The sequence below is a fragment of the Nocardia sp. IFM 10818 genome (genome assembly GCF_054655275.1).
Genome location: NZ_BAAHJH010000001.1, coordinates 5,442,870 through 5,499,749 on the forward strand (window position 1 = coordinate 5,442,870; position 56,880 = coordinate 5,499,749).

Consider the following 56,880-nt stretch of genomic DNA (forward strand, 5'->3'; position numbering starts at 1 on the left):
TGAAGTACTTGGCGATGATCCAGAAGCCGCCGTCGTTGACGTGGCTGAGGATGATCGAGCCGGCGGCGATGGCCATGGCGATGAGCGCGATGGCCATCTGCGAGTAGCCCTGATCCACGACCAGCGGGGCCACGATGCCGCCGGTGGTGACAATGGCGACCGTCGCCGAACCCTGCGCGATGCGCAGGCCGCAGCTGATCAGGTAGGCGAGCACGATGACCGGAAGCCCGGCGGCGGACATGGTGTCGGCCAGCGCGGTGCCGATTCCGGTGGCGGCGATGACCTTTCCGAAGAACGCGCCCGCGCCGACCACCAGTAGCAGCATGCCCACCGGGCGCAGCGATTCGGCGGTCAGGGCGCTCAATTCCTGCACGGTGGAACCGCGCCGGAGGCCGAGCACGTAGAAGGCGATGAGCACCGCGATGAGCAGTGCCACGGCGGGCGTGCCCAGGAAGGTGAGTACCTGCAAGGTCTTCGAGCCGTCGTCGAGCAGTTGGCTGCCGAAGGTCGCGCCCAGGATGAGCACCAGCGGGATGGCGATGATGCCGCCGATCAGGCCCACCGACGGGGCGCGCTTGTCGAGCACCGTCGCCGCGGCCGCGCCCGGACCGTCCCCGGGCTTCACGACCGTGCCGCCGGAGCCATTGGCCGTCTCGGACTTCACCAGGAACTCCGCGGGCACCTCCACGTTCACCCGCTTGCCGATCCAGCTGCCCCACACGATGCCCGCCGCGACGAATCCCGGTAGGCCGCAGACGAATCCCATGAGTATCAGCCAGCCCAGGCTGACGCCGAGCAGGCCGCCCAGCGCGACCGGACCCGGATGCGGCGGCAGGAAGGCGTGCGTCATGGACAGGCCCGCGAGCATCGGCATGGCGTACAGCACCAGCGAGCGCCCGCCGCGCTTGGCGGCCACGTAGATCAGCGGCGCCAGCACGAAGATGCCGATGTCGAAGAAGACCGGGATGCCGAAGATGAGCCCGAGCAGGCCCATGGCAATGGGAGCGCCCTTGTCCCCGAAGAGTTTCAGCAGCCGCTCGGTGAGCACGTCCGCGCCGCCGGAGCGCTCCAGGATGGCGCCGAGCACCGTGCCGAGGCCGATGATGACGGCGATGTGGCCGAGGATGCCGCCGAATCCGGTCTCCAGCAAGGATTCCCCGGCCTTCAAGGGAGTGCCGACGATCTTCGCCACCGGCAGCCCGGCCGCCAGGGCCAGGCCCAGGCCGGTGAGCAGCAGGGCGATGAACGGTTCCAGCTTGAACCGGATGATCGTCACGAGCAGGACGGCGATGGCCAGCCCGCACAGCACCAGCAGACCCGGCGTGGTGGTGCGCAGCCAATCGACTGTGTCGCCCATGGGGTACCTCAATTCATGGATCGAACGAACGATGCCGCGCGAGCGGCGATCTCGGGCCACCGGCCCGCGGCGACGTCGGCGGGAGCGACGACGTCGGTCCCGGCGGTGACGGCGATCGCGCCGTGCGCCAGGAAGTCGGCGGCGTTACCGGCATTGACCCCGCCGGAGGGGATGAGCTCCGCCTGCGGGAACGGACCGTGCAGGTCCTTCAGATACCCGGGCCCGAGCGCCTTCGCGGGGAAGATCTTCACCGCCGCCGCACCCAGATCCAGGGCCCGCATCACCTCGGTCGGTGTGAAAGCGCCCATGACGACCGGAATTCCGCGCTTCGCGGCGACCTCGGCGACGGTCTCCCGAATACCGGGGGTGACCAGGAAGCGTGCGCCGCTGTCGATGGCGGCGGCCGCCTGCTCGCCATCGAGCACGGTGCCCGCACCGACCACGGCGGTGTTCGCGCCGGCGGCCTTGCGAAGGCAATCGAGCACACCGGAAGTGGTGAAAGTCAGTTCCAGAGCCCGGATTCCGGATCCCGCGAGCGCCTCCGCGAGGGCCACCGGGTCGGGAATCTCGGGCGCACGCACCACGGTCAGCACGCGATCGGCGCGGATAACCTCCATGGCCTCGGTCATCAAAGTTCCCTCCACATAGTCGTCATCCCGCCCGCGCCTTCCGCCATCGCGGCGCACCCGCCGCCATCCGGCGTGGCTTCCGCCATCGCGGCGCACCTCCGGCCGTCCCAGCGCGCCCTCCGCCGCCCCAGCGCCTCTTCCACCATCCGGCTGACTTCCGCCATCCGGCGCGCCCGCCGCCATCCGGCCTGACTTCCGCCGTCCTGGCGCGTTCTTCCGTCATCCCGATGAGCTCTGTCCGTCATCCCGGCGTACTTGTGGCCTGCCTCGTCGTGTGGATTCCGGCCAAGAACACGCCGGAATGACGGAGGGCGGCCGGTATCGGCCGCGGCGGCGGTCACCGGGTTTCCTTGCGGGCAGGGTCCATGCGCAGGGCGCGGCCCGCGCGGGCGCCGGTCGCTTTGCCGTCTTCGAGCGCGAATTCGCCGTTCACCAGGACGTGGCGGATGCCCTGCGCCTGCTGTTTCGGGTTCTCGAATGTGGCGGTGTCGGTGATGGTTCGGGGATCGAAGGCCACCAGGTCGGCGGCGTACCCGGGTTTGACGAGGCCGCGGTCACGCAGTCGCAGGCGTTGGGCCGGGCGGCCGGTGAAATGGTTGACGCAGTCCTCGAGGTCGAGCAGGCCGAGTTCGCGCACGTAGTGGCCGAGGTAGCGCGGGAAGGTGCCCCAGGCGCGCGGGTGCGGGCGGTCGCCGACGAGGAGGGCGTCGCTGCCGCCCATGTGGCGGGAGTGCCGCATGATGGCGCGCACGTTCTCCTCGTGGCCGACGTGTTGAAGGATGGTGGTGGCCAGCTGGTCTCGGGTGAGCAGGTCGAAGAAGACCTCGACCGGCGGCATGTCCCGATCGGCGGCGATCTCGGCGACGGTGCGGCCGACGTATTCGTCGAGCGCGGTATTGCCGACACCGCTGATCTGGATGGTCGCCCAGTCGACGGTGACGCCGTGGCAGCCGTCGGAGCCGTGCAGGTTCACATCCAGGGCGATGCGGATGCGCGTGGATTCGTCGGCGATGCGCGCCAGCGCGGCATCCGGGCCGCCGGACATGGCCCAGCTGGGCAGCAGGGCCGACAGGGTGGTCGAGCCCGGCAGGTAGGGGTAGGTGTCGAGGGTGACATCGTGCCCGTCGGCGAGGGCGGCGTCGATCATGGCGAGGAATTCCGGTGCGCGGCCCCGATTCTCGCCGAAGTTCAGGGTGGCGTGGGTGAGGTGCAAAGCGCAGCCGGTGGTGCGGGCCAAGTCGATCATTTCCGCGTAGGCGTTCAGCGCGCCCGCGCCGTAGGAGCGGGTGTGCGGAGCGTAGTAGCCCCCGGCGGCGGCGACCACCTCGCACAGGGCGGTGAGTTCGGCGGTGTCCGCGTACATTCCGGGCGTGTAGGTGAGCCCGCTGGACATGCCGACCGCGCCCTCGGCGAGGCTGTCGGCCAGCAGTTCCCGCATGCGCCGGATCTCTTCCGGTGTGGCGGGGCGCTTTTCGGCCCCCACCACCATCAGCCGCAAGGTGCCCTGGGGGACGAGGTAGGCGGCATTGGGCGTGATGCCCTGGTCGAGGCGGTCCAGATATTCGGCGACGGTGCGCCAGGAGAAGTCGAAATCGGCGGGATTGCCGTTCCACCCGGCGATCTGGCGGCGCAGCACGGCCAGTGCCGCATCGTCGATGGGCGCGTAGGACAGCCCGTCCTGGCCGATCACCTCCGTGGTGATGCCCTGGCTGAGCTTCGGGAAATGCGCGGGCTCGGTGAGCAGGTGCAGGTCGGAATGGGCGTGCATATCGATGAATCCGGGCGCGAGCACCAGATCCTCGCCGCCGTCCACAATGCGGTCCGCGCCGGTGATCGCACCCGGCCCGGCGATCTCGGCGATCCGGCCGCGATCGACGACCACATCACCGCGATAGCGCGGCGCACCGGTGCCGTCGATGATGTCGATATTGCGGAAGAGCAAGTCGGCCACTGTATTACCGCCGATCAGAAGAAGGTGTGCACGAGATCGACCACCCGCGGCCGCGCGGCCCCGGCATCGTCGATCACCGGGATGAGTCGCCACTTGTCGAAGGCGGTGCAGGGATGGGAGAGCCCGAGCCGCACGACGCCGCCCACCGGCAGGTCCTGTGCGTCACCGCCCGGCAGCCGCAGGAAGGTGTGCTGGTCATTGAGCGCCGACACCGTCGCCTCCGGATTCAGCTTGGCCGCAGCCGGTCCCGCGATGAGCTGCGGCACGGGCAGGCCCTCGTCGAAGGGCAGATCGCGCTTGCCCGCATCGAGCAGGGCGAGTTCCGCCTCGGGGCGGGAGACCACGCGCGCCCAGCCGTGCATGGCCGAGCGCAGCGGCCGGTCGGCGCGACCCGCGGCCAGCGGGGAGATGCCGGAGTAGAAGCCGTCGTCGTGGATCAGGTACGCGCCCGACCGCAGCACGACGGTGGTCGGAACACCCTGCGCGCCTTCCTCGTCCGCGAGCCCGGCGAGATGCTCCACCACCAGGTCCGGGTAGGCGCTGCCGCCCGCGGTGATCACGGCCGGCCTCTCATACCAGCCCGCCGTGACGATCGCGCGATGCAGCAGCGCCACCTCGTCGAGGTACCGCCGCACGGCCGCGACCCCTTCCGGGCTGCGATCATGGGCGAGGGCGCCCTCGTATCCGCCCACCCCGGCCAGGATCAGCCGCGGCGAGCGGTGCACCGCCTCGGCCACCTCGCGCGCCGCCTCCAGGCCGCGCGCGCCGGTACGCCCGTGCGGCCCACCCAGTTCCACGATCACCGACAGCCGCACGCCCGCGGGCGCAGCGGCCAGATGCCGTTCCATCTCGCGCACCGAGTCGACGCCGTCGACCCAGCTGAACAGCTCGAACTCCGGATCGCGCGCCGATTCGGCGGCGGCCCAGCGCAATCCGACCGGATCCAGCAACGCATTGGCGAGCATGACGCGGGCCACCCCGAACGAGCGCGCCACCTGCACCTGCCAGCCGGTGGCGAGGGTGATCCCCCACGAGCCGGCCGTCAGCTGTTCGGCCCACAGCTGCGGCGCCATGGTGGTCTTCCCGTGCGGGGCCAGCCGCACCCCGGCGGCCGCCGCCCAGTCCGCCATGACGGCGAGATTCGAGTCCATGGCGGCGCGGTCCAGGGTCAGCAGCGGCGTCTCGAGCTCGTCGAGCAGCGGTGCGGCGGCGAGGTATTCGCGCACGGTCCGGCCCCATGCCGTCGGCGGCAGCGATTTGTGCTCCGGTCCCAGCGTCCGTTCGTGCAGCGCTGCGATGACGGCATTGTCGATGGCCACGGCACTTCCTTCCTCAGGTCCAAGTGTCATATCAACTGTGCATTGCATATTCTGCAACGCTTGTTGCACATCGTGTTTGTGGTGGTTATTCTGCATGCGACGACCGATAGCCGCAAGCACTCGAAGGAGATTGGTGTGACCCGAGCGACGCCGGCCCGCCCCCGAGCGGTCACCGTCGGCGAAGGACTCGCCGTCCTGATCGCCCGGCCCGGACCGCTCGAGGATTCGCCGGCCTTCGACCGGAGCGCGGGCGGGGCCGAGGCGAATGTGGCCGCCGTGCTCGCCCAGCTCGGGATCGAGACGGCCTGGATGTCCCGCGTCGGCGCGGATGGCTTCGGCCGCTTTCTGACTCGTCACCTGGGCGAACGCGGTGTGGACACCACCGCGGTCACCGTCGATCCGGCGCGGCCCACGGCGGTGTACGTCAAGGAGCGCGGCAGCGGGTCCGGGCGCGACGGCGATCTGCCCGCCGGATCCAGCCGAATGCTCTATTACCGCACCGGCTCGGCCGCCAGCGCCCTGTCCCCCGCCGATCTCACCGCGGCGTCCACCCTCCTCGACGGCTGCGATCTCATCCATTGCACCGGCATCACCACGGCCTTGTCGCCCTCGGCGACGGAGCTGACCGAAGCGCTCACCACGCTGCCACGCCACGGCCGCCTGATCAGCTACGACCTCAATTACCGCCCGGCCCTGTGGGCCCAGCGCACCGGCGATCCCGCCGAGATCCTCGCCCGGCACCTGAACGGGTGCGATGTGGTGTTCCTCGGCGCCGACGAGGCCGAAACCGTCTTCGGCACCGGCGATCCCGGCGAGCTGCGCGCCCTGTTCCCGCACCCGCACCACCTCGTGGTCAAGAACGACAAGCATTCGGTCACCGGATTCGCCGGCGCCGCACATCTGGAAGTGCCCGCCCTGCGCCTGGATGTCACCGAGCGCATCGGCGCGGGCGACGCCTTCGCGGGCGGCTATCTGGCCGCCCTGCTGCACGGCCGCCCGCACGAGGAACTGCTGCGCTTGGGCCACCTGTGCGCCGCGGCCGCCCTCACCGGCGCCGGGGATTTCGCCGAGCTGCCGGCGCTGCCCGTGCTGGAATCCCTCGCCGCCCGCTCGGATTGGGCCGAGTTGCGCTACGACCCGGCCGAGCTCGTACCGGAGAATGTGGCGTCGTGAGTCAAAGCCTGCATCGCGCCCTGACCATCCTCGCCGAGCTCGGCGAGGACTCGAAGACCTTGGACCAGTTGGCGACCCGGCTGGGCGTGCACAAGTCCACGGTGCTTCGGCTGCTGCAGACCATGGAGGGCGAACGGTTCGTCACCCATGACGCCGAACACCGCTACCGGCTCGGGTCCCGGCTGTTCGAGCTGGCCAACCGGTCCCTGGAGGGCCGCGATGTGCGCACCGCGGCGCGGCCGCACCTGACCGCGCTCAATGCCGAGACCGGGCAGACCATTCACCTGGCCACCTACGAATCCGGCGAGGCCATCTACATCGACAAGCTCGACGCCACCCAGAGCGTGCGCATGTACTCCCGCATCGGCCGGCCCGCACCGCTGCACTGCACGGCGGTCGGCAAGGTGCTGGTCTCCGCTCAGCCGCGCGGGCTCTGGCGCGAGATCGCCGAGGGCCTCGAGTACCGCCCGTTCACCGAGCGCACCATCCGCACCCCCGAGCAGTATCTGGCGGAGCTGGAACTCGTTGCCTCCCAAGGGTTCGCCGAGGATCACGAGGAGCACGAGAGCTTCGTCAACTGTGTGGCCGTCCCCATCCGCAATGGCACCGGCGCGGTCGTGGCCGCGCTGTCGATGTCGGTGCCGGACATGCTGCTCGATCACGACCAGGTGCTCGGACTGCTGCCGCGAGTGCGTGCGGCCGCCGACGCCGTTTCCACCGAGCTCGGCTGGAGTCCGGGCATCGACCACTGAAAGGTATGCACATGAGTGAGAAGATCGCCGTCCGAACCGATCTCGCGCCCGCACCCGCCCACACCTTCTCCCAGGGCGTGCGCAAGGGACCGTTCGTCCAGGTCTCCGGACAGGGCCCGGTCGACCCGGTCACCAACGAGTACCTGCACCCGGGTGATGTTGCCGCGCAGACCATCCGGACGCTCGAGAACGTCAAAGCCATCGTGGAGGCCAGCGGCGCCGGCTTCGACGATGTGGTGATGCTGCGCGTATACCTCACCAAGCGGGAGGATTTCGCCATCATGAACGAGGCCTACGGCAAGTTCGTCACCGAGCACACCACCGGCGGCGTGCTGCCCAGCCGCACCACGGTCTTCACCGGCCTGCCGCGCGAGGAGATGCTGGTCGAGATCGACGGCATCGCCATCGTCGAAGGCTGAGCCAGCGCAGGAGACCGATCCTCAGTCGACCATCCGGACCATCGTCCACATCCACCACGGCCGCCGTGGCACTTCGCAGCGCAGCAGTTGCACATGCCAATCCGTCCACTCCCCGGTCTCCGGCGACCGGACCACGATCGGGCGCCGCTCGATCTCGGAGGGCGGAATGTCGGCCGCCCACATCCGTTCCCACTCCGGCGCCCGTTCGAGCTGACGAGTGAGTTCGGCAATGCGTTCGGGCGGCATCATTCCCGGCGCCAGGTGGCGGAAGGCGTGCACCATCATGTGGGCGATGGTCTCCCAATTGCCGATCACCTCGCGGGCCCGCGGATCCAGCAGCGTCCACACGAGGACATTGACGCCGGCGTCCAGGCCCGGGAAAGCCCGGCGGTAGGGCTCGTTGGCGGCGACGCAGTCCAGCGCGGGCATGGTCTGATAGCACGCCGGGTACGGAATGCTGTCGAGGAAATCGAGTTCCGCCGCATCCGGGCCGTAACCGTCGGGGACGATCGCGGTCAGCTCCGGCTGCAGCAGGTAGGCGGCGTGCTCACGGACTTGCACCGGCACATCCAAGGCGTCGAACAGCGCACCGAGCGCGGTGGCGGTCGGGGGCCGGGTGCCCTGTTCGAGCTTCTGGATCAGCGCCTCCGAGACCCCGGCCCGCCGGGCCAGTTCGGCGCGGGTCAGCCCCGCGTGCTCGCGACGTTCCCGCAGATAGCCCGCGATTGCCGAATGTGCGTCGGCCACCTGCAGATACCTCCCGACCGAATGTGCTGTGTGCGCATCAAAACCTACCGTTTGGTCTTGAGAGGGTGTGCAGCAGTATCCCGACCGCAATGCCAAATCCGGCGACTGGGACAAATTGGGACAGGACCTCGCCTTGACGACAGGCCCGCTCACTCGGGATGCTCTCTGAGTCGCTCGAAGCCGAGCGGCTCAGACAGGTGCCAGCGGAGGGGACGGCACGTACGCCGGCCGGCTCGCTGTTCACGGAATCGCTGCGCGGTACGTGCCGCGTGGGGCATCCAGATCGGCGGGCCGGTCGCCGCGACCGGCCCGCCGTACGGTCTTCAGGACTCGTCCTGCCAGACGGCGAGCTCACCACCCGGCATGGAGGCGATCATGCTGCGCGGGCCGGAGAAGGTCCAGGCCTCGTAGTAGCGGTCCGGATCCACGATCAGATGCGCGCCGGAGTCGAGGGCGATGCGCAGGCCGCCCTGCTCGTTGATGCTGGCGGACTCGATCAGGCCGTCCAGGGCGCCGACCAGGTTGTCATGGGTTCGGGTGGGATCGCCGACCACGTGATGGACCGAGCCGCCCGGGGTTTCGATGGTCAGTTCACTACCGACGTGCAGTTCGTACACACCGATCCCGATGGCGAGCAGGGGTTCGGTGGACAGCACGCACAGTCGCTCTCCGGCAATCGGCAGTTTCATGATCGTTCCTCCGTTGCGGTTCGTCTGATTCCACTGTGCCCGAAATGCCAATCGGCCCGTTTCCGCAACTGCGGAGACGGGCCGATAGTGTGTGGTAGATCGCGTTTTCAGCGATTCATGCGGAGATCAGTTACCGCCCAGCACCGCCAGCACGGGCTCGGAGAGGAAGAACGGCTCCAGCCGCTCGCGAACCAACTTGGCCAGCACGCCGTTCCGCTTGGCGGCCTCCACCACGGCCGGGCCGTAGCGCAGGATCTCGGCGGCGACGGTCTCATTGGACAGGCCCAGCTCCGGCAGCATGGCCGCCAGGGTGTGGTCGCCGTACTTCTCGAAGAAGACCTCCACGCCCTGATCCACCAGGACGCCGAAGTACTCCTTCTCACGGGTGGTCAGCGCGATGCGGTAGATGATCAGCGCCAGATCCTGGAGATCCTGCTGAGACAGGTACTCCCGCAGTCCGCTCACCGGTTCGCCGGCGTGCAGATCCCAGAACTCCATGGCGGCGTCGTGCACGGGGGCGTCGCGCAGCATCTCGCGGATGGCGTTATTGGTGCGCTTGAGCGCGAATTGCGCGCCCTTCCCGGCCATTTCGCCCAGGAAAGTGCCGTCGCCGGCGGCCTTCTCGGCGGCCTTGCGGGCCTGCTTGGCCGCGGAGGTGCCGAAGGAGACCAGCGAGCCCACGCCCGGGATCTTGCCCGCGAGCTGACGGTTGGACTCCATGAAGTCGTCGATCAGCTTGTCCACGAACTTGGAGGCGACGGTGGCGATGAGCGGGCTCTCGGTGAGCCGCTCCAGAATCCGCTCCTGCGCCTGGTGCATGCCGAAGATCTTCTCCAGCAGCTGCTCCACCGGCTCGCGGTCGACCACGTCGCCGAGGGTGTAGTCGTTATTGGCGGCGATATCGTCGTAGAGCGAATTCGCCAGCGTGCCGACCATTTCGCCGAGGACCGGGCTGCCGCCGATCAGCTCGACCACGGTGGCCACGGTCTGCTTGGCCTGGTCGATCTCCACCACGTCGCGGAAGATGATGGTGTCGGCCACGCCGATCACCGCGTCCACGTCCCGGGCGATCACTTCGGCGAACCGGTCGCCGGTCACCTCGGCGACAATGTAGTCGACTTGCAGATCCAGCAGCCGTTCGGCGATCTCACGCGGCTTGGCGTCGGTCATAGGTTCCACCCTCGGTGTCGAGCGGACCACCCGGAAATCACTCGTTATCGTTGCCGTGCACCGATTTTCGAATCTTCTCCAGGCGCTCCCGCGCGGCTTTCTCCCGCGCGTCCCACTGTTCCTCGACGCTACGACCCACTGGTGTCTGCCGATCGAGTTCGCCCATCCCCCTGGCGGTGCCGTAGCGCTGCTCGACCTTATCGCGAACTGACTCGAAAGTAGGGACACCGGATTCCGAATACCCGCCCATCTCCCCGGTCACCGGAATACCCGCCGGAGGTACCACTGTCCCGGACACTGCCGGACCACCTCCCACCTGCCCGAACACACCGGGCGTATCCGATACCGGATGGGCCGCCGTCAGCTGCGTGTCAGGAGTCACATCGATGGCTTGCGGTGCATGACCCACCGTGGCGGCCACCGACGCCGCCACCGCGTGCAATGCGGCCAGCCCGGCCCGCCCATCGGTCGCCTGCTCCACCACCGCCGCGAGCTCAGCATCGGGCAACTGAGCCAACAGCACCGCGAGTTCCTTGTTGGCATCACTCATAACGCCCAGGCTACGCAGCCCCGCCACCTCCGGGCCGAGCATCGGCCGTGCGGTCACGCGGAATCGCGGGAGAGCGTGCGCGTCACCCACGCGGCGAGCGTCCCCGGCCATTCCGGGATCGCCACCAGATTGTCGTGCGCGGCCCCGGGGTAGATGACCAGCTCCTTGGGCTCGGGCGCCGCTTCGAACAATGCCCGGCCCATACTCACCGGCAACAACTCGTCGGCATCGCCGTGCATGATCAGCACCGGGCACCGCAGCCGCCGGATCCGCTGCAGGCTCGGATAGGCATTGGGCACGAACACCTTGGGCAGGAACGGGTACACCGCCTTGGCCGCATTCCGCAGCCCCGTGAACGTGGACATCAATACCAGCGCCGCGGGCGGATACGCATCCGCCAACTCCAGCAGCACGCCCCCGCCCAGCGACTTCCCCAGATACACAACCCGATCCGGATCCACTCCCCGCTGCTTCAGCAGTGCCGCACGCGCCGCCCGCGCATCCAGATAGGTCCCGCGCTCGCTCGGCTTCCCGCTACTGCGCCCGAACCCCCGGTAATCGAAGGTCAGCACATCGAATCCGGCCGCCGCCAGCAAGGCCAGCACCGGCGACCGATCCCCGATGTTCCCCCCGTTCCCGTGCGCGTACAGCACATGCGCCACCGGCTCCCCCACCGCCCGCACGAACCACGCATTGACGGTCTCCCCGTCACTGGTCCGCAACCAGAGGTCCTCGTACGCCACCCCGAACTGCTCCGGGGTGGCGACGATCCGCCGCTCCGGAAAATAGGTCAGCGCATTGAGGACAGCGGTAGCCGGATGCTGCATACCGGTATTCCTACCCCACCGGCCGCCCGCGACACCGCAGGGCAGACCGAATGGTGTAGAACCGATGGATGCCGGAGCCCAGCCGATACCCTCGAATCGTGGTCGTCATGGGCGTCTCCGGCTCCGGGAAATCCACCGTCGCCCGACTGCTGGCCGCCGAAACCGGCTGGGACCTCCTCGAAGGCGACGATCTGCACCCACCCGCGAACATCGCGAAAATGGCCGCCGGCCAACCCCTCACCGACGCGGACCGCCGCCCCTGGCTGGACGCCATCGTCCAATGGATGACCGCACAAGCCGGCGCCGGCCGGTCGGGCGTCGTCACCTGTTCGGCCCTGAAACGCTCCTACCGCGACCTCTTCCGCCACGCCCTGGCCGAATCCCCCGGCGCCCGTCCGACTTTCGTGCACCTCACCGGCACTCGTGCAGAACTCCTCCGCCGAATGGCCACCCGCCCCGGCCATTTCATGCCCGCCACCCTCCTCGACTCCCAGCTCGCCACCCTCGAGGACCCCGCGGGCGAACCCGGCGTCATCACGCTCGCAATCGATTCCACGCCGGCAGAGCTGGCGGCGGCGGCCCTGGCCGAGATCCGATCCGGCGACTGACCCTGCGAAGCGAGGGCTCCCGATCCACAGGGATCGGGAGCCCTCGCTTCCGTCGGGGTGACGTGATCAGCTGCGCAGTACCGCGCCGACGGCCGAGGCCGCCGCGGCGACGGCGGCGTCCCGCGCCGCGCTGGCCTCGTCCTCGGTGAGAGTGCGGTCGGGGGCGCGGAAGCGCAGGGCGTAGGTGAGAGACTTGCGACCCTCACCGGCCTGGGCGCCTTCGTAGACGTCGAAGAGGGAGATGTCTTCGAGCAGGTCGCCCGCGCCGGTGCGGAGGGCGGCCTCGACCGATGCGGCCGGGGTGGACTTCTCGACGCTGACCGACACGTCCTGGAGGACCGCCGGGAAGGCGGAAACCACGGGGGCGGGGCGGTTTTCGCGGATCGGGAGAGCGTCCAGATCGATCTCCACGGCGCAGGTGCGCGGGGGCAGGCTCGAGCGTTCGAGGACCGCCGGGTGCAGTTCGCCGGCGTGGCCGACGACCTTGCCGTCCACCACGAGTTCGGCGCAGCGGCCCGGGTGCCAGGGGAGGTGGGCCGCCGAGCGGCGCTCGATGACCACGCCGGCGGCATCGGCCACGGCGTCGACGAGGGCGAAGGCGTCGCTCGCCTCGACGGCGCGGCCCGGGCCCCAGGGCCCGCGGGGCTCACGCTTGCCGGTGAGCACCGCGCCCACCCGGACCGGCTGCTCGGGCAGCGAGCGGAGCAGGACGTCGATCTCGTCCGCGGTGGGGCGGCGGTCGACCGGGAGGGCGTCGACGGGAGCGGTCTGCGGGGTGGGCAGGGTGACCTGGCCGATGCCGTAGAGGGCGAGGTCGCGCTGGCCGCGGGAGATATTGCGGGCGGCGATCTCCAGCAGGCCGGGGAGCAGGGTGGAGGAGAGGTCCGGGCGCTCCGCGTCGAGCGGGTTCAGCACCTTCAACGTCTTGCGGCGCGGGTCGTCGGCGTCCAGGCCCCAGGTGTCGAAGACGGTGGCGGACATGAAGACCGGGGCCGGGACCTCCACACAGCCCTCGAAGGCGAGGGCCTTGCTCACCGCGCGGCGGCGGCGCTGTTCGGCGGTGAGGCCGCGGCCCGCCGGAGCGGTGGGAATGACCGACGGGATCTTGTCCAGGCCCTCCAGGCGCAGCACCTCCTCGACCAGGTCGGCGGGCTGGGTGAGGTCGGGGCGCCAGGTCGGCGGGGTGACGACCAGTTGACCGTGGCCGGATTCGCTGACGCCGACCTCGACGGTGCAGCCGACCTGCTGCAGGCGGCGGGTGGAGGTGCCCGGGGCGTAGTGCACGCCGGCGGTGCGATCGGCCAGGTCGATGTCCATGCTGATGGGCGCGGCGGCCGGGACCGGGACGCGCACGTCGGTGAGCACGGATTCCACGGTGCCGCCGGCGATTTCGACCAGCAGGGTGGCGGCGCGATCCAGCGCGGCCACATTCACCTCGGGATCGACGATGCGCTCGAAGCGGCGGCTGGCCTCCGAGGAGAGCTTGTGCCGGCGCACGGTGCGGGCGATGGCGACCGGGTTCCAGGTGGCGGCTTCCAGGAGGATGTCGGTGGAGTCCGCGCCGACCTCGGTGCTCGCGCCGCCCATGGTGCCGGCCAGGGAGATGACGCCGGAATCATCGGCGATCACCACGTCCTCGGCGTCCAGGGTGCGCTCGACATCATCGAGGGTGCGCAGGGTTTCGCCCTTGTTGGCGCGGCGCACGATGAGGGTGCCGTTGACCTTCGCGGTGTCGAAGGCGTGCAGCGGCTGGCCGAGTTCGAGCATGACGTAGTTGGTGACGTCGACGGCCGGGGAGATCGGGCGCACGCCCGACAGCATCAGGCGGCGCTGCAACCACCACGGGCTGACGGCCTTGGGATCGATGCCGGTCACGCGGCGCACCGCGAAACGCGTGCACAGCGACTCCGGTTCGATCTTGACCTGCCAGGCCTCGGCCTCCGCGCCGGGCAGCAGGCGCACGGCCGGATCCTGGTACTCCAGGTCGAAGCCGCAGGCGAGCTCGCGGGCCAGGCCGCGCGCGGAGAAGGCGTAACCGCGGTCGGGGGTGATGGCCAGCTCGATGACGGTGTCGTCCATGCCGAGCACCTCGTTGGCGTCCGCGCCCGGCTCGGCGGTCCCGGGCTCGAGCACCAGGATGCCATTGTGATCCTTGCCGATGCCGAGTTCGGCGACCGAGCAGATCATGCCATTGCTGGTGTGCCCGTAGGTCTTCCGCGAGGAGATCTTGAAACCGCCCGGCAGCTCGCCGCCCGGGAGCACCACGACCACCAGATCGCCGACGGCGAAGTTCCGTGCGCCGCAGACGATCTCCTGCAGCTCCGGCTTGCCGATATCCACCTTGCAGAAGCGGATGGGCTTCTTGAACTCGGTCAGCTCGGTGATCTCGGCGACCCGCCCGACCACGAGCGGATGCTCGATATCACCGGTGATCGGCCGGATCGGATCGACCTCTTCGACCTCCAGACCGACCCGGACGAAGCCCGCATCGAGTTCTTCCGCCGACACCGCCCAGCCGGGGGTGGTGCGCTGCAGGATTTCCGTCAGCCAGGACTGCGCTACTCGCACTTGACGTTTCGCTTCCTCGTATCGAAGGGGTCGGGATCAGGACTGGATGCCGAACGGCAGCGTGAAGCGCACATCGCCCTCGACGATGTCGCGCATATCGGACAGGCCGTTGCGGAACTGCAGGGTCCGCTCCAGACCCATGCCGAATGCGAAACCGCTGTACACCTCGGGATCGATCCCGCTGGCGATGAGCACCTTCGGGTTGACCATGCCGCAGCCGCCCCACTCGACCCAGCCCGGTCCGCCCTTCTTGTCCTCGAACCACACGTCCACCTCGGCGGACGGCTCGGTGAAGGGGAAGAACGAGGGCCGCATGCGCGTGGTGGTGTTCGGGCCGAACAGCGCCCGCGCGAAGGCGTCCAGGGTGCCCTTGAGGTGAGCCATGGTCAGGCCCTTGTCGATGGCCAGGCCCTCGACCTGCGAGAACACCGGGGTGTGCGTGGCGTCGAGCTCGTCGGTGCGGAAGGTTCGCCCCGGGCACACCACATAGATCGGCAGCTCCCGCGACAGCATGGACCGCACCTGCACCGGCGAGGTGTGCGTACGCAGCACCTGCCGCGAACCCTCGGGCGCGATGTGGAAGGTGTCCTGCATGGTGCGCGCCGGATGATCGGGCAGGAAGTTCAGCGCGTCGAAGTTGAAGTGCTCGGTCTCGACCTCGGGACCCTCGGCGACCTCCCAGCCCATGGCCACGAAGACGTCGGCGACCCGCTCGGACAACACGGCGATCGGGTGCCGGGCGCCCTCGGCGCGGCGGCCCGCGGGCAACGTCACATCGATGGTCTCGGCCACCAGCACCGCCGCGTCGCGCTCGGTGAGCAGTTCCGCCTGCCGGGTCTCGTACGCCTTCGACACCCGCCCGCGCGCCACGTTCACGCGCTTGCCGGCCTCGGCCTTCTCCTCCTTGGGCAGCGAGCCCAGCGAGCGCTGCGCGAGGGAGATGGGCGACTTGCCGCCCATGTATTCGGTCTTCGCGGCCGCGAGCTCATCCAGGGTCGCGGCCGAGGCGAACGCCTTCTCGGCGGCTTCCGCGGCGGCGGCGAGGGATTCCTCGGTCAAAGCCGCAGTCTGCTCGGCACGGTCGATATCGTCGGCCACGATGCTGGTCTCTCCCCTGGCTGGTAAAGGTCGGGCGATTGCCATCCCATTCTTGCTGGTCGAATCGTAGTCCTTGTAATCAGCCCGCTTCACTCGGATTTCCGCAGGCAGCGCGCACCCCGCTCGGCGTGGCGCGCGCCGCCGCGCCGAATCACGCTCGGGCGTACCGCTCCCGGAAGACGTTCCGGTCCAGGCTCCGGCGGCCCGGGTGAATCCGCTGTTCAGCGGGGTGACCGACGGACATGAGCAGGGCGATGGCCAGATCGGGCCGGTCCTCGATGCCGATGACCTTCTTGACCTTCTCCTCGTCCCAGCCGTTCATGGGCGAGGTGGCCAGTCCCCGTTCGGTGGCGGCGAGCATCACATAGGCGGCGGCGATCATGGCGTCCTTCACCGCGTACTCACGCAGCAGCCCGCGCTCGGCCAGTCCCTGCTGGAATTCGGTGGCGGCGGCCGAGAAGAAGGAGACGAACTCCTCGCTCCATGCCCCGGCCCGGTGCGCGCGCTCGTAGACGTCGGCCCGATCCTCTTGCCACGCTTGGCTTTCGGCGACGAAGACCAGCATGACCGGGGCCTCCTGCGGTTGCGGCTGCCCGCCGGTGGCCCAGGCCAGCCCTTCCCGCACCGCCGGGTCGGTGACCACGACGATCGAGCGGTCCTGCAGGTTCCAGCTCGACGGCGCTTCCATGGCGAGTTCCATCAGGGCGTCGATATCGGCGGCCGCGACCGGATCGGGCCGGTAGTGCCGGACGGTGCGGCGGGTGCGGATGGCATCGGCGACGGACCGCGAGGCGTTCATGACGTTGTTCATGAAACTCACTATTGGAGAGTGGCGAACTTCTGGGAAGAAGGCACTAAAAAGTGCGTTACTCTCTCCCTGTGCAGACCATTGTGGAATCGTCGGGCCTTCCCGCCGACTGCTACTCCCCCAAATGCCCCACCCGCCAGATCCTCGACCACATCGCCGGCAAGTGGACGGTCCTGGTGATCGACGCCCTCATGCACGAGGGCACCATGCGCTACACCGATCTGTCCCGGCGCATCGGCGGCGTCTCCCAGAAGATGCTCACGCAGACCCTGCGCAGCCTCGAATACGACGGGTTCCTTACTCGCACAGTGCATCCCACCATTCCCCCGCGCGTGGAGTACGACCTCACCGACCTCGGCCGCAGCCTCGCCGAACCCATTACGGCCCTGCGCCGGTGGACCGAGGCGCACATCAACGAGATCGAGGCGGCCCGGCGCTCTGCTCCCGCAGCGCGGTGACTTCCGCGCGCAGCGAACGGATCTCGTCGATCAGGGCGCTGAGCTCGCCCTCGGTGCGTTCGGCGGTCTTCTCGACGGTGCCGAATTTGTCGACGACCCAACTGGTGGTGGTGCCGATGGCGAAGCTGATCAGGCCGATGCCGATGGTCATGAGCAGCAGCGCCACGAGACGGCCTTCCGCCGTCACCGGGTAGCGGTCGCCATAGCCGACGGTGGTGACCGACACCGCTGCCCACCAGACGGCGTCGCCGAAGCTCGTCACATTGGCGCCCTCGGCGTCGCGTTCGGCGTCGTAGAGGGCCAAGCTGCACACGAACAGCAGGAGCAGTGAACCCGCGCCGACGAAAACCGACATGCGAGTGCGGGATTGGAAGCGACTGCGGCGGTCGGCGGCATCCAGCACGAGCAGGACGGCCCGCAGCAGGCGCAGCGGCCGTAGCGGCGGCAGCAGCACCGCGACCAGGTCCAGCCAGTTGCGCCGGACGAAGCGGCGGCGGTTGGTGGACAGGCGCAGGCGGATGCAATAGTCGACGGCGAACAGCGCCCACACGGTGACGTCGAGAACATTCGTCCACGTCCCGATCCACGGGTGACGGCCGGCGTCGAGCACATGCCAGGCGTAGGCGGCCAGGAACAGTAATGCCAACGCCGCCATGGGAATCGCGGTGGCGCGCTCCCATGCGACCCGGCGGGTGTGGGGTACGAGATCGGGCGGCAGTGCCGGTACCCGTTCGGTGTCGGTGTGCATGGGGATCTACCTGGGTCGATGCGGTCGAACCACCGCAGCGTAGCCCCCGCGCGCACTCCGGTGCGCCCCCTCCGCGCATCCGGGCGGAATCGGAGGGGGCGCGACGGATCAGGCGTCGAGGTCGGCGGCGACCAGGCCCGCGATCTTGTCCAGGGCGGCCTGGTCCTCGGAGCTGACGATCACTTCCGCGCCCTTGGCGGCGCCGAGGCTCATGATCATGAGGGCCGAGCCGGCGTCGACGGGCGCGCCGTCCGGGAGCGCGAGGGTGACCGGAACGCCCGCGGCCTGGGCGGCCTGGGCGATGACGGCGGCCGGGCGGGCATGCAGTCCGACGGCGGAGCCGACGATGACGGAAGTGCTGGGCATGGCGTGTTCCTCCTTGGTGATCACACGGCCGCGGGGACGGCCGGTGTGGTTTCGCGGCGTGGTTGGACGAGTTGCTTCGCGGCGGTCACGCACAGGGTGCCGACCGCGGTGCCCGCGGCCAGCGCGAGCAGGAACCAGAGCAGATGGCCGACGGCGAAGAAGACGAAGATGCCGCCGTGCGGGGCGCTCAGCGTGGCGCCGGAGGCCATGATGAGCCCGCCGGTGACCGCGCCGCCCGCCATCATCGACGGGATGACGCGCACCGGATCGGCGGCCGCGAACGGGATGGCGCCCTCGGAGATGAACGACGCGCCCAGCAGCCAAGCGGCCTTGCCGTTCTCGCGTTCGGCGGTGGTGAACAGCTTCGGGCGCACGGTGGTCGCCAATGCCATGGCCAGCGGCGGCACCATGCCCGCGGCCATGACCGCCGCCATGATCCGCAGTGTCGCCGGATCGTTCACGCTCAAACCGGCCACCGCGAAGGAGTAGGCCGCCTTGTTCACCGGCCCGCCCAGGTCGAAGCACATCATGAGCCCGAGAATGACGCCCAGCAGCACCGCCGAGGTCCCGGACAGGCCGTTGAGCCAATCGGTGAGCCCGCCGGTGATGGCGGCCAGGGGCCGCCCGAGCACGATGAACATGAGGCCGCCGACGATCAGCGAGGCGAACAGTGGAATGACCACCACCGGCATGAGCCCGCGAGCCCACTGCGGCACAGCGAGTTTGGCGATCCACAGCGCGGCGAAGCCGGCGATCAACCCGCCGACCAGGCCACCCAGGAATCCGGCTCCCACGAACACCGCGACCGCACCCGCCGTGAATCCCGGTGCGAGACCGGGCCGATCGGCGATCGCGTACGCGATATACCCCGCCAGCGCGGGCACCAGAAAGCTGAAAGCCAAGGCGCCCAACTGGAACAGCACCGCGCCGATATAGATCCGCAGCCCGCCGTCCGGCAAGGAGCTCAGCGTGTTGTCGAGCACGATCGTCTTCGCATCATCGGAGATCTCGTACCCGCCCAGCAGGAATCCGAGCGCAATGAGCAGCCCACCGGCGGCCACGAACGGAATCATGTAGCTGACGCCGGTCAGCAGAATCTGCCGCAACCGCGTCCCCCACCCCGGCGACGCCGAACCCGGTGTGCCGGAGGCACTCTGCACCCGCTCCACGGCGACCGTGCGCGCCCCCGGATCCAGCGCGGCCCGCAGCGCCTCGGTCACCATCGCATCCGGCTCATTGATCGCCCGCTTCACTCCGGACTCGACCACCGGCTTCCCGGCGAACCGGTCCCGCCCCTGCACGCCCACATCGGTCGCGAAGATCACCGCATCCGCCGCCGCGATGGTCGCCGCCGACAACGGCGTGCTCCCGCTCGACCCCTGCGTCTCCACCTGCACCGTAACCCCGGCCCGCTCCCCCGCGGCCACCAGCGAATCCGCGGCCATATAGGTGTGCGCGATCCCGGTCGGACACGCCGTCACCGCCACCAGGATCCGATCGGCCGAAGAGTACCCGGCGTCCTCGCCACCGACGGTAGCGCTGGACCCCGCCGTGGAGCGCGAGTAACCGGCTTGCACCCCAGCCGATTCCGCGCCGGTCCGCGCCGGAACTGCCGCATCGGTTCCATCGGATGCGTGCGTGCGCGACGATCCGTTCGCGGTGGTGTCCAGGTCGGGCCGCCCGGCGGGCCGACGCGAATCGCTTGCAACGGAACTCGCGCCCATCGCAGTCGCGTCATCGGCTGTCGCGGCCACTGCGGTCGAATCATGGCCCAGCGTGGCAGCGGTCGTCGCACGCGCGGCTGTCTCCTCGGTGCTCGCAGCCGAATCCGGCTGCGACCGTGTCGCTTCCGGCGGCGCGAGAACGCCATCGACGAGTTCGAGGACTGTGGCCGGCGTGTCGGCGGCGCGGAGTTCTCCGACGAACTCTGGTTTGACGAGCGCGCGGGCCAGCGCCGAAAGCAGTTTCAGGTGCTCGGCTCCCGCACCTTCCGGGGCGGCGATCAGGAAGACCAGATCAGCGGGACCGTCCGGCGCGCCGAAGTCCACCTTCGGGGCCAGCCGGGCGAACGCGAGAGAAGCGGCCGCGACCACCTCCGCGCGACAGTGCGGGATAGCGATGCCGCCGGGAAGCCCGGTGGCCGACTGGCTTTCCCGTTCCAGCGCCGCATCCCGTAGGGAGCCCGCGTCCGTGGCGCGGCCTGCCGCAGCTACGCGGGCCGCGAGTGCTGCGATCACTTCCTGCTTGGTAGCGCCCAGATCGGCGTCCAAGGTGATCAGTTCCGCGGTGATGATGGGATCGGCCATCAGATGTCCTTCAGCGATGGGGCGGGGAATCGAGGGCCGTCACGGCCGCCGGGTCGGGGGCCACGCCCACCGGGGCCGCGACCGGATGGCCGGCGCGGGCAGCGATCACGTCGTGTCCTGTGGCATCAGCGTGCAGGGCCACGAGATTCGCAGTGGTGAGGTCGGCCATCGGGATGTCCTTCAGCGATGGGGCAGGGGGTCGAGGGTGGTGACGGCCACGGCGTCGGGGGTGACGTGGTGTGGGCCGGGGAGGCCGGTGCCCGGGAGGGCGACGGCGGCGCTGCCGTAGGCGACGGCGTGGCGCAGGCGGTCGGGTGGGGGTGCGCCCGCCAGGTCGGCGAGGAGGTAGCCCGCCAGGGCGGAATCGCCCGCTCCGACGGTGCTGCGCGGGGTGATGTCGGGGGCGGTGGCGTGCCAGGCGCCCTCGGGGGTGATCAGGACCGCGCCTGCCGCGCCGAGGGTGGCGAGGACCGCGCCGACGCCGCGGTCGACAAGGGTGCGGGCGGCGCGGGCGGCGGTCAGGGGGTCGTGCAGGTCATCGGGGTCCGCGCCGGTGAGCTGGGCCAGTTCTTCGGCATTGGGCTTGAGCAGCTGGGGCGCAGCGGAATCGAAGCCCGCGGCCAGGGCGCGGAGCGGGGCGTCGGAGGTGTCGACCGCGACGCGGGTGCCGCGCAGGCGGCGGAGCAGGGCGACATACCAGTCGGTCGGGACCAGCGGCGGGAGCGAACCCGAGAGCACCACCCAGGCGGCGTCGGCAGAGAGTTCGACCAGCAGGTCGGACAGCCGCCGGAGGTTCTCCTCGGTCAGCGCGGCCCCGGGTTCGTTGATTTTCGTTGTGGTGCCGTCGGATTCGGCGAGGGTGAGGTTGGTGCGGGCGGAGCCTTCGCAGGGGACCGCGCGATGGTCGAGGCCGGTTTCGCGCAGGGCCCGCAGCAAGGGATCGTCGGAGCGGCCGGGGAGCACCGCGACGGTGGGGACGCCCGCGGCCGCGGCCACGCGGGAAACATTGATGCCCTTGCCGCCCGGCTGTGTGGTGACGGTGCGGGCGCGGAGCACGGCCCCGGAGCGCAGCGGTTCGGACAGCGTCACGGTGCGGTCGATGCTGGGGTTCGCGGTGAGGGTGACGATCATGCGGTCACCACCTCGATTCCACACTGCTCCAGCTCGTTTCGCAGGGATTGCGGCAATCCGGTGTCGGTCACCAGGACGTCGATCTCGTCGATGGCGGCGAAGCGCACGAAGTCCTCGCGGCCGATCTTGCTGGAGTCGGTGACCACGACCACCCGGTGCGCGGTGCCGACCATGGCCCGCTTCACCGCCGCCTCGTCGGTGTCCGGCGTGGACAGGCCGTGACCGGAGGTCAGCGCATTGGTGCCGATGAAGGCCACGTCCACGCGCAGCTCGCCGAGCAGGCGCAGGGGCTGCGGACCGACGGCGGCCTGTGTCACGCCGCGCACCCGGCCGCCCAGCAGGTGCAGTTGCACCCCGGCGTGTCCGGATAGCCGGGTCGCGATCGGCAGCGAGTTGGTCACGGCCACGAGTTCCCGGTCGGCGGGCAGCAGGGCCGCCACGCGGCCGGTGGTGGTGCCCGCGTCGAACAGCACGCTGCCACCGGAGGGCGGCAGGAAATCCAAGGCCGCCTTGGCGATCCGGTCCTTCTCCCCCGACTTGCTGTGCTCGCGCTCGGCGGTGCCGACCTCGATGGCCGTCAGCGCCGCGGCCGGTACCGCGCCGCCGTGCACGCGGCGCACCAGACCCATGCGATCCAGCACCGCCAGATCGCGGCGCACGGTCTCGGTGGTGACGCCGTACCGCTCGGCCAGGTCGGTGACGGCTACGCGACCGAGTTGCCCGACCAGGGTGGCGATGGCCTGCTGCCGCTCCTCGGCGTACATACCGATCCTCCAACTCGATGTGTGATTCTGTTGTTTTATGCCCGAACGTATTGCTTTGTCAAGGTTCGCAGGTAGCCTGGGTCACATTGATTCGAGACCGCAGGCCGGTCGCACTTGCTTTTCGAGAATGCGTGGAGGATCACCGCATGACCCGATCATTCCAGGAAAACCCCACTTCAACCGTACTGTACGGCACTCCGGCGGTACCGGGCGTGGTCGCGGCGCCGACGGTCCGGCCCGCGCCTCGGGTGCTCATGGAGACGGCGACGACTCCCCTGGCCGAGTCCGATCGGGCATCCGCGGCCATGGCTTTCCGCCGGGCCGCCTCCACGATTGCCGATCGGCTGCGCGCCCGGGCGGCGGCGACCACGGGCGCGGCCGCCGAGGTGCTGGCCGCCAATGCCGCCATGGCCGCCGACCGCGGCTGGCTCGACGCGGCCGAGCAGCGCATCGCCGCGGGCACGCCCGCCCCCACCGCGGCGGTCGCGGCCACCGAGCACTTCGCCGGACTGTTCCTCGGGTTGGGCGGTGTGATGGCCGAGCGCGTCACCGATCTGCGGGATGTGTGCGATCGCGTGGTGGCGGAGCTGACGGGCCGGCCCGAGCCCGGCATCCCGGTCCCGGACCGGCCGTCGATTCTGCTCGCCGAGGATCTCGCGCCCGCCGATACCGCCGGTCTGGATCCGAATCTCATTGTGGGGCTGGCGACCTCGCTCGGCGGTCCGACCAGTCACACCGCGATCATCGCGCGCCAGCTCGGCATCCCGTGCGTGGTGGCGGTCACCGGCCTGGATGGCGTGCCCGCCGGAATCGAGCTCTTGCTGGACGGCACGGCCGGTCGCGTCACCGTCTCCCCCGACCCCGAAACCACCAGGGCCGCCATGGTCGAATACCGCTCCGCGACAGAGCGCGCCGCCGCGTGGACCGGTCCGGGTGCGACCGCCGACGGACGCCGGGTCGAAGTCCTGGTGAATGTGCAGGACGGCGCGGGCGCCCGGGTCGCGCAACGGACACCGGCCGAGGGCGTGGGGCTGTTCCGCACCGAATTGTGTTTCCTGGAGCGGGGATCCGAGCCGTCGCGCGCCGAACAGGCCGCCATCTACGCGGACGTGCTCGCGGCCTACCCGGGCGCCAAGGTCGTCGTGCGCACCCTGGACGCGGGCTCGGACAAACCGCTGCGCTTCGCCGACCATCCGGACGAGGCCAATCCGGCGCTCGGCGTGCGCGGCATCCGTCTCGCCGCCCGCGACAGCGGCCTGCTGGACCGCCAGCTCGACGCCATCGCCGCGGCCGCATCCGGCCGCACCGCACCCACCTGGGTGATGGCTCCGATGATTTCCACTGCGGCGGAGGCGAAGTCCTTCGCCGCCCGGGTGCGCTCCCGCGGCCTCGTGCCCGGCGTCATGATCGAGGTCCCCGCCGCCGCCCTGCTGGCCGAGGCCATCCTCGAGCACGTCGACTTCGCGTCGATCGGCACCAATGATCTCGCCCAGTACACGATGGCCGCCGATCGCATGTCCCCGCAGCTGGCCGCGCTCACCGATCCGTGGCAGCCCGCCGTGCTGACCCTGGTGGCCCGTACCGCGGCCGCCGGTCGGGCCCTCGGCAAAGCGGTCGGCGTCTGCGGGGAGGCCGCCGCCGATCCGCTCCTGGCCTGTGTCCTCACGGGATTGGGCGTCACGTCGCTCTCGGCCGCCGCGCCGGCGGTCGCCGCCGTCGGCGCGACCCTGGCGGCGGTCACCTTCGAGGACTGCCGCCGTGCCGCCGAAGCCGTTCTGAGAACCACGGATCCGGCCGACGCCCGGGCAGCGGCCCGCACCGCACTCGGACTGTGAACCGACGCCACCGCGCCCTTTCCGAACCGAATCGGCAAGGGCGCGGTGCTGTTCGCGCTATCGCCGTCAGACGCTCGCCCGCTCGGGCCGAGTGCGGACGATGGCGGCCCGCACCCCGGCGGCGCCCAGCGCCGCCCACAGCGCGACGCCGATGTAGACGACCTGCTCGGGTAGGCGGAACCACAGCGGCGTGGCCGGATCGCCGTTGAGCGGGATGTCCTGCACCGCCGCATAGATATTGGCGGGCGTCATCAGCACGAACAGGATGGCCAGGCCGATCCCCGCGTACTTGCGGGCCGGGGTGAACACCAGGCCCGCCGCTCCGGCCAGTTCCAGCACCCCGGTCAGGTAGACCATGCCGCCGGGGAACGGCACGAAGTCCGGAACCATGGTGGTCAGGTCGTCGTGGCTGGGCATCGCGTCCACGGTGTCGGGGACGAAATGCGCTGCGCCGGTGAACAGCAGCAGCACGGCCAGTCCGTGCGCGAAGGACACTCGCCAGGTGGCGAAGCGCTGGACGCCGAGTGCCCCGAGAGCGCGGAAGGCGAGCGTGGGAACGAGCATCAGCATGAGGGTGCCGAACATGATCTTCTCCGAATCGAACTGCGGTGAAAGGGATTACGAAACGAGTTGCCCGGTGGGCGTTTCGACCCGGGTGGGCAGGAACAGGGAAACGACCACTCCGGCCGCGACAATGGCCGCGCCGGTCCACACCGCGGGCACCAGGCCGTCGACATAGCTGCCCGGCGACAGATACGACCCGCGAGAAGCGAAGACCGAGGCCAGGATTGCCACGCCCATGGCCACACCGACCTCCCGGATGGTGTTGTTGGCGCCCGAGGCCATCCCCTGATCGGACGCCGAAGCACTCGCCATGACCACCGTGGAGGCGGGCGCGAAGGTCAGGCCCATGCCGACGCCGCCCAGCACGAACGGCAGCACGTAAGAGCCGTACTCGGTTTCGGCGGTGGTGATGAACGCCATCCAGGCCAGCGCCACCGTGAGGAAGACCTGTCCGGACGCGACCAGCACGCGCGGCCCGACCCTGTCCACGATCAGCCCGGCCAGCGGGGCCACCACCATCGGCGCCATGGTCCACGGCAGCGTGCGCACACCCGCCTCCAGCGGTGAATAGCCCTGCACGACCTGGAAGTACTGCGCCAGCAGGAAGATCGAGCCGAATACGCCCACCGAGAAGGTGAACATGATCGCGTTGATGGCCGTGAACCCGCGGTCGGAGAACAGGCGCAGCGGCAGCATCGGATCGATCGTGCGACGTTCCCAGGCAATGAAACCGGCGAGCAGCGCCGCGCCGCCGATCAATCCGGCCAGCACCCCGGCCGAGGTCCATCCGTCGTCCGCGCCGTGAATGACGCCCCACACCACAGCCAGTACGCCCCCGGCCGAGAGCAGCAGCCCGATCACATCCAATCGGCGTGCGCCGCCGAAGGATTCGCCGAGCACCCGCGCGGCGAACGGCAGCGCGATCAGCCCGATGGGCACATTGAGCCAGAAGATCCACTGCCAGCTCAGCCCGTCCACGACCGCGCCGCCCACCACGGGCCCGAGCGCCACGCCCAGTCCGGAGATGCCGCCCCAGATGCCGATGGCGGCGCTGCGCATCCGCTCCGGGACCGCGGCGGTCAACAGGGTCAGCGACAGCGGCATGATGGCCGCCGCGCCGAAGCCCTGCGCGGCGCGCCCCGCGATGAGCATCCACGGTTCGGTGACCATGGCGCAGGCCGCCGAGGCGAGGGTGAACAGCGCGATGCCGAACAGGAAGACCCGTCGCCGCCCCAGCCGGTCGCCGAGGGCCGAGGCGGTGAGCAGCAGCGAGGCGAACGACAGCGTGTAGGCGTTCACGAACCATTGCAGATCCGCGAGCGAGGCCCCGAGTTCGGTGCGGATCACCGGCAAGGCGTTGGTGACGACGAGATTGTCCAGGGTCGCCATGAACATCGGGATGCTGACCGCGGCCAGCACCGCGCCGAGCGGTTTCGATCGGGCCGCGACTCCGGCGGCGGGGGTGGTTTCGAGGGTCCGGGTCATGCGCAGTCCTTTGTTGTAATCGACTGATTACAAGAGAGTATGCATCGACTGATAACATGTCAATGCGTAACCTGATTCCGACGGCGAGGAGGCCCCCGACCATGACCAGAACGCGGATGACCGCCAGCGAACGCGGCGAGCAGGTACTGGCCGCCGCCATCGCCGCTTTCGCCGAATCCGGTTACGCCGCAACGAAGACCGATGAGATCGCACGTCGCGCCGGGGTCTCGCAGCCCTATGTCATCCGGCTGTTCGGCACCAAGCAGCAGCTGTTCCTGGCCGTTTCCGAACGCGCCTGCGATCGCATCGAGGAGGTCTTCCGGACCAGCGCCGAGGCGGCCGATCCGGGCGCCGATGCCGCGGACAAGCTCCTGGCCATGGGCGAGGGCTACGAGGTCTTCCTGGCCGAGCCCGAACTGCCCCTGATCCTGCTGCACAGCTTCTCCGCGAGCGCGGACCCCGCGATCGGCGATCAGATCCGCGACCGCTACGGCCGCATGTACCACCTGGTCCGGGAGCTCACCGGCGCCTCGATCGCACAGACCCGCCAGTTCATGGCCACGGGCATGCTGCTGACGGTCATGGGCGCCATGCGCGTCACCGGCCCGCACGCCGTGCCCGCCGACTGGGCGCAGGAACTCATGCGGGACCTGGAGACCAACGGCATCTGACCGGGCGCGGGCGGACTAGCGCCCGTCCAGCACCTCGATATTGTCCGGATCGGCATCGGCCTCGATGATGTCCTCGGTCGGCTCGGGCAGCTTGCGCGCCAGCACCTCGCCCCGGAAGAACGGCGGCATGACCTTCGCCAGCACCAGGTAGATGGGCACGCCCAGCAGCAGCGTGCCCACGCCGAGCAGGAAGGTCGCGCCGATGTGCCAGTGCGGCGGGAACGGCAGCTGCCAGAACGAGCCGTCCTCCTCCACCCACCAGGAGGTCACCGCGGTCCAGCCCGCCGCGAACAGCAGCATGAAGCCGCCCGCCGCCGGCAGGATGCCCTTCATGACGAGAGCCCTCGGGTTCGAGGCGAATCGGTCGCGATACAGCCACGCGCAGCTGAGCCCGGTGAGGCCGTAGTACACGCCGATCGAGATGCCGATCGCGGTCACGGCCTGCGCGATGAGCCGTCCGCCCGAGGCGAAGTTCAGCGCCACGTAGAGCACCACCGAGGCCGCGCCGAACACGACGGTGGAGAACGACGGGGTGCGGAAGCGCGGATGGATCTTGCCGAACGCCTTCGGCAGGGCGTGATGCAGCGCCATCGAATAGGTGGCGCGGGCGGTCGGCAGGATGGTCGTCTGCGTGGACGCCGCCGCCGAGGTGAGCACCATCAGGAACAGCAGGTGCACCAGCACCGTGCCGACCGCGCCGTCGCCGAACACCGCGCTGCCCAGCGCGCCCAGCACATCGTCGACGTGATCGGGATTGGCCAGCCCCAGCCCCTCGGTCCCGGTCCCCGCGAAGGACTGGCTCGCCACGGTCACCAGCAGATACAGCGCCACCAGCGTGATGGTCGACAGCACCGCGGCCCGCCCCGGCGTGTGCCGCGGATCCACCGTCTCCTGGTTCACCGCCACGGCCGAATCCCAGCCCCAGTAGATGAACACCATGAGCAGCATGGCCGTCACGAAGTCCGAGAAGGACCCGATCTCGAACGGGTTGAACCACGACCAGTCCGGCAGGCTCGCCCCCTCCGGCGCGTTCCCGATCACCACCCGCGCGAGCGCGACCACCGCGAACACCACGAGCATCCCGAATTCGATGGTCAGCAGCCACTGCTGCAGCCGCGCCGACACATCGATGCCGAATACCGCGACCAAGGTCATCACGACCAGATAGACAATGCCCAGCAACAGCACCCACACATTGGTGGCGTCCCCGCCGATGCCGTGCGCCCCGAACAGATGGAAGGTGTACTGCGAGCTGATCTGCGCCAGGCTCGCCATCACCAGCAGATCGGAGACGACGATCGCCCACCCGGCCATCCACCCGGTGAACGGCCCGAACGCCCGCGTGGCCCACACGAACGTGGTGCCCGGATCCGGTTCCACCTCATTGAGATCCCGGTACCCGATGGCCACCAGCAGCATCGGCACGAAGGCCAGCAGCACGATGATCGGCGACTGCAACCCCACGGCGGCCACCACCAGTCCGAGCGTGGCGGTAATGCTGTAAGCGGGTCCAGCCGACGCCACCCCGATCACCACACTGGATGCCAGGGACAGCGCACCGGACTTGAGGGTGCTGGGCGATGTCACCGAGTAAGAGTAAGGGCAAACCCGCAGCACACCGAATTGGCACCCCACTCGTCGTTCCGGCGTGCCTTGACCGGAATTTCCGGCACGGGATCCCGGCCGCGAGCACGCCGGACGACCGGCGGTCAGTGCCGCGGCGTGTGCTGGACGCGTGCGCTCGCGTAGAGGCAGATGGCTGCGGCGGCAGCGAGATTCAGGCTCTCGGCGCGGCCGTGGATGGGGATGCGGACGCGGTGGGTGGCGCGGTCGGCGACGGCGCGGTCGAGGCCGTGGGCCTCGTTGCCGAACAGCCAGGCGACCGGGCCGGACAGGAGTTCGTCGGCCTCGTCCAGGTCGACTTCGCCTTTGGCGGTGGTCGCGAGGATGGTGATGCCCGCGTTCTCCAGGGCCGTGAGCGTGGCGTCGGTATCGCGCTCGCGGGCTACGGGGACGTGGAAAAGGCTTCCGGCGCAGGCGCGTACGCATTTGCCGTTGTGCGGGTCGACCGAATCACCGGACAGCACAACGCCGTTCGCGCCGACCGCATCGGCGACGCGGATGAGGGTGCCGGCGTTGCCGGGGTCGGCGATCTCCACCGGCACGGCCAGCAGGCGCGGCGCGGCATCCAGCACCGCGGTCAACGGCACGTCGACCTGACGGCACACCGCGACCAGCCCGGGCGGAGTCACGGTCTCCCCCAGCATTTCCGCGGCGCGATCGCTCACCAGCGTGGTGCGCACGCCCGCGGCGGCGGCACCGGCGACGAGCTCGTGCTCACGCGCGGCGGCCTTGGCGGAGTAGAAGAGTTCCTCCACGCGCTCGGTGTCCAGCGCCGACTCCACCGAATTGGCGCCCTCGGCGAGGAAGAATCCGGTCTTGCGGCGCTGCTGGGCGCGATGGAGTTTGACAGCGGAAACGACCCGCGGATTGCGCTCGGAGAGCGCATCCACGGGTCGTCCGGAATGCTGTGTCACGCAGTCCCGGCTCAGGCGGCCGGGGCGTTGACATCCTCGGGCAGCGCGGCCTTGGCCACGGCCACCAGACCGGCGAACGCCTCGGCGTCGGAGACGGCCAGCTCGGCGAGGATCTTGCGGTCCACCTCGACACCCGCGGCCTTGAGGCCCTGGATGAAGCGGTTGTAGGTGATGTCGTTCAGACGCGCGGCGGCGTTGATACGAGCAATCCACAGCTTGCGGAAGTCGCCCTTGCGCTGCCGACGGTCGCGGTAGGCGTAGGTGAGCGAGTGCAGCTGCTGTTCCTTGGCCTTGCGGTACAGGCGCGACCGCTGACCGCGGTAGCCCTTGGAGGCCTCGAGAACGGAACGGCGCTTCTTCTGAGCGTTGACAGCCCTTTTGACGCGTGCCACTTGTCAGTCCTTGTTCGATAGGGGGCGCTGCGGTTGCGCCCGGGTGTTGGTCGGTTTATGCGTCCGCGGGAACGGATCGCGAATTGGCTTGCTCGGCCGACTTACTTGGCGAGCAGCTTCTTGACGCGAGCGACGTCCGCCTTCGCCACGACCTCCACGCCGTCCAGACGACGAGTGCGGGTGGTCGGCTTGTGCTCGAGCAGGTGGCGACGGTTCGCCTGCTGACGGAGCAGCTTGCCCGAACCGGACACCTTGAATCGCTTCGAGGCGCCGCTGTGGCTCTTCATCTTCGGCATGGATTCACCATTTCTCTCGTGCCGGAGGCAGGGGTGAGCCCGCCTCCGCCAATGCTGTTCGTTATTACTGCTGCGGTTCGGCCGGGGCCTCGGTCGCCGCATCGGCGGCCGGGGCGCTGTCGGCGGCCGGAGCGCTCTCGCGCGCCTGCGACGCCGACTGCTGGGCCTTCACCCGCGTCTTCGCACCCTTGTGGGGCGCGAGGACCATGGTCATGTTCCGGCCGTCCTGCTTGGCCGAGGTTTCGACGAAACCGAGATCGGCGACGTCGGAGGCCAGCCGCTGCAAGAGTCGGTAACCCAGTTCCGGACGCGACTGCTCACGACCACGGAACATGATCGTGACCTTGACCTTCGACCCGGCCTCGAGGAACCGCATGACGTGGCCCCGCTTGGTCGCGTAGTCGTGGTCGTCGATCTTCGGGCGGAGCTTCTGCTCCTTGATCACGGTCTGGACCTGGTTCTTCCGGGACTCACGCGCCTTCTGCGCGGTCTCGTACTTGAACTTGCCGTAGTCCATGATCTTGCATACCGGCGGGCGCGCGTCCGGTGCGACCTCGACCAGGTCGAGGTCTGCCTCCTGGGCGACGCGTAGTGCATCTTCAACACGCACGATCCCAACCTGTTCGCCACCGGGTCCGATGAGGCGGACCTCCGGTACGCGGATGCGATCGTTGATGCGGGTCTCAGTGCTGATGGGGCCTCCTAGGTCAAGCGGTTCGTCAACGACCGCTAGCAATAACTGCAACCCCAATTTCAACACGAAAGCCCCGCGCCGGTATTTCACCAACACGGGGCCCGAGTCGACCGATCCACGACGCAAACTACTCGCATCGCACCCCGAACTGGGCGAACCCATCGAGGAACCCATCTCGGAAAAAGATGGGCGACCGGACCGTTCAACCTTGCGGCTGACGGTGGGAGTCGGGCTCCACTTAAAGCCCCGGTCCGGCTACGGGAACCGGTCTGGGGCGGTCGTCGCAGGTCAGTCTAACAGCCACCTGGGCGGATCCCGAAATCGGCCTCCCCCGCGACCTGGCCCGACCCGCTCGGTGCCATGCTCTACCCCATGAGTGAGGCAAGTGTGAACGAGGATTCGGCCCTCATCGAAGGCGAAGTGGTCCGCGAACTGGCCGAGATCCCCGCCGTGGAGGTTATCAGCCGTGCCGCCGTCATGCTGATGAGCTCCGCCGCCGAGAAGCTCGGCCTCGGCGAGGACGACCCGTCCGCCAGCCCCCACCTCGACCTCGACGAGGCCCGCCGCGTCATCACCGCCCTCGCCGGCCTGGTCACCGCCTCCGTGGAATACCTCGGCCCGCACGCCGGCCCCATCCGCGACGGCCTGCAGTCGCTGCAGCGCGCCTTCCGCGAATCCTCCGCTCACCCCGACGCCCCCGGCGCCGGCCCCGGCGAGAAGTACACCGGCCCCGTCTACTGACGCCGGACCGGCGCGCACCGCATCCGGATCGGCCCGCTGCGTAGGGCTGGGCTCGCGCCCGCCCGCTCTGGCAGGGTGGGCACATGGCAAAAATGGTTCTGGCTCCCGGATTCTGGCTCGGCGCATGGGCGTGGGACGAGGTCGCCGGCGAATTGCGACGCCGCGGGGACGAAGTCGTGGCGCTCACCCTGCCCGGACTCGACGCCGGCGACCCGGGTCGGCTCGACACCACGCTGGTGGATCAGGCCCACGCCATTGTCGCCGCCGCCCCCGAGCCGGTGGTGCTGGTCGCGCACTCCGGCGCCGCCCTGCCCGCCTACCTGGCGACCGACCTTGCACCGGAACGCTTCTCGCGCGTGATCTACGTGGACACCGCCCCGCTCCCGGACGGCTTCGTCGCGATTCCCGCTCTCGGCGACGCCCCGGAGTTCCCGCTCGCCGACTGGTCGCAGGTGGAAGCCGACGGCAACAGCCTCGAGGGCCTGGACGAGGCGGCGCTGGCCCGCTTCCGCGAGCGCGCGGTGCCGGTCCCCGCCGGTGTCGCGGGCGCACCCCTGAAACTCTCCGATTCCGATGCGCGCCTCTCGGTTCCGACGACACTGGTGTGCACCAGCTGGCCCAGCGAAGTGGTACGGCAGGGCGCGCAGGCCGGGCAGGTGCCGATTTTCGCGGAGGTCGCCCGCTTCGACACCGGCCTCCTGGACTACGTCGACCTGCCCACCGGCCACTGGCCCATGTGGTCGAAACCCGTTGAGCTGGCCGAGATCCTGCACGAAGTCGCCAACCGCTGACCCAGCGGCCCACGATCCGCGCCGCCGAACCCGCGCTGCCAGAACAAATCGCCGCAGCCTGGTCGGCGGCCGACCCGCCCGCGCTTTGGCCGGCGGTCGAAGCCATTACCGACGATGAAGTCGCGGTGCTTCGCCCGCCTCTTTTGGCGTCCTTGGCATTACGCCCGTCATCCGGGCGTGCTTGTGGCCGGGATCCACACCACCGGTGGCGCAGCCGATTTCAGTGGATTCCGGCCGAGCATCGCGATCGCGACCTCGGACAGGGGACGTTCCGCGAGGCGTCGACCGTTGCGGGTGGTTATTCCGGTTCGGGTGCGATGCCGGTGAGAAGGGCGGCGATCACCGCGTCCGGATCGGCTCGGGCGGGCGTGGCGTGGGAGAGCAGGGTGGTCAGGACTTCGTCGTGGCAGATGCCTGCCAGCAGGGCTGCGGCGGTGTGCGGGTCGGCGTGTGAGGCTAGGCGGCCCAGCTCTTTTTCGGCGGACAGGTAGTCGGCGAGAAGGGAGCGCCAATCCTGGTGGGGCTCTTCGGCTTCGGCGAGGCGGGCGAGGATCGACGGGCTGGTCAGCAGGCCCGCGTAGACCGGGAGCACGGTGCGGTGCAGGGTCAGGCCGGCGCGGAGGTAGGCGCGCAGGTTGTCCGCCAGGGCGCCGGTGCCCGGGGACGGGAGGTCGCCGAGTTGCGCGTGCGCGTCGACGACGTGGGCGGTGACGGCGGCGGCGAGGAGTTCGTCCTTGTCGGCGAAATGGTTGTAGAGGACGCCGTCGGCGACCCGGGCGGCGCGGGCGATGGCGCGGACGGTGAGGCCGGCCGCGCCCTGCTCGGCGATGAGGCGCTGGGCGGTGGCGAGCAGGTGGTCGCGCAAACCCTGATCGCCCGCGCTGTCGCGCAGGGCCGCGGCCTTTCTCGGGGACATGGGCGTTACGGTAGCGGGGTGGTGGCGGTGACGAGCCAGGCGGCGGTGCGCAGGCGGATGCCCTCGGGGGTGGCGAAGGGTTCGAGGGCGGCGGCGAGCGCGGCGCGGATGGCGGGGTCGGTGCGGAAGTTCATCCGCATGCGGTGGTAGCGCAGCGGTCCCCAGCCGATGATGAATTCGGTCGCGTCGGCGATATCGCGGCCCCAGACACCGTCGGGCTCCAGGTAGCGGAACGCGATGTCGACGAAGCCGGCTGCGGCGAGCAGTGCCCGCATGCGATTGGGATCGGCGAAGGGGCCGTGCGCGTGGGTGACCTCGAAGTCGTCGAGATGGGTTGCGGCCGCGCCGAATACCGTGCCGATGTCGGTGCCGTCCAGGGGTGGCATGGTGACGAAGGCGAGGCGGCCGCCGGGGCGCAGGGCGCTGGCGATATTGGTGAAGGCGGCGACCGGGTCGGCGAAGAACATGATTCCGGCGCGACTCAGGGCGGCATCGAAAGCGGCTGCGGGGAATGGGTGGATCTGGGCGTCGCCCTGTTCGAAGGACACATTGGCGACGCCTTCGATCGCGGCGCGTTCCCGGGCGCGCGCCAGCATGGGGCCGGACAGGTCGACGCCCGTCGCCGCGCCGTGTGCGGCACGGCGGGCCGCCAGTCGCGTCAATTGGCCGTTGCCGCAGCCGATGTCGAGCACGCGATCGGCGGGGCCGATGGCGGCGGCCGCCAGCAGGGGTCGGTTGCAGCCGCCGTTCACCGCGTCGTAGCGGTCGAAGTGGGCGGCCCAATGTTCGCCCTCGTAACCGTTCCACGCGTCGGACTGCGCGGTGTTGACGATCTCGGTCATGACGCCTCCTATTATGAACATACGTTCATGAACGTGTGTTCATCATCGACCGGCACATGGCCGGGGTCAAGAGCGCAGTGCGGAAAGCAGATTCAGCAATTTGCCACTAGGGCTTTCCGATCAATTGCCACAGATTTGCGGGAGATTTTCGCCTGGCAGGAATCCAAGAAGACCGGCCGGTCCGGCGCGGATTCTATTGCAACGGCTCGCAGTTGCCGTCACTTAAACATCATGCCGAGATCACGCTTCAGCAAATCGATAGCTACGCATCCGGATTGCCGGGCGAGGCGGCGCGCCGTACAAACGCCGGGCCAGCGTGTCCCGCAACGCCGCTGGTCAAGCACCTCGACTGAGGAATCCTCGTATTAACTTGCGGCCCTGCGTTATCGAACGCCGCACGGAAAACGATGTGGTGCTGAGTGGATGCCGCATTCCCACCTGAACCAGCGAAACGCTGGTGCGGTGCTGCATACTACTCCGGGGACAGCGGCTGCTGTCCTGACAACGGCGTTGAAACGAACTCCACGGGGGTTGTACATGATTGACTCTGTTTCGCGAGGGCGAACCCGCAGCCGGCTGCGCCGGTTCGCTCCGATCTTCGCCGCGGTGTCGGTAGCCGCGGCATTGGTGGCGGGCTGCTCGTCCTCCAGCGACGACACGGGCACCACCGCCGCCACTCCGCCGCCGGCCGAATTGCCGGACGGCGCGCAGATCGTGGCGGAATGCGCTCGCACCACCCAGACCCTGCAGTGGGTCCACTTCGACCTGTCGGTATCGAATGTGCCGAACCTCCCGGTGGAGACCATCTCCGCCGATGTCACCAACCAGCCGCAGGGGGCGGGGCAGGCGATCGGTGACGCGAAGGTGCGGTTGAAGCCGGAGGCCGAGTTCACCGACACCAAGTTCCTGGTCTACGACAAGACCCTGTACGCCGGCGACGGCACCAAGTACAGCAAGGTCGGCCCGGCCGAGCAGATCTACGATCCGGGCGTCATCCTGGACAAGGACAAGGGCCTGGCCAATGTGATCGCCCAGATCCAGAACCCCAAGGCCGAGGCCCGGGAGAAGATCGACGGCGTCGACACCGTCAAGATCACCGGCACCATCAACGGCTCGGTCATCGACCCGGTCGTGCCCAAGGCCGGCGACGGCGTCGGCTCGCTGCCGATCACGGTGTGGATCAAGGATGTCGCGCCGCCGACCGGCAGCGCCACCACGCTGCCGTCCGAGGCCGCCTCGCCCGGCACCGGCCCGAACCTGGTGAAGGCCGTGGTCACCAAGGACTCCGGCACCATTTCGGTGGAGCTGTCCAACTGGGCCAAGGAATTCACCGTCCCCAAGGTCGGGGGGTAAGGGACGCCTCGTCCCTGAAGTCTGAGTTCGGAACCGGTCCGGGAAAGCGGAACGCCGACAACGGCTGTAATCCGCTGGCCCGGGCCGGCTTTCGTATTGGAGGGCATTGTCCGCGGACAGGCCGTGCTAACGAAGCCATTGGTTTAAGAGATTGTTCAGTGAAATGCAAGGGCCCGCAACGATAGTTCATACAGAACGCTCGAGGGCAGTGTGTGATGAGGCCTGATCGGCGCAGAACAGGCAGGCACCGGCCGATCGGACACGGAGGAAAGAAATGACGACCGACCGCCAGGACGTGGACGAGCGCGGGCAGGACACGGGGGAGAGCGAATTCCGGCGCCCCGACGGCCCTCCCGGTCCGCCTCCGGTTTCCAATGTATGGGTCTACAACGGCAAAGCCTACGACCTGAGCGACTGGATCTCAAAGCATCCGGGCGGCGAGTTCTTCATCGGCCGTACGAAAAACCGGGATATCACCTCCATTATCGGCTCGTACCACAAGAACCCGGAGGGGATCTCGAAGCTGATCGAGCGCTACGCGCTCGATCGGGAAGCCCTGCCCGAGGATATCCATCCCAAGGCGAACGCGCCGGACTTCCTGTTCAAGGAGGGTTTCGACTCCTGGCGCGACACCCCGAAGTACCGCTTCGACGATAAGAACGATCTGCTGCACGCGGTCAAGAAGCGGCTCAAGGAGCCGGAACTGGCGGCGCGAATCCAGAAGATGGACAAGCTGTTCAACATCACCGTCGTGCTGATGGCCATCGCCTACTTCGCGGTGCAGGGCCTGCGGCTGGCGGTGCCGGCCTGGATGCCGCTGCCGGTCTTCGTCATCGCCATGGTGGTGCTGCGCAGCTCGCTGGCGGGCTTCGGTCACTACGCGATCCACCGCGCCCAGAAGGGCTGGAACAAGATCTGGGTGAACGCGTTCGACCTGAATTACGTCGCCCTGTCGTTCGTGACCGCGGACGGCCACGCGCTGCTGCACCACCCGCACACGCAGAGTGAAGTCGACATCAAGAAGAACGTCTTCACCATGATGACGCGCGTGCCGGTGCTGTACCGCATTCCGATCCACACCCTGCACAAGCTCGGCCACACGCTGACCGGCATGATCATGCGCCTGCTCGATGTCTGCCGCCTCACCCGCAAGGTGGGCATCAAGGACATGTACGGCACCTGGGGCGGCGCCCTGCCGCACTTCATCGGCTCGTTCGCGGTGCGCTTCCTGCTGGTCGGCGAGTTCCTCGCCTTCCTGATCATGGGCGATATCTGGGCCTGGGTGCTGCAGTTCGTGCTCACCCTGTGGGTCAGCACCTTCCTGGTGGTGGCCAGCCACGACTTCGAGATGGACACCGAGGAGGTCGAGTCCGATACCGAGGATTGGGCCATCAACCAGCTCGAGCAGGCCTACGACCTGAAGGTGATCGGCAACCGCTACGTCGACTGCTTCCTGTCGGCCGGCCTGAGCTCGCACCGGGTGCATCACGTACTGCCCTACCAGCGCAGTGGTTTCGCCAATATCGCGACCGAGGACGTGGTCCGCGAGGAAGCCGCGAAATTCGGCGTCGAATGGCTGCCGGCGAAGAGTTTCTTCACCGACCGTTTCCCGAAGCAGGTTCGCGTTTATCTCCTGTCCCGTTCCGATGAAGCGAAGGAACGCAATTGGGGATTCGTCCGGGAACATTTGTCGCCCGGCGCGCTGAAAACCTCCGCGGTCTACACGGTTCAAGGATTCACCGGAATCGGAACAGTCTGATTCTGTTTCGCTGACGGTCGAATGACCGCGCCGCCGCGTATTGCGCGGCCGGTCATAGCTTTATCGAAAGAAGGGGAGAATTTCGTGTCCATCACCATCGACGAGGGGGGCGCCGTGCCCGAGACCGCGACCCGGTTGGCCGCCGCGGCGACCCGGTTCCCGGCGGGCACCGAGCTCGAATACGGCTTCGGCGAGCAGGGCCTGCCGCCGACCCCGCCGACCACGGTCGGCGTCATCGAGGGCATTGCCACCGGCTCGCCGGAGCAGCTCTTCGAACAGGACGACGCCGCCGAGCGGGTGGCCCGGCGGTTCGCCGATCCGGCGCAGCAGGAACGCATCCGGCGGGTCTTCCAGAAGACCCGGATCGGCACCCGCCACCTGGCGGTCGATCCGCTGCAGCCGGAGTTCGAGGCATTCAGCAGCAAGCCCGCCACCATCCGGGAACGGATGAACATGTACTACGACTACGCGGCCCCGCTCGCGGTCGACGTGGCCGCGCGGGCGCTGGCCGACGCCGATGCCGCGGCGTCGGAGATCGGGCTACTGGTGTTCGTCACCAGCACCGGCTTCATCGCCCCCGGCGTGGACGTCGCCATTGTCAAGCAGCTCGGCCTGCCGAAGTCGGTCGGCCGGGTGGTCGTGAACTTCATGGGCTGCGCGGCCGCCATGAACGGCGTGCGCACCGCGGTGGACTACGTCCGCGCGAACCCGGACAAGAAGGCCATGGTGGTGTGCATCGAGGTCAGCTCGGTCAATGCCGCGTTCGGCGACGACATCATCGGCATCATCACCCACAGCCTGTTCGGTGACGGATGCGGTGCGCTGGTCATCGGCGCCTCCCAGGTGCAGCAGCCCCTGGAAGCCGGCAAGGTCGTGCTGCGCGATACCTTCAGCTACCTGTTCGACGGCGCGGAGGACGGCATCGTGCTCGGCGTCAACGACAACGGCATCACCTGCGAGCTGTCCGAGCACCTGCCGCAGTACATCTTCGACGGCGTCGATCCCGTCGTCTCGGATGTGCTGGACCGCAACGGACTACAGAAGTCCGATATCGATCTGTGGGCGATCCACCCGGGTGGCCCGAAGATCATCGAATCCTCCGCGGCCTCGCTCGGAATCACTCCGGACACCGCCGGTCCGAGCTGGGATATCCTTGCTCAGCACGGAAATATGCTCAGCGTCTCGCTGATCTTCGTGCTGGAGCAGATGATTCAGCGGGCCCAGACCAGCAAGCCCATCTCGACCGGTGTGGCGTTCTCCTTCGCGCCGGGCGTCACCCTCGAAGGCATGATCTTCGACATCGTTCGCCGGTAACGCGACGAACAGCCGTCTCAGAGAGCAGCAATCATGCAACTCATCCGATTTCTCATCTCCATCTCCTGGATGCGGATCGCGGCCGTCATCGCCGCGGGCCTGGTCTGCGGTGTGGCCAACACCTATCTGGTGACACTTATTCGGGGAGTGGTGTCACCGGAACCGCATCCAGCGGTCACCGTCCAGAGCTTCGCCGCGACGGTGGCGGTCATCCTGGTCAGTGGAGTGCTGTCGCAGGTGCTGCTCATCCGGCTCGCCCAGGATGCGATCTACCAGCTGCGCGCCCAGCTCAGCAATGGCATCGTCGCCGCTCCGCTGGAGCATCTGGAACGGCTGGGCATGCATCGTCTGATGGCGACGCTCACCGAGGATGTGCGGTCACTGTCGCAGGCCGTGACCGCCATCCCCAGCATCTGCATCGACGTCGCCACCATTGTGGGCTGCTTCGTGTACCTGTTCATGGTGGACGGCAAGGTGTTCGCGGTCACCGTGGCGGGCACCCTGCTCGGAATCGCTTCCGTGGAAGCGATTCTCAAGAAGGTGCGCAAGATCTACCAGCAGGCGCGCGAGAACGACGACGCCCTGCTGCGGTCGTTCACCTCGGTGACGCTGGGCATCAAGGAGCTCAAGCTGCATCGCGGGCGGCGCAAGGACTTCATGGACAAGCACCTGCTCGGCACCGCCGGGGAGCTGCGCGACCAGAATGTCGACGCCGGGTCGAAATTCTCGGTGGCGCAAGGGTTCGGGCAGCTGCTGCAGCTGGCCACCATGGGGCTCATCCTGTTCGTGCTGGCCAAGGCGTTCAGGCTGGACCGCGACACCATGTTCGGGTACATCCTGGTGACGACCTTCCTGGCCATGCCCATGCAGAACTTCATGCACCGGATCCCGGACCTGCTGCGCGGTGATGTGGCGCTGGCCAAGATCCGCTCCATGAGCCTGTCCATGGCGACACTGCACAACGAGGACGAGCTGCCCTATACCGAGCGGCCGATCGTGAGCCAGGCGCGGCTGGAGCTGTCGAATGTCGGCTACACCTATGTGGGCGAGGCGCCTTCGCAGGTTCCGCCGCCGCCGGGGTCCGAACCGCAGCCGGAAACGGGCGCACGCCGCCCCGGCCGGGGCGGACATACCGGCCCCGGACAGGGCGGACATCCGGGACCCGGTCCGGGCGCACCGGGCCGCGGCGGGCATCCGGGTCCGGGCCCGGGGGCTCCCGGTGCCGGGCACGGCGGGCATCCGGGTCCTGGGCCCGGTGCACCGGGCGGGCGGCACGGGGGGCATCCCGGTCCCGGACCGGGTGCACCGGGTGGTCATCCACGCCCCGGCGGGCCGGGCGGGCATCCCGGCGCGCGGCCGGATGTCAACGGCCACCGGTTCGTGAACCCGTTCTCCAGCAAGAGCATTCCGGTGCCGGTCAGCCATCCTCCGGCCGAGGATGTGGCGGGCTTCCATCTCGGCCCGCTCGATCTGACCTTCGAACCCGGGCAGGTCACGTTCATCGTCGGCGGCAACGGCAGTGGCAAATCCACTCTCGCCAAGCTGATCACGGGGTTGTACGTGCCCGAGACCGGGCATCTGACGCTGAACGGCGAGCAGATCGACCACGAGAACATCGAATGGTTCCGGCAGAACTCCTCGGCCATCTTCACCGATTTCCATCTCTTCGAGGACTACCTCGGCTTCGATCGCCCCGGCATCGACGACGAGGTGCGGCATTACCTCGAGGAGTTGCAGATCGCGCACAAGGTGACGGTCAAGGACGGGCGGCTGTCCACCATCAATCTGTCGCAGGGTCAGCGAAAGCGGTTGGCGCTGTTGACCGCTCTGCTCGAGGACCGGGCCATCTACCTGTTCGACGAGTGGGCGGCGGATCAGGAGCCCAAGTTCCGCGATGTGTTCTACCGGGAGATCCTGACCAAGCTGAAGCAGCGCGGGAAGACGGTCATCGTGATCACCCACGACGACCGGTACTTCGATCTCGCCGACCAGATCGTCAAGCTCGACTTCGGGCGCGTGGCGGAGGCCAAGCTGCTGGCGCAGCCGGTCGCGGAGTGAGAGAAGGGAATGGCCCCCACCCGACCGGTGGGGGCCATTCTCGTTGGCGGGGTGACGGGGTTCTCGCGCACGCCGCATCCCGCAGTGGCGCGGAGCACATGCGGGCCCGCTGATTACAGTCGTAAGGATGGGCAGTGAGACCTCTGCGGCGAAGCGGCTTCGACGAGAAGAACTGCGAGACTTTCTGCGTGCCAGGCGCGCGCGGATTTCCCCTGCTGACGTGGGATTGGTGAGTTCGGGCCAGCGCCGGACGCCGGGATTGCGGCGCGAGGAGGTCGCCCAGCTCGCCGGGGTCGGGGTGTCCTGGTACACCTGGCTCGAGCAGGGGCGCGATATCAATGTCTCCGCCGAGGTGCTGGAAGCCATCGGGCGGGCGCTGCAGCTGAACGAGACCGAGCGCGCGCATCTGTTCGTGCTCGCCGGGCTGAATCCCCCACGCAGCCACCAGATTCGGACGGCGCCGGTGAGTCCGGAACTACGGCGGCTGATCGACGGGTGGAATCCGCGGCCGGCGATCCTGCGGGACCGCTACTGGAATCTGCTCGCCTTCAATGACGCCACCCGGCTGGTCTTCGGCTACGACGACACCGACCACAACTGCCTGACCACCTTCTTCACCAATGCCCGCTACCGCGATATGCACACCGAGTGGGCGGAGATCGCCCCCGTCGTGGTCGCGGCCTACCGCGCCGACGTCGCCTACTCCCCCGCCGATCCGGAATTCCAGCGGGTGATCAGCGAACTCAGCAGCGCCAGTCGGGAATTCGCCGAACTGTGGGCCCGCCACGATGTCGCCGCGCCCACCCAGGGCACGAAGGCGGTCCGCCATCCGGAGGCCGGAGACCTGATCTTCGACAAGACCACACTCGCCCTGATCGACCAGCCCGACTGGCATCTGGAGTTCTACAACCCGCGACCGGGTACCGGCACCGAAGAACGCCTCGACGGACTGACCCGCAGCAGAGCCCTCGCATCGGCCTGAGGCACCCGAACCCTGGAATGACGGGGTGCGCGGCGCTGCCTGGTGGTGGCGGACCCATGTTGACTGCGCACTGTTTGCTCGATCCCCGGATCGGCAGGCTGATGCCATGACACAGAGCAACTCCCGCTTCACCGGCAAGATCGCCCTCATCACCGGCGGCACCAGCGGCATGGGCCTGGCCACCGCCCGCCGCCTGCTGGCCGAGGGCGCGCACGTGGTCATCACCGGCCGCGACAAGTCCCGCCTCGACGCCGCCGTCCAGGACCTCGCGGCCACCGCCCCCGATGCGGCGGACCGCATTCTCGCGGTGCCCGGCGACGTGGGCGACCGCGCCGACCGCGACGCCCTGATCGAGGCCATCCGTACCCGCCACGGCCGCTTGGACGTTGTCTTCGCCAATGCGGGCGTGGGCTCCTTCCAGCCGGTCGCCGCGGTCACCGAGGACGAGTTCGACCGGGTGATCGGCATCAACTTCAAGGGCGTCTACTTCACCATTCAGCAGGCCCTCCCGCTGCTGGCCGACGGCTCGGCCATTGTCATCAACGCCTCCTGGACCCTGCACCGCGGACTCACCGGCGCCACCGTCTACTCCGCCACCAAGGCCGCCGTGCACAATCTCGCGCACACCCTCGCCGCCGATCTCTCCTCCCGCCGGATCCGGGTGAACTCGGTCAGCCCCGGCTACATCGCCACGCCGATGTTCCACGACAACGTTTCCCCCGAGGCCCAGCCCGAGGTTCTCGCCAATGTGGCCGCCGCCCGCTTCGGCACGTCCGAGGACGTGGCCAATGCCGTGGCCTTCCTCGCCTCCGACGAAGCCTCCTACATCAACGGCCAAGACCTCATCATCGACGGCGGTCTGGTCTCCGCCATCCCGGCCCCCATGCTGTAGCGAATCGGACTCCCATGCTGTAGCGAATCGGACGATGCCCCGCACCGCAGCGGTGCGGGGCTCCGGGACCGCCGCGCTCGCGGAATGCGCTACCCGCCGCCTCCGCAGCCGCCACCCCCACCGCCACAGCCGCCACCGCCTCCGCCGCCATCACCGCCGCCCCCGCCACCGATATCCCAGCCACCGTCCCAGCCATCACCCACATGCCATCCGCCCCAGCCGGGTCCGCCCTCGTCACCCCATTTCTCGTCGTAATCCATCGAGCTGCAGGGCATATTTCCGGTACCCACGGTGATGCTGCCGGTCATCGCCAGTGCCACCAAACGCTTGAAACGCGATCGCGGCGTATTGAAGAAGCCTTCCGCCGGGCCGTCCTCGGATTCCTCCCCTTCGGGCTCGTCGCCCTCCGGCAGCGGAGCGTCCGCGCCCGCCCCGGCCTTCCTAACGGTATGGGCCGCAACGCTCTGCTGTGGCTCCTTCTCCCACCAATGATCCGGCTCTCCCCGCCACTCCTCGAGCAGCCGCTCCGTCTCCTGCCGCAAGGCGTTGAGCACCCGGCGACCGGCAACCGTCCGTTTCGGTTTCACCAGCAGATACAGCCCGGCCACGAGAACCGCCGCCAGCATCACGACTATCCAGACGTTCAGCGGATCGGTCACCAACCGGACCAGCACCGCGACCGGAAGCAGCAGTACCGCGATCACCTTGACCACGCGCCGCCGCCATTCCCCCGGAATCAGCCCCTCGGCGCGCAGCCGATCCCGCAGCGTCGTCAATTCCGCACGCGTGCGCCGTTTTCGAACCAGCGCCCGCAGCCGGGCGGGCGTGGTCAGGTCGGCGAAGACGGCCTGTTCGAGCTCATCGGCATCCGAGAGCGGCTCGGCTCCCGTCCGCTTGACCTTCGACTTCGGCCTGTTCGGCGCTACTACGCCATCGACATCCAGCGCGGTCACCGCCGTGACCAGCGCGCCGCGCGCGCCGGCGCGCAGGAATCCGATTTCGCTGGTGGACAATTGCCGATCGGCACGTGCGGTGAACGGCGGCATCCGAATCGCGACCGCGAGGAGCAGCAGTCCAAAGATCAACAACAGTAAGAGATTTCCCACCGAAAACACCCCCAGAGCTCACCGATGGTGATCCCAGTATGCGGCGGCGGCTCCCGGCGCGGCGAGCCACCAGTTCCGGTGGGCCCGAGGCGGATTACTCGCGGATCTCCAGTTCGGCCGCCACGATCACGCAATAGTTCAGCGGCAGGGTGGCCATGCCGATCGCGGTTCGGGCGTGCTGACCGATCTGCGGACCGAACACGTCCAGAATGAGATCCGAGAACCCGTTGATCACCGTGGTGGAGCCGGCGAAGCCGACATCGGCATTGACCATGCCCTGGACCATGAGCCACGCGGAGATTCGATCCAGATCACCCAGCGTGGATTGGAGATTCCCGAGCATGGCGATGGCGGCCGCACGGGCCGACTCGTAGGCGTGGTCCGGCGGGACCATGCTCGGAACTTTGCCGAAGGGGCCCGCCGGGCGGCCGTCCTCGCTCAGCGCCCCGTGCCCCGACACCAGGACGCGGGGACCGGAGACGCGAACCCAGGCGAAGGGCGTCACCACGCCCGGCGGGGGTTTGGGCGAGGGTGGAAGCTGGATGCCCAGCTCTGTCAGCCGCTTCGCGATGGTGCTCACTCCGCAAGTATGGCGGGTTCCCTATCGACGGCGAACCTCGTAGAAGAAGCATCCGTACTCCACGGCTCGCACGTGCACCAGAGCCACCTCCGGGTCCGAGAACGCGTCGGTGAGAGCGCGATCGACGTCTTCGTCGGACAACTCGGAGTCCTCCAGGAGCCGGCCGCCCAGAATCCGGCCGTCGGTGGAATACCGCCGCAGCACCCGCCGCGCATTCAGCAGCGGATAGCCGTCCTGCTCGGGAACAGCACAGTCATCGGCGTGAATGAACGCCGGACCCTGCTCGTCGTACGCGCCCGGCGCCGCACCGGTTTCGGCGGCCCAGCGCCGCAGCGGCGCATAGGAGACGAGGGCGATGCGGTCTCCGGGCTCACTGCGACGCAGGCAGCATCGCAGTGGGGCGCCGCCCTCGTCATCGGTGAACGCGGCCATCGGACGCCCCGCGTCGTCCGTGATGCGAAGTTCCTTCAGGGCCTCGGGGCCGATGGGAAGCGCGGTGTAGGTTGTCATGTCTCCAGCCTGGCCCGCCGGTGATCAACTCACCGGCGGGAATCAGACCTCGCCCACGAGCCTCAGCGCAGCGCCGCCGCCTTGCGACGAGCGGCCGACGCCTTCTTCACCGCGGCTGCCTGCTCCGGATTCTTCGGAGCGGCGGCCTTCTTGGCCGGAGCCTTCTTGGCGGCGGCCTTCTTGGGCTTGGCCGGGGCCGGGGCGGCGAGGACTTCCTTGAGGAACTGCCCGGTATAGCTTTCCGCCACGGCCGCAACGTCTTCCGGCGTGCCCTGGGCAATGACGGTGCCGCCGCCGGAGCCGCCTTCCGGGCCCATGTCGATGACCCAGTCGGAGGTCTTGATGACGTCCAGGTTGTGCTCGATGACGATGACCGAATTGCCCTTGTCGACAAGACCGTTGATGACCGTCAGCAGCTTGCGAATGTCCTCGAAGTGCAGGCCGGTGGTGGGCTCGTCGAGGATGTAGACGGTGCGGCCGGTGGAGCGCTTCTGCAGTTCCGCGGCCAGCTTCACGCGCTGGGCCTCGCCGCCGGACAGGGTGGGGGCGGACTGGCCGAGGCGCACATAGCCGAGGCCGACATCCACCAGGGTCTTGAGGTACCGGTGGATGGAGGTGACCGGTTCGAAGAACTCGGCCGCCTCCTCGATCGGCATATCGAGAACTTCGGCGATGGTCTTGCCCTTGTAGTGGACTTCCAGGGTTTCCCGGTTGTAGCGCGCGCCGTGGCAGACCTCGCACGGGACGTACACATCGGGCAGGAAGTTCATTTCGATCTTCAGGGTGCCGTCACCGGAGCACGCCTCGCAGCGGCCGCCCTTCACATTGAAGGAGAAGCGGCCGGGCTGGTAGCCGCGCACCTTCGCCTCGGTGGTGGCGGCGAAGAGCGTGCGGATCTTGTCGAAGACGCCGGTGTAGGTGGCCGGATTCGAGCGCGGGGTGCGGCCGATGGGCGACTGGTCGACCTGCACCAGCTTGTCCAGGTGGTCGAGACCGTTGACGCGGGTGTGGCGGCCGGGCACCTGGCGCGCGCCGTTCAGCTTATTGGCGAGCACGGTGGCCAGAATGTCGTTGACCAGGGTGGACTTGCCCGAGCCCGAGACGCCGGTAATCGCGGTGAGCACGCCGAGCGGGAAGTTCACATCGATGTTCTTCAGGTTGTGCTCGATCGCGCCCACCACCGTGAGCTGCTTCTTCTTGTCGATCGGGCGGCGCACCAACGGCACCTCGATGGTCTGGCGGCCGGAAAGGTATGCGCCCGTGAGGGAATGCTTGTCCTCCAGCAGACCCGGGTACGGGCCGGAGTAGACCACCTGGCCGCCGTGCTCACCGGCGAGCGGGCCGATGTCGACCACCCAGTCCGAGGAGTGGATGGTGTCCTCGTCGTGCTCGACGACGATCAGCGTATTGCCGAGATTCTTGAGGCGCGTGAGGGTTTCGATCAACCGGCGATTGTCGCGCTGGTGCAGGCCGATGGACGGCTCGTCCAGCACGTACAGCACGCCGACCAGGCCGGAACCGATCTGGGTGGCCAGGCGGATGCGCTGCGCCTCACCGCCGGAGAGCGTGCCCGCGGCCCGCGACAGCGTCAGGTATTCCAGGCCGACATCGAGCAGGAAGCCCAGCCGGGCCTGAATCTCCTTGACCACCTGGGCCGCGATGGCCGCCTGCCGGTCGTCGAGATCGAGGCTGTTGAGGAACTTGGCGGCCTCGCCGATGGACAGGTCCGACAGCTCGGCAATGGACTTGTGGCCGTCGATCGAGGCCAGGGTGACGGCCAGGATCTCCGGGCGCAGGCGGGCGCCGTTGCAGACGGGGCACGGGATATCCCGCATGTACCCGTCGTAGTGCTCCTTCATCGCCTCCGATTCGGTGTTGTCCATGCGCCGCTGCAGGAACGGCATGACACCCTCGAAATCGGCATAGTACGAACGCTTCCGGCCGTACCGGTTGGTATAGGAGACGTGCACCTGCTCGGAACTGCCCTCCAGCACCGCTTTGCGGGCCTTGAGCGGAAGGTTCTGCCAGGGCGTGTCCATGGAGAAGCCCATGGCATCGGCCAGACCCGACAGCAGCCGGGTGAAGTATTCGGCGGTCTGCCCGCGCGACCACGGCGCGATGGCGCCCTCGGCCAGGCTCAGCTCCGGATCCGGCACCACCAGATCGGGATCGACCTCCTTGCGGATGCCGAGACCGGTGCAGTCGGGGCAGGCGCCGTAGGGCGAGTTGAAGGAGAACGACCGGGGCTCCAGGTCCTCGATATCGAGCGGGTGACCGTTCGGGCAGGCCAGGCGCTCGGAGAAGCGGCGCTCCCGATCGTGGGCGTGCTCGTCGCGATCCACGAAGTCCAGCACCACGATGCCGTCGGCCAGCCGCAGCGCGGTCTCGATCGAATCCGTCAGGCGCTGTTTGGAACTCGGCTTCACGGCGAGCCGGTCGATGACCACCTCGACATCGTGCTTCTCCTGCTTCTTCAGCTTCGGCGGATCGGTGAGCGGATACACCACGCCGTCCACCCGCACGCGCGAGTAGCCCTGCGAGTTCAGCTGATCGAACAGGTCGACGAATTCGCCCTTGCGGGTGCGCACCACGGGCGCGAGCACCTGGAAGCGGATGCCCTCCTCCATGGCCAGCACCTGGTCCACGATCTGCTGCGGGGTCTGCTTCTCGATGAGATGCCCGCAGACCGGGCAGTGCGGGGTGCCCGCGCGCGCGAACAGCAGGCGCAGATAGTCGTACACCTCGGTGATGGTGCCCACCGTGGACCGGGGATTCCGGTTGGTCGACTTCTGGTCGATGGACACCGCCGGCGACAGGCCCTCGATGAAATCCACATCCGGCTTGTCCATCTGCCCGAGGAATTGCCGCGCGTATGCCGACAGCGATTCCACATAGCGGCGCTGTCCCTCGGCGAAGATGGTGTCGAATGCGAGCGAGGACTTGCCGGACCCGGACAACCCGGTGAACACGATGAGACTGTCGCGGGGTAGGTCGAGATCGACTCCCTTGAGATTGTGCTCCCGCGCACCACGCACCGTCAGGCGATCCGCCACAGGCCGTCCTTCCAACGTTTCGGCATCCAGAGTTACCCCCGACGCCATGCTAGGCGGACCCACCGACAAGTTTGCCCACGCATGTTGAAACGCTGGTCACAGTGGATTCGGAATACGAATCAGCCTAGTTTCTCGACCACCTCGAGCGCACCCGGCATTGCCGATCCGGCCGGAATCCGCCGCACGCACGAGGCGCTGATGGCCCGCGGCGCCAGCCCGCGATCGCGCGCCCGATCCTCGGTCCCGGCCGCCTTCACCAGTGCCAGGTCGCCATCGAAGCGGCGGTACAGCAACCGCCCGCGGCGGCTGTCCGGATCCGTATAGAACAGATACGGCATTCCGCCCAGGCACAATCGCGCGGCCGCCTCGTCCTCGCGCAGCACCGGTACGCCGTCCCGATGCTGGCGCACCGTCCGCACGCCGCGCGGTCCGGTCCAGCACACCACCGCATCCGCTCCGGACTCCGCATCGGTGAACAGATGCGCGTCGTAATCCATCGCATCCAGGACCCGGGTCGCCGCAGCCGCATTCACCACCTGCAACTGGCAGTCCTTGCGCCGCACGATCGGCCGCGGCTCCCCCGCCGTCGCCAATGACGGGCGCGACGGATCCGGCCAGGGCCGCGACAACTCCTCGGGCGGGCAGTCCAATCGCAGATCGAGGCGCTCCAGCGCGAAGGTCACCGCGAACCGCCCCGGCCCGGCGACCTGCACCCGGTACGCCTTCCCTTGCGCCCGGATCGCCACCTGAACCAGGGTCGTCACATCCTCGGAACCGGGCCGGTGCAATCGCGCCCGCACCGGCCCGTCCACCCCGTGGCGACGCAGTATCCTGCCGAGCCCGCGCACCACGCGGGTCACCTCGGCCGGTGGGACGGGTCCGCTGGTGGTCACCACGAAATCCGGATCGATTCCACTCGACCACACATCGAACGCGCCCATGCCGACCCCACTTTCCCGTTTCCGACCCGGCAACCGTGTCCTATCGCAACATGCCGTGGACCCTTCCGGACAGGGCCGAAGGTCCCGATCCGGACCACTTTCTTGGAAAATGATCCGCTAAAAGGTTGCAAGAAGGTTGGCACACCCGACGACACCCACGGATCGGTTCGGTTCACTCGTATCGAGCAGTCGGCAACTGTTCCGCGCGTAGACTTCTCGACGCAGTGTGCGCATCCGCCGGACAGCAGGACAACCATGTACGACGCCCACCGCCATGGCCCCTACTCGGTTCGTGAAACGCTGTCGCAACTGCGATTACGCGAATTGCTCACCGAGGTCAAGGACCGCGTGGAGCAGATCATCGACGCCCGCGATCGGATCGACGGGTTGGTCGAGGCCTTGCTCGCCGTCACCTCCGGACTCGACCTGGATCAAACCCTGCGCACCATCGTGCGCGCCGCCGTCGGCCTGGTCGACGCCCGCTACGGCGCACTCGGCGTGCGCGGCCACGACCGTCAGCTCATCCAATTCGTGTATCACGGCATCGACGAGCAGACCCGCGTGCTCATCGGAGATCTGCCCGAGGGGCACGGCGTGCTGGGACTGCTGCTGGTCCAGCCGCAGCCGATCCGGCTCGACGATCTCGCGCGGCATCCGGCATCGGTCGGCTTCCCGCCCGGGCATCCGCCCATGCGCTCCTTCCTCGGCGTGCCGGTGCGCATTCGCGGCGAGGTGTTCGGAAACCTGTATCTCACCGAGAAATCCGGCGGGCACCCCTTCACCGAGGACGACGAGGTGCTCATGCAGGCGCTCGCGGCCGCCGCCGGCATCGCCGTCGACAATGCGCGGCTGTACGAATCGGCGCGCACCCGGCAGGCGTGGATCGAGGCCACCCGCGATATCGCCACCGAATTCCTGGCCGACACCGATCCCAATCAGGTGCTGGCGCACGTGGTCGAGCATGCGCGGGAGCTCACCGGGTCCCAGCGGGCGCTGCTGGCCGTGGTGCCGGATCCGGAATCGCTGCCCGGGGAGATCACCGAACTCGTTGTGGCGCAATGGTCCGGGCCCGGGCACGAACACCGCGGCAATACCGTGCAGACCACCGGGACCGCCGTCGGCGAGGCTCTGCTCACCCGCACGCCGCTGCGCTTCGACGATGCCGAACAGGTGGATCTCGGCAAGACGATCGACGGCATCGGGCCGGCGCTGGTGCTGCCGCTGCACACGCCCGACTCCACGCTGGGCGTGCTGATCACCGTGCGCTCCGCCGAATCCGCGCCCTACACCGATGAGCTGATGGAGCTCATCGCGGCGTTCACCGATCAGGCGGCGCTGGCCATGCAGCTGGCGGTGGCGCAGCGGCGCATGCGCGAGCTCGACATCCTCACCGATCGCGATCGCATCGCGCGCGATCTGCACGATCACGTCATCCAGCGGCTGTTCGCCATCGGCCTCTCACTGCAGGGCACGGTGCCGCGCGCCCGGGTACCCGAAGTGCGGCAACGACTTTCCGACGCCATCAACGACCTCCAGGATGTCGTCGAGGAGATCCGCACCTCCATCTTCGACCTGCACGGCGGCAACGGGCACAGCACCCGGCTGCGCCAGCGCATCGAGCGCGCCGTCAAACAGCAGACCGCCAACACCGACATCCGGGCCCTCATGCACATCACCGGCCCCCTGTCCGTGGTCGAGCCCGGCCTCGCCGATCACGCGGAAGCCGTTGTGCGAGAAGCGGTCAGCAATGCGGTCCGTCATTCCGGAGGCGACACCGTGACCATCGACATCGGCGTGGCCGACGACCTCACCATCATCGTGGCCGACAACGGCTGCGGCATCCCCGACGACATCACCCCCAGCGGACTGACCAACCTCGCCCACCGCGCCGAACAATCCGGCGGCCGCCTCGCCGTCTACCCCCGCCGCGACCCCGCTGGGGAGGAACAGGGCACCAAACTGCACTGGAGCGTGCCGCTCCACTGAACTCTCGTCGGCGACTCTCGGGGGGATTCGCCCCCCGAACCCCTTGCTCAGCCGACCGGTCCCAAGACGACTGCGGAGTTGTGGCCGCCCATGCCGAGGGAGGTTTTCAGGGTGAGGCCGTCGGAGCCGGGGACCACGCCGTCGACGAGGCGGGCGTGGGCGGGGGCGACGATGGGGGCGGAGACCACTACGCCGCGTTCGTAGCCCAGGGCTATGGCGGCCACTTCCACACCGGCGGCGGCGCCTTGGCAGTGGCCGGTGAGGGGTTTGGTGGCGCAGACGAGGGGTTGGTCGTCGAACATCTTTGCCAGGAGGGCGGTTTCGGCGTCGTCGCATTGCCTGGTGCCGGAGCCGTGGGCGTTGAGGTAGGCGATTTCCTCGGGGCGGACGTCGGCGCTGGCCAGGGCTCGGCGGACACAGTCGAAGATCTGCTGGTGGGAGGGGTCGACGGAGACCACGTGGTAGCCGTCGTTGGACATGGCGCCGCCGAGCATGGCGGCGTAGGGGCGTTCGGCATTGCGGCTCATCACGAATGCGGTGGAGGCCTCGCCCATGCTGAAGCCGCGGCTGCCCTCCTGGAACGGGCGGCAGGCGGAGAGGGGTTCGGCATCGGTGACAGCGGCGCCCAGCTCGACGAAGTGCTCGACCATGTCGGCGGTGGCGGACAGGTCGGTGGCGACCACGATCACGTCGTCGGCGAAACCCTGTGCCAGCCACAGCTGTGCGGTGATCAGGGCGACATTGGCGGAGGAGCAGGCCGCCGACACGTTCATGGACGGGCCGTGAAAACCGAACTCCTGCATGAGCATCGACACCGGAGTGGACGGGAGCAGGCGCATGTAGTCGCGGGAGCGGCGGCGGCCGTGGTCGACGAGGTAGAAGTCGCGCCATTCGTATACATCGCCCAGCACGATGGCATGCAGAAGACCGACCGTTCGCCCTGGTTTCCAGCCGCGCGCATGCGCGTCGGCGATCGCCTCGCGCACCGATTCGTGTGCGGCGCGGGCATACCGGCTCGGCCCGATTTCCGGATCGCCACCTTCCGGCACGCGGGCTACCCAACCGTGCCGATCGCGTTCCGGCCCGTACCCTGGAAAGAGCCGGGCGGCCGGCTTGCCGCTCAGCAAACCCTCCCAGAGGGTCTCGCGGCCCCAGCCGTACCCGGTGACGGCACCGATACCGACGATGGTCATATGATCTTGATGCTGGTCTGCGGTATTCGGGATGGGGTTGGTGCCAGGCATTTGCATCGCTCCTTTCAGAGCCGGTGCCTGTAATGATCACCAATCGCAGCTCGATGATGTGCGGAACTGTGATTGATTCAATACGGTCGGCGCGGTGACCCAGCAACCATGCCGATACCACAATGGTGCCGTGCTCCAGCGACGTGTTACAACGACGATCAGGGGGTGCTTTAGGTGGTTGGTAACGATCGGGCAACTGCGCCGACCGATGCCGAACAGCTGGACCAACTCGCCCAGCGATACCGGTCTCTGGTCGAGTACAGCCCCGACGGCATCGTGGTGCACGAGCGCGGCACCGTCGTCTACGCCAACCCGGCCACCGTCAGACTGCTGAACGCGGAATCCGCCGACCAGATCGTCGGCCGGCCCATCACCGAGTTCGTGGACCCGGCCTCGGTCGCCCCGATGCTGGAACGCATCCGCCGGCTCACCATCGCCGGCACCGCCTCCGAACCCGCCGAGATGACCCTGCTGCGGGTGGGCGGCGGGACCGTGGACGTCGAAACCGTCTCCGTACTCACCCGCTGGCACGAACACCTGGCCTATCAAGTGGTCCTGCACGACCTCACCCCGCAGCGCCTGGCCGAGGCCGCCCAGGCGCGGGCCGAGCAGTTCTTCACCACCGTCGTCTCCCAGCTGGAGGAGGGCGTGGTGGTCATCGACCGGCACGGGCGGATCGAATCGGCCAATCCCGCCGCCCGGCGCATCTTCGGATACGACGCCGACGACCTGATCGGCACCCATATCGAGAACATTCCGCTGAACCTGCTCGACGCCAATGCCCAGCCCATGCCGCCGTCCTGGTATCCGGTCATCCGCACCCTCGCGACCGGTGAGACGGTGACGCGGTTCGTGTTCGGCGTGGACCGGCCCGACGGGCAGCGCCGCTGGCTGTCGGCATCGAGCCGGCTGCTCAATCCCGACGATCCGGATTCACCGGCGGTCTCCTCGTTCAATGACATCACCGAATTCCGGGCCAGCCGAAGGCAATTGGAGTACCAGGCGACCCACGATCCGCTCACCGGGCTGGCCAATCGCGCGCTGGTGCTCTCGCGGCTCGCGGCGGCGCTGGGCACCACCGAGAACCTGCCGGTGTCCTCGGTGCTGTTCATCGACCTGGACGGGTTCAAGGCCATCAACGACACGCTCGGGCACGCCATCGGCGACACCGTGCTGCAGATCGTGGCGCAGCGGCTGCAGCGCGGGCTGCGCTCCGACGACATCGTGGGCCGCATCGGCGGCGACGAATTCCTGGTGCTGCTGTCCGGCCGCACGCTGGGCGAGGATCTGGACGATCTGGTCACCCGGCTGCGGCAGACCATGGCCGAGCCCATCATCGCGCGCGGGCACCGCATCCAGGTCAATGCCTCCATTGGCATCACCCCGCTGCATGCGGGCGATTCGCGCACCCCGGAGGCCGTGCTGCACGACGCCGACCTGGCCATGTACCGCGCCAAGCCGGCGAATCACCAGAACGGGACGCTCGGCCGCCGCAGCGACAGCACGCACGCCTCATGAGCTGCTGATACGGCGAAGCCGGCCAAGGCGAACTAGACTCGACAACTCTGTTCTCGATGGTTCGCACGCCGTGCTGGCGCGCCGGTGTGGTGACAAGGAGTTCCGCTTTGCCCGACCTCACAGAGGAGCGTTCTGTGCCCGCGTCCGATCCCGCTGCCGCGGCGGACGTGGAGCGGGAGCAGCAGCATCTGGACCGGCTGTACACCCAGCTCGACGGAATGCGCGAGTACGCGCAGCGCCGCCTGCGCACCGTCCTGCTGGAGACCGGCGGCACCCCGCAGGCCCGCAGTGAGCGCGAATCCTTCACCCAGCTGTATTCCGAGGACCTCGCCAAATACGACGCCGCCGAGCACGGCCTGTGCTTCGGGCGCATCGACCTCGCCGAGAACGGGGACGGGCCGGCCGAGAACGGCAGCGGACCGGCCGAGGGCGAACGCCGCTACATCGGGCGCATCGGCATTCTCGACGAGGCGCGCGACTACGAGACCCTGCTGCTGGACTGGCGGGCGCCGCTGGCCCGGCCGTTCTACCTGGCCACCACCGCCGCGCCCGACGGCGTGACGCTGCGGCGGCACATTCGCTCGCGCAATCGCAAGGTGACGGCGCTCAATGACGAATACCTGGATCTGGAGGCGGCCCGCCGCGCCGGGGTGATCAATGGCGACGGCGGCGTCGGCAGTGAGAGCGCGCTGCTGGCGGCGCTCAATGCCGCGCGCACCGGGCACATGAACGACATCGTCGAAACCATTCAGAGCGAACAGGATGCGATCATTCGCTCCGAGCACAAGAGCGTGCTCGTGGTGCAGGGCGGGCCCGGCACCGGCAAGACCGCGGTGGCGCTGCATCGCGCCGCATACCTGCTCTACACCTACCGGCAGCAGCTGGACAAGGCCGGTGTGCTCATCATCGGCCCGAACTCCACCTTCCTCGACTACATCGGGCAGGTGCTGCCGTCGCTGGGCGAGACCGGCGTGCTGCTCTCGACCATCGGCAACCTGTATCCGGGAGTGCAAGCGACACTGGAGGATTCGCTGCGCGCCGGAGAGCTCAAGGGTTCGCTCGACATGCTCGACGTGCTCAAGAAGGCGGTGCGCGACTGGCAGGAGGTGCCCAAGGAGCCGGTGCGGCTGCACTTCGACGGGCACGACCTCACGCTGGATCGCAAGATCGTCACCAAGGCCCGCGGCCGCGCCCGGTCCTCGCGTCGCCCGCACAACCTGGCCCGGCCCGTCTTCGCCGCGGCCGTGGTGGACGCGCTCACCGATCAGCTGGCCGAGGCCATCGGCGCCAACCCGCTGGGCGGCCGGAACCTGTTGAGCCAGACCGATCTCACCGAGATCCGCGATGAAATGCGCGCCGACGCCGATATTCAGCGCGCCATCGCAGGGCTGTGGCCGATTCTCACGCCGCAGGACGTGCTCGGCGGGTTGTGGGCCGATCCCAAGCGATTGGCCACTGCCGCAGGGCATCTCAGCGAGGCCGATCGCGCCGAGTTGCAGCGCCCCGACAGCAACGAGTTCAGCGACGCCGACGCGCCGCTGCTCGACGAACTCGCCGAACTGCTCGGCGTGGACGACACCGAGGAACGCGAACGCGCCCGCCGCCGCTGGCGCGCCCAGCTGGCCGAGGCCCAGGACGCCCTCGACATCCTCACCGGCTCGGCCCCGCAGGACCTCGAGGACGATCTCGACCCGGAACTGCTCATGGCCTACGACCTCATCGACGCCGGCCAGCTCGCCGAGCGCCAGCAGGTCCGCACCAGCCAGACCACCGCCGAACGCGCCGCCGGCGACCGCACCTGGACCTACGGGCACGTCATCGTCGATGAGGCCCAGGAACTTTCGGAAATGGCGTGGCGAATGGTGATGCGCCGCATCCCCAACCGCTGGATCACGGCCGTGGGGGACGTCGCCCAAACCGGCGACCCGGCCGGCGCCGCCTCCTGGCAGCAGGTCCTCGAACCCTATGTGGCCAAGCGCTGGAAGCTCACCGAGCTCACGGTCAACTACCGCACCCCCGCCGAAATCATGGCCATTGCCGCGGACGTCCTCGCCGAAATCGATCCGAGCGCGGCCATCCCCCGCTCGGTCCGCGACTCCGGCTTCACTCCCCGGGCCCACCGCGTGACGATCGATGCCCTCGACGCCGAGGTAGGACGTCTCGTCGCCGCCGAGGCCGCCCACCCCGGCACCACCGCTGTCATCGCCCCCCACGATGTAGCCGCCAAACTGGCCCACCTGACCGACGACTCGACCCGGGTCCTCACCGTCCACGACGTCAAGGGCCTGGAATTCGACGCCGTGATCCTCGTCGAACCCCATCAGATCCTCACCGAATCCCCCCGCGGCCTCAACGACCTCTACGTAGCTCTCACCCGAGCCACCCAACGCCTGACCGTGGCTCACACCGAGGACCTCCCGGCGGTCCTGCACCGCCTGAACTGAATTGTGGGGGCTCCGCCCCCACACCCCCTGGGGGAAGAAAGGGGCGGGGGCAAAGCCCCCGAACCCCCTTCTGGGACACGCCCGCCCGACCCGACGGCACGCCCCCGCCCGACCGCGCGGCCCCGCCCGACGGCACGCCCCCGCCCGACCGCGCGGCCCGGCCCGACAGCACGCCCCCGCCCGACCGCACGGCCCGGCCCGCGGCATGACCCCCGCCCGACGGCACGCCCCGGCCCGCGGCATGACCCCGCCCGACGGCACGACCCTGCCCGGCTCTGGCCCTGCCTGGCAGCACGGCCCGCCCCGAGGGCACAGCCTGTTCACCAATAGCGAGGTGGCCGTGCCCATATGGGCACGGCCACCTCTTCGTCTTTGGGGGTTTACCCCCACGCTCTTTCTCCCTTGCGCGTCAGCGCACGGTGTGCACGATCAGGACGTCCGAGCGGGACTTGCGGGCTACGTCGGAGGGCACGGAGCCGAGCAGGCGGCCGGCGAGGGTGTTGAGGCCGCGGTTGCCGACGACGAGGAGGTCGGCTTCGAGCTCCTTGAGCAGGCCGAGCAGGGATTCGACGGGCTCGCCGACGACGGCCTTCTCGACGACGTTGACGGCGCCGGCGGCGATGGCCTTGTCGCGCGCCACGCGCAGGATCTCGCTGGTGGGAGCGGAGCCGCGCACCTGGTAGGCCTCGTCCTTGAGCACGTCGGCGGCGGCGGCCACATCGCGGTCGTCGGTGGGGTAGTACGCGCAGGCGATGTACAGCGTGGCGCCCTCGTCGCCGGCCAGAGCCGCGGCCCGCTCGACGGCGACGTACGACGAGTCCGAGCCATCGGTACCGACGACGATCGTCCGGTAGGCGGTCATTCTCTCCTCCAAGTACAAGGGTCGGGGCCGGGGCGGCTGGCCGCGCCCTGGCGAGCACAGCATGTTGGGGTTACCG

Annotated in this window: 52 protein-coding genes (1 of these 52 cut by a window edge); 18 read left to right on the forward strand and 34 right to left on the reverse strand. The window is 68.7% G+C overall.

Annotated elements, in window-relative coordinates; genetic code table 11:
* The 4 genes from ACYQ5L_RS25275 to ACYQ5L_RS25290 all read right to left on the reverse strand — a co-directional run.
* A protein-coding gene (locus tag ACYQ5L_RS25275; RefSeq protein WP_459960779.1) for a GntP family permease crosses the window boundary here: on the reverse strand, nucleotides 1–1,357 show its 5' portion. Its footprint begins 104 nt before the window's first position; the window shows 1,357 of its 1,461 coding nt (coding positions 1–1,357); it begins with the start codon at nucleotides 1,355–1,357; the stop codon falls past the left edge of the window.
* 8 nt (nucleotides 1,358–1,365) lie between these two features.
* Nucleotides 1,366–1,986 carry a bifunctional 4-hydroxy-2-oxoglutarate aldolase/2-dehydro-3-deoxy-phosphogluconate aldolase gene (locus ACYQ5L_RS25280; RefSeq protein WP_459960780.1) on the reverse strand — a complete coding sequence of 207 codons (621 nt, stop codon included), beginning with the start codon at nucleotides 1,984–1,986 and terminating at the stop codon, nucleotides 1,366–1,368.
* Nucleotides 1,987–2,323: 337 nt separating this feature from the next.
* The gene (locus ACYQ5L_RS25285) at nucleotides 2,324–3,937 is read right to left on the reverse strand and encodes an N-acyl-D-amino-acid deacylase family protein (protein WP_459960781.1); all 1,614 of its coding nucleotides are present in this window, start codon (nucleotides 3,935–3,937) and stop codon (nucleotides 2,324–2,326) included.
* Nucleotides 3,938–3,951: 14 nt separating this feature from the next.
* A complete protein-coding gene (locus tag ACYQ5L_RS25290) occupies nucleotides 3,952–5,286 on the reverse strand; it encodes a type III PLP-dependent enzyme domain-containing protein (protein WP_459960782.1) in 1,335 nt (444 codons plus the stop codon).
* 105 nt (nucleotides 5,287–5,391) lie between these two features.
* Here ACYQ5L_RS25290 and ACYQ5L_RS25295 point away from each other — a divergent pair, with 105 nt between their 5' ends.
* Genes ACYQ5L_RS25295 through ACYQ5L_RS25305 form a run of 3 tightly spaced genes read left to right on the forward strand, consistent with a single transcriptional unit; the run spans nucleotide 5,392 to nucleotide 7,600 of the window.
* Nucleotides 5,392–6,429, forward strand: a complete 1,038-nt coding sequence (locus tag ACYQ5L_RS25295) for a sugar kinase (protein WP_459960783.1) — start codon at nucleotides 5,392–5,394, stop codon at nucleotides 6,427–6,429.
* A complete protein-coding gene (locus ACYQ5L_RS25300; protein WP_459960784.1) occupies nucleotides 6,426–7,181 on the forward strand; it encodes an IclR family transcriptional regulator in 756 nt (251 codons plus the stop codon). The genes ACYQ5L_RS25295 and ACYQ5L_RS25300 overlap by 4 nt, the downstream gene beginning before the upstream one ends.
* Before the next feature lie 11 nt (nucleotides 7,182–7,192).
* Nucleotides 7,193–7,600, forward strand: coding sequence for a RidA family protein (locus ACYQ5L_RS25305; RefSeq protein ID WP_459960785.1), 408 nt, complete (start codon nucleotides 7,193–7,195; stop codon nucleotides 7,598–7,600).
* Between the two features lie 21 nt (nucleotides 7,601–7,621).
* Here ACYQ5L_RS25305 and ACYQ5L_RS25310 read toward each other — a convergent pair whose 3' ends face one another.
* The 5 genes from ACYQ5L_RS25310 to ACYQ5L_RS25330 all read right to left on the reverse strand — a co-directional run bounded on the left by ACYQ5L_RS25310 (nucleotide 7,622) and on the right by ACYQ5L_RS25330 (nucleotide 11,583).
* Entirely contained in the window at nucleotides 7,622–8,347 is a 726-nt protein-coding gene (locus ACYQ5L_RS25310; RefSeq protein WP_459960786.1) for a helix-turn-helix domain-containing protein, read from the reverse strand.
* Nucleotides 8,348–8,670: 323 nt separating this feature from the next.
* On the reverse strand, nucleotides 8,671–9,036 hold the full coding sequence (locus tag ACYQ5L_RS25315; protein ID WP_459960787.1) for a DUF6188 family protein: 366 nt from the start codon (nucleotides 9,034–9,036) through the stop codon (nucleotides 8,671–8,673).
* A 126-nt stretch (nucleotides 9,037–9,162) separates the two neighbouring features.
* A complete protein-coding gene (locus ACYQ5L_RS25320; RefSeq protein WP_459960788.1) occupies nucleotides 9,163–10,206 on the reverse strand; it encodes a hypothetical protein in 1,044 nt (347 codons plus the stop codon).
* A 37-nt stretch (nucleotides 10,207–10,243) separates the two neighbouring features.
* Entirely contained in the window at nucleotides 10,244–10,756 is a 513-nt protein-coding gene (locus ACYQ5L_RS25325) for a PspA/IM30 family protein (protein WP_459960789.1), read from the reverse strand.
* A gap of 53 nt (nucleotides 10,757–10,809) precedes the next feature.
* Nucleotides 10,810–11,583 carry an alpha/beta hydrolase gene (locus ACYQ5L_RS25330; protein ID WP_459960790.1) on the reverse strand — a complete coding sequence of 258 codons (774 nt, stop codon included), beginning with the start codon at nucleotides 11,581–11,583 and terminating at the stop codon, nucleotides 10,810–10,812.
* A gap of 68 nt (nucleotides 11,584–11,651) precedes the next feature.
* Between ACYQ5L_RS25330 and ACYQ5L_RS25335 the strand changes: the two genes are divergently transcribed.
* Nucleotides 11,652–12,191 (forward strand): gluconokinase, encoded by a 540-nt coding sequence (locus ACYQ5L_RS25335; protein WP_459960791.1) that lies wholly within the window; start codon nucleotides 11,652–11,654, stop codon nucleotides 12,189–12,191.
* 66 nt (nucleotides 12,192–12,257) lie between these two features.
* On the opposite strand, the gene pheT is transcribed toward ACYQ5L_RS25335, so the two are convergent.
* The 3 genes from pheT to ACYQ5L_RS25350 form a co-directional block, all read right to left on the reverse strand.
* Nucleotides 12,258–14,759, reverse strand: a complete 2,502-nt coding sequence (gene pheT, locus ACYQ5L_RS25340; RefSeq protein WP_459960792.1) for a phenylalanine--tRNA ligase subunit beta — start codon at nucleotides 14,757–14,759, stop codon at nucleotides 12,258–12,260.
* 36 nt (nucleotides 14,760–14,795) lie between these two features.
* Nucleotides 14,796–15,857 (reverse strand): phenylalanine--tRNA ligase subunit alpha, encoded by a 1,062-nt coding sequence (gene pheS, locus ACYQ5L_RS25345; protein ID WP_459960793.1) that lies wholly within the window; start codon nucleotides 15,855–15,857, stop codon nucleotides 14,796–14,798.
* Between the two features lie 151 nt (nucleotides 15,858–16,008).
* Nucleotides 16,009–16,668, reverse strand: coding sequence for a nitroreductase family protein (locus ACYQ5L_RS25350; RefSeq protein WP_459960794.1), 660 nt, complete (start codon nucleotides 16,666–16,668; stop codon nucleotides 16,009–16,011).
* Nucleotides 16,669–16,736: 68 nt separating this feature from the next.
* Here ACYQ5L_RS25350 and ACYQ5L_RS25355 point away from each other — a divergent pair, with 68 nt between their 5' ends.
* Nucleotides 16,737–17,123, forward strand: a complete 387-nt coding sequence (locus tag ACYQ5L_RS25355; RefSeq protein ID WP_459960795.1) for a winged helix-turn-helix transcriptional regulator — start codon at nucleotides 16,737–16,739, stop codon at nucleotides 17,121–17,123.
* Here ACYQ5L_RS25355 and ACYQ5L_RS25360 read toward each other — a convergent pair.
* The 6 genes from ACYQ5L_RS25360 to ACYQ5L_RS25385 form a co-directional block, all read right to left on the reverse strand.
* Entirely contained in the window at nucleotides 17,077–17,871 is a 795-nt protein-coding gene (locus ACYQ5L_RS25360; protein ID WP_459960796.1) for a potassium channel family protein, read from the reverse strand. The genes ACYQ5L_RS25355 and ACYQ5L_RS25360 overlap by 47 nt on opposite strands.
* A gap of 108 nt (nucleotides 17,872–17,979) precedes the next feature.
* A complete protein-coding gene (locus tag ACYQ5L_RS25365; protein WP_459960797.1) occupies nucleotides 17,980–18,237 on the reverse strand; it encodes an HPr family phosphocarrier protein in 258 nt (85 codons plus the stop codon).
* Between the two features lie 20 nt (nucleotides 18,238–18,257).
* On the reverse strand, nucleotides 18,258–20,543 hold the full coding sequence (locus tag ACYQ5L_RS25370) for a PTS fructose transporter subunit IIABC (RefSeq protein WP_459960798.1): 2,286 nt from the start codon (nucleotides 20,541–20,543) through the stop codon (nucleotides 18,258–18,260).
* A gap of 10 nt (nucleotides 20,544–20,553) precedes the next feature.
* Nucleotides 20,554–20,712, reverse strand: a complete 159-nt coding sequence (locus tag ACYQ5L_RS25375; protein ID WP_459960799.1) for a hypothetical protein — start codon at nucleotides 20,710–20,712, stop codon at nucleotides 20,554–20,556.
* A gap of 11 nt (nucleotides 20,713–20,723) precedes the next feature.
* The gene (gene pfkB, locus ACYQ5L_RS25380; RefSeq protein WP_459960800.1) at nucleotides 20,724–21,674 is read right to left on the reverse strand and encodes a 1-phosphofructokinase; all 951 of its coding nucleotides are present in this window, start codon (nucleotides 21,672–21,674) and stop codon (nucleotides 20,724–20,726) included.
* On the reverse strand, nucleotides 21,671–22,438 hold the full coding sequence (locus ACYQ5L_RS25385; RefSeq protein WP_459960801.1) for a DeoR/GlpR family DNA-binding transcription regulator: 768 nt from the start codon (nucleotides 22,436–22,438) through the stop codon (nucleotides 21,671–21,673). Before ACYQ5L_RS25385 ends, pfkB begins: the two co-directional genes overlap by 4 nt.
* A 146-nt stretch (nucleotides 22,439–22,584) precedes the next feature.
* Here ACYQ5L_RS25385 and ACYQ5L_RS25390 point away from each other — a divergent pair, with 146 nt between their 5' ends.
* Nucleotides 22,585–24,273 carry a putative PEP-binding protein gene (locus ACYQ5L_RS25390; protein ID WP_459960802.1) on the forward strand — a complete coding sequence of 563 codons (1,689 nt, stop codon included), beginning with the start codon at nucleotides 22,585–22,587 and terminating at the stop codon, nucleotides 24,271–24,273.
* Between the two features lie 66 nt (nucleotides 24,274–24,339).
* Here ACYQ5L_RS25390 and ACYQ5L_RS25395 read toward each other — a convergent pair whose 3' ends face one another.
* Nucleotides 24,340–24,858, reverse strand: a complete 519-nt coding sequence (locus ACYQ5L_RS25395; protein ID WP_459960803.1) for a DoxX family protein — start codon at nucleotides 24,856–24,858, stop codon at nucleotides 24,340–24,342.
* A 33-nt stretch (nucleotides 24,859–24,891) separates the two neighbouring features.
* Nucleotides 24,892–26,322: an MFS transporter gene (locus ACYQ5L_RS25400; protein WP_459960804.1), complete on the reverse strand. Its 1,431-nt coding sequence runs from the start codon at nucleotides 26,320–26,322 to the stop codon at nucleotides 24,892–24,894.
* Between the two features lie 101 nt (nucleotides 26,323–26,423).
* Here ACYQ5L_RS25400 and ACYQ5L_RS25405 point away from each other — a divergent pair, with 101 nt between their 5' ends.
* Entirely contained in the window at nucleotides 26,424–26,993 is a 570-nt protein-coding gene (locus ACYQ5L_RS25405; protein ID WP_459960805.1) for a TetR/AcrR family transcriptional regulator, read from the forward strand.
* Nucleotides 26,994–27,008: 15 nt separating this feature from the next.
* Here the strand turns inward: ACYQ5L_RS25405 and ACYQ5L_RS25410 are convergent, their stop codons facing one another.
* The 5 genes from ACYQ5L_RS25410 to infC all read right to left on the reverse strand — a co-directional run bounded on the left by ACYQ5L_RS25410 (nucleotide 27,009) and on the right by infC (nucleotide 30,963).
* Complete coding sequence (locus ACYQ5L_RS25410; protein ID WP_459960806.1) at nucleotides 27,009–28,580, reverse strand: APC family permease; 1,572 nt, start codon at nucleotides 28,578–28,580, stop codon at nucleotides 27,009–27,011.
* 122 nt (nucleotides 28,581–28,702) lie between these two features.
* Nucleotides 28,703–29,506, reverse strand: coding sequence for a TrmH family RNA methyltransferase (locus ACYQ5L_RS25415; RefSeq protein ID WP_459963534.1), 804 nt, complete (start codon nucleotides 29,504–29,506; stop codon nucleotides 28,703–28,705).
* 35 nt (nucleotides 29,507–29,541) lie between these two features.
* Complete coding sequence (rplT, locus tag ACYQ5L_RS25420; RefSeq protein WP_379201955.1) at nucleotides 29,542–29,922, reverse strand: 50S ribosomal protein L20; 381 nt, start codon at nucleotides 29,920–29,922, stop codon at nucleotides 29,542–29,544.
* A 101-nt stretch (nucleotides 29,923–30,023) separates the two neighbouring features.
* Nucleotides 30,024–30,218 (reverse strand): 50S ribosomal protein L35, encoded by a 195-nt coding sequence (rpmI, locus tag ACYQ5L_RS25425; RefSeq protein ID WP_033090982.1) that lies wholly within the window; start codon nucleotides 30,216–30,218, stop codon nucleotides 30,024–30,026.
* A gap of 64 nt (nucleotides 30,219–30,282) precedes the next feature.
* Complete coding sequence (gene infC, locus ACYQ5L_RS25430) at nucleotides 30,283–30,963, reverse strand: translation initiation factor IF-3 (RefSeq protein ID WP_379202006.1); 681 nt, start codon at nucleotides 30,961–30,963, stop codon at nucleotides 30,283–30,285.
* Between the two features lie 321 nt (nucleotides 30,964–31,284).
* Here infC and ACYQ5L_RS25435 point away from each other — a divergent pair, with 321 nt between their 5' ends.
* Both ACYQ5L_RS25435 and ACYQ5L_RS25440 read left to right on the forward strand, forming a co-directional pair.
* Complete coding sequence (locus tag ACYQ5L_RS25435) at nucleotides 31,285–31,653, forward strand: DUF1844 domain-containing protein (protein ID WP_379201957.1); 369 nt, start codon at nucleotides 31,285–31,287, stop codon at nucleotides 31,651–31,653.
* A gap of 83 nt (nucleotides 31,654–31,736) precedes the next feature.
* On the forward strand, nucleotides 31,737–32,444 hold the full coding sequence (locus tag ACYQ5L_RS25440; protein WP_459960807.1) for an alpha/beta fold hydrolase: 708 nt from the start codon (nucleotides 31,737–31,739) through the stop codon (nucleotides 32,442–32,444).
* Nucleotides 32,445–32,742: 298 nt separating this feature from the next.
* Here ACYQ5L_RS25440 and ACYQ5L_RS25445 read toward each other — a convergent pair whose 3' ends face one another.
* The gene (locus ACYQ5L_RS25445; protein ID WP_459960808.1) at nucleotides 32,743–33,360 is read right to left on the reverse strand and encodes a TetR/AcrR family transcriptional regulator; all 618 of its coding nucleotides are present in this window, start codon (nucleotides 33,358–33,360) and stop codon (nucleotides 32,743–32,745) included.
* Between the two features lie 5 nt (nucleotides 33,361–33,365).
* Nucleotides 33,366–34,202: a class I SAM-dependent methyltransferase gene (locus ACYQ5L_RS25450; protein ID WP_459960809.1), complete on the reverse strand. Its 837-nt coding sequence runs from the start codon at nucleotides 34,200–34,202 to the stop codon at nucleotides 33,366–33,368.
* Between the two features lie 606 nt (nucleotides 34,203–34,808).
* On the opposite strand from ACYQ5L_RS25450, the gene ACYQ5L_RS25455 reads away from it, so the two are divergent.
* From ACYQ5L_RS25455 to ACYQ5L_RS25480, 6 genes are all read left to right on the forward strand, one after another.
* The gene (locus tag ACYQ5L_RS25455; RefSeq protein WP_459960810.1) at nucleotides 34,809–35,555 is read left to right on the forward strand and encodes an LppX_LprAFG lipoprotein; all 747 of its coding nucleotides are present in this window, start codon (nucleotides 34,809–34,811) and stop codon (nucleotides 35,553–35,555) included.
* A 274-nt stretch (nucleotides 35,556–35,829) separates the two neighbouring features.
* Nucleotides 35,830–37,314: a fatty acid desaturase gene (locus ACYQ5L_RS25460; RefSeq protein WP_459960811.1), complete on the forward strand. Its 1,485-nt coding sequence runs from the start codon at nucleotides 35,830–35,832 to the stop codon at nucleotides 37,312–37,314.
* Between the two features lie 135 nt (nucleotides 37,315–37,449).
* On the forward strand, nucleotides 37,450–38,628 hold the full coding sequence (locus ACYQ5L_RS25465; protein ID WP_459963535.1) for a type III polyketide synthase: 1,179 nt from the start codon (nucleotides 37,450–37,452) through the stop codon (nucleotides 38,626–38,628).
* Nucleotides 38,629–38,661: 33 nt separating this feature from the next.
* Nucleotides 38,662–40,686 (forward strand): ATP-binding cassette domain-containing protein, encoded by a 2,025-nt coding sequence (locus tag ACYQ5L_RS25470; RefSeq protein ID WP_459960812.1) that lies wholly within the window; start codon nucleotides 38,662–38,664, stop codon nucleotides 40,684–40,686.
* Nucleotides 40,687–40,813: 127 nt separating this feature from the next.
* A complete protein-coding gene (locus tag ACYQ5L_RS25475) occupies nucleotides 40,814–41,668 on the forward strand; it encodes a helix-turn-helix transcriptional regulator (protein ID WP_459960813.1) in 855 nt (284 codons plus the stop codon).
* A 106-nt stretch (nucleotides 41,669–41,774) separates the two neighbouring features.
* Nucleotides 41,775–42,560, forward strand: a complete 786-nt coding sequence (locus ACYQ5L_RS25480) for an SDR family NAD(P)-dependent oxidoreductase (RefSeq protein WP_459960814.1) — start codon at nucleotides 41,775–41,777, stop codon at nucleotides 42,558–42,560.
* 89 nt (nucleotides 42,561–42,649) lie between these two features.
* Here ACYQ5L_RS25480 and ACYQ5L_RS25485 read toward each other — a convergent pair whose 3' ends face one another.
* The 5 genes from ACYQ5L_RS25485 to ACYQ5L_RS25505 all read right to left on the reverse strand — a co-directional run bounded on the left by ACYQ5L_RS25485 (nucleotide 42,650) and on the right by ACYQ5L_RS25505 (nucleotide 48,750).
* Nucleotides 42,650–43,648: a TIGR04222 domain-containing membrane protein gene (locus tag ACYQ5L_RS25485; protein ID WP_459960815.1), complete on the reverse strand. Its 999-nt coding sequence runs from the start codon at nucleotides 43,646–43,648 to the stop codon at nucleotides 42,650–42,652.
* Nucleotides 43,649–43,760: 112 nt separating this feature from the next.
* A complete protein-coding gene (locus ACYQ5L_RS25490) occupies nucleotides 43,761–44,246 on the reverse strand; it encodes a RidA family protein (RefSeq protein ID WP_459960816.1) in 486 nt (161 codons plus the stop codon).
* Between the two features lie 21 nt (nucleotides 44,247–44,267).
* The gene (locus ACYQ5L_RS25495; RefSeq protein WP_459960817.1) at nucleotides 44,268–44,756 is read right to left on the reverse strand and encodes a DUF1203 domain-containing protein; all 489 of its coding nucleotides are present in this window, start codon (nucleotides 44,754–44,756) and stop codon (nucleotides 44,268–44,270) included.
* Nucleotides 44,757–44,818: 62 nt separating this feature from the next.
* Nucleotides 44,819–47,809 (reverse strand): excinuclease ABC subunit UvrA, encoded by a 2,991-nt coding sequence (gene uvrA, locus ACYQ5L_RS25500; RefSeq protein ID WP_459960818.1) that lies wholly within the window; start codon nucleotides 47,807–47,809, stop codon nucleotides 44,819–44,821.
* A 119-nt stretch (nucleotides 47,810–47,928) separates the two neighbouring features.
* On the reverse strand, nucleotides 47,929–48,750 hold the full coding sequence (locus ACYQ5L_RS25505) for a sigma 54 modulation/S30EA ribosomal C-terminal domain-containing protein (RefSeq protein ID WP_459960819.1): 822 nt from the start codon (nucleotides 48,748–48,750) through the stop codon (nucleotides 47,929–47,931).
* Between the two features lie 255 nt (nucleotides 48,751–49,005).
* Here ACYQ5L_RS25505 and ACYQ5L_RS25510 point away from each other — a divergent pair, with 255 nt between their 5' ends.
* Nucleotides 49,006–50,736, forward strand: a complete 1,731-nt coding sequence (locus ACYQ5L_RS25510; RefSeq protein ID WP_459960820.1) for a sensor histidine kinase — start codon at nucleotides 49,006–49,008, stop codon at nucleotides 50,734–50,736.
* A gap of 47 nt (nucleotides 50,737–50,783) precedes the next feature.
* Here the strand turns inward: ACYQ5L_RS25510 and ACYQ5L_RS25515 are convergent, their stop codons facing one another.
* Complete coding sequence (locus ACYQ5L_RS25515) at nucleotides 50,784–51,980, reverse strand: beta-ketoacyl synthase N-terminal-like domain-containing protein (protein ID WP_459960821.1); 1,197 nt, start codon at nucleotides 51,978–51,980, stop codon at nucleotides 50,784–50,786.
* 174 nt (nucleotides 51,981–52,154) lie between these two features.
* On the opposite strand from ACYQ5L_RS25515, the gene ACYQ5L_RS25520 reads away from it, so the two are divergent.
* Both ACYQ5L_RS25520 and ACYQ5L_RS25525 read left to right on the forward strand, forming a co-directional pair.
* A complete protein-coding gene (locus tag ACYQ5L_RS25520) occupies nucleotides 52,155–53,498 on the forward strand; it encodes a diguanylate cyclase domain-containing protein (protein ID WP_459960822.1) in 1,344 nt (447 codons plus the stop codon).
* A gap of 134 nt (nucleotides 53,499–53,632) precedes the next feature.
* Nucleotides 53,633–55,942, forward strand: a complete 2,310-nt coding sequence (locus ACYQ5L_RS25525) for a HelD family protein (protein ID WP_459960823.1) — start codon at nucleotides 53,633–53,635, stop codon at nucleotides 55,940–55,942.
* A 409-nt stretch (nucleotides 55,943–56,351) separates the two neighbouring features.
* Here the strand turns inward: ACYQ5L_RS25525 and ACYQ5L_RS25530 are convergent, their stop codons facing one another.
* Complete coding sequence (locus tag ACYQ5L_RS25530) at nucleotides 56,352–56,804, reverse strand: universal stress protein (RefSeq protein ID WP_459963536.1); 453 nt, start codon at nucleotides 56,802–56,804, stop codon at nucleotides 56,352–56,354.
* Nucleotides 56,805–56,880 lie beyond the last annotated feature (76 nt).

Coding starts and splice junctions, on each gene's coding strand:
- ACYQ5L_RS25280 (WP_459960780.1), bottom strand. CDS start 1,986: ATGACCGAGGCCATGGAGGTTATCCGCGCCGATCGCGTGCTGACCGTG.
- ACYQ5L_RS25290 (WP_459960782.1), bottom strand. CDS start 5,286: ATGACACTTGGACCTGAGGAAGGAAGTGCCGTGGCCATCGACAATGCC.
- ACYQ5L_RS25305 (WP_459960785.1), top strand. CDS start 7,193: ATGAGTGAGAAGATCGCCGTCCGAACCGATCTCGCGCCCGCACCCGCC.
- ACYQ5L_RS25315 (WP_459960787.1), bottom strand. CDS start 9,036: ATGAAACTGCCGATTGCCGGAGAGCGACTGTGCGTGCTGTCCACCGAA.
- ACYQ5L_RS25320 (WP_459960788.1), bottom strand. CDS start 10,206: ATGACCGACGCCAAGCCGCGTGAGATCGCCGAACGGCTGCTGGATCTG.
- ACYQ5L_RS25325 (WP_459960789.1), bottom strand. CDS start 10,756: ATGAGTGATGCCAACAAGGAACTCGCGGTGCTGTTGGCTCAGTTGCCC.
- ACYQ5L_RS25330 (WP_459960790.1), bottom strand. CDS start 11,583: ATGCAGCATCCGGCTACCGCTGTCCTCAATGCGCTGACCTATTTTCCG.
- ACYQ5L_RS25335 (WP_459960791.1), top strand. CDS start 11,652: ATGCCGGAGCCCAGCCGATACCCTCGAATCGTGGTCGTCATGGGCGTC.
- ACYQ5L_RS25350 (WP_459960794.1), bottom strand. CDS start 16,668: ATGAACAACGTCATGAACGCCTCGCGGTCCGTCGCCGATGCCATCCGC.
- ACYQ5L_RS25360 (WP_459960796.1), bottom strand. CDS start 17,871: ATGCACACCGACACCGAACGGGTACCGGCACTGCCGCCCGATCTCGTA.
- ACYQ5L_RS25365 (WP_459960797.1), bottom strand. CDS start 18,237: ATGCCCAGCACTTCCGTCATCGTCGGCTCCGCCGTCGGACTGCATGCC.
- ACYQ5L_RS25370 (WP_459960798.1), bottom strand. CDS start 20,543: ATGGCCGATCCCATCATCACCGCGGAACTGATCACCTTGGACGCCGAT.
- ACYQ5L_RS25375 (WP_459960799.1), bottom strand. CDS start 20,712: ATGGCCGACCTCACCACTGCGAATCTCGTGGCCCTGCACGCTGATGCC.
- pfkB (WP_459960800.1), bottom strand. CDS start 21,674: ATGATCGTCACCCTCACCGCGAACCCCAGCATCGACCGCACCGTGACG.
- ACYQ5L_RS25385 (WP_459960801.1), bottom strand. CDS start 22,438: ATGTACGCCGAGGAGCGGCAGCAGGCCATCGCCACCCTGGTCGGGCAA.
- ACYQ5L_RS25390 (WP_459960802.1), top strand. CDS start 22,585: ATGACCCGATCATTCCAGGAAAACCCCACTTCAACCGTACTGTACGGC.
- ACYQ5L_RS25395 (WP_459960803.1), bottom strand. CDS start 24,858: ATGTTCGGCACCCTCATGCTGATGCTCGTTCCCACGCTCGCCTTCCGC.
- ACYQ5L_RS25400 (WP_459960804.1), bottom strand. CDS start 26,322: ATGACCCGGACCCTCGAAACCACCCCCGCCGCCGGAGTCGCGGCCCGA.
- ACYQ5L_RS25405 (WP_459960805.1), top strand. CDS start 26,424: ATGACCAGAACGCGGATGACCGCCAGCGAACGCGGCGAGCAGGTACTG.
- rpmI (WP_033090982.1), bottom strand. CDS start 30,218: ATGCCGAAGATGAAGAGCCACAGCGGCGCCTCGAAGCGATTCAAGGTG.
- ACYQ5L_RS25435 (WP_379201957.1), top strand. CDS start 31,285: ATGAGTGAGGCAAGTGTGAACGAGGATTCGGCCCTCATCGAAGGCGAA.
- ACYQ5L_RS25440 (WP_459960807.1), top strand. CDS start 31,737: ATGGCAAAAATGGTTCTGGCTCCCGGATTCTGGCTCGGCGCATGGGCG.
- ACYQ5L_RS25445 (WP_459960808.1), bottom strand. CDS start 33,360: ATGTCCCCGAGAAAGGCCGCGGCCCTGCGCGACAGCGCGGGCGATCAG.
- ACYQ5L_RS25450 (WP_459960809.1), bottom strand. CDS start 34,202: ATGACCGAGATCGTCAACACCGCGCAGTCCGACGCGTGGAACGGTTAC.
- ACYQ5L_RS25460 (WP_459960811.1), top strand. CDS start 35,830: ATGACGACCGACCGCCAGGACGTGGACGAGCGCGGGCAGGACACGGGG.
- ACYQ5L_RS25470 (WP_459960812.1), top strand. CDS start 38,662: ATGCAACTCATCCGATTTCTCATCTCCATCTCCTGGATGCGGATCGCG.
- ACYQ5L_RS25475 (WP_459960813.1), top strand. CDS start 40,814: ATGGGCAGTGAGACCTCTGCGGCGAAGCGGCTTCGACGAGAAGAACTG.
- ACYQ5L_RS25480 (WP_459960814.1), top strand. CDS start 41,775: ATGACACAGAGCAACTCCCGCTTCACCGGCAAGATCGCCCTCATCACC.
- ACYQ5L_RS25495 (WP_459960817.1), bottom strand. CDS start 44,756: ATGACAACCTACACCGCGCTTCCCATCGGCCCCGAGGCCCTGAAGGAA.
- ACYQ5L_RS25505 (WP_459960819.1), bottom strand. CDS start 48,750: ATGGGCGCGTTCGATGTGTGGTCGAGTGGAATCGATCCGGATTTCGTG.
- ACYQ5L_RS25510 (WP_459960820.1), top strand. CDS start 49,006: ATGTACGACGCCCACCGCCATGGCCCCTACTCGGTTCGTGAAACGCTG.
- ACYQ5L_RS25515 (WP_459960821.1), bottom strand. CDS start 51,980: ATGCCTGGCACCAACCCCATCCCGAATACCGCAGACCAGCATCAAGAT.
- ACYQ5L_RS25530 (WP_459963536.1), bottom strand. CDS start 56,804: ATGACCGCCTACCGGACGATCGTCGTCGGTACCGATGGCTCGGACTCG.